Below are 57369 nucleotides of genomic sequence, written 5' to 3'. Positions count from 1 at the left end.
CCCGCGCATCACCCGGTGCATTCCATCGGAGCGAGCCGTCGACGCGCCAGCGCTCGCCGATCATCGGCGCCCGATCCACCGGCACCGGCGCGAAGACGAGGACCGGGACCGAGAGTCCCTCCAGGGCTCCCCCGTCGTCCGAGACCGTCACAAGGTCGGCTGCGAACCGAACCGTGGGTGCAGTCGTGACCGAACCGGTGGGCACGGCGTCGCCGGTCACCACGACCTCGGCGGTCACGGGCGTGCTCCCGAGCTCGAGCAGAGCCTCCGGCTGCCGGTCAGGCGCGCGTGCGGCGATCGACGCGGCGACCATGCCGAACAGCGCCGCGGCGCACGCGCAGAGCAAGAGTGTCGTGATGACGACAGACCCTGTCCGGCGCTCCCCGGCGCGACGCTCCACGAGGCGACGCCGGACGACCGTGCTGCACCCGAGGCAGGCGGAGGCGACGAGGAACGCGACCAGTACCCCACCCCAGGCCAGCGTTGGAGCCGCGCTGCAGACGGCCGCACCGACCCAGGTGACCGCCGCCGGGATGAGCAGGCGCGGGAACCGCATCGCGCTCTCACCTCGCCCGGATGTCGGTCCGGTGGCCGCGTCTGTGGTCACACCGTCGCCGCCGCGCGAAGCCCCTCGAGGGTCTTCGCGCCGATGCCTTCGACCGCGCTCAGGTCGTCGAGGGTGGCGAACGGGCCGTTCGCCTCCCGCCAGGCGACGATGCGTGCAGCCAGGGCTTCCCCGATCCGCGGGAGTGCGGTGAGTTCGGCCGCGGATGCCGTGTTCACGTTGACGAGCTGCGAGCCGGACGGACTCCCGGCAGCCGACCCGTTCGCGCCTCCACCAGGTGGCACCTCGCCGACCACAGGGACGTACAGTTGCTCGCCGTCGTTCACGAAACGCGCGAGGTTCACGGCACTGGTGTCCGCTTCCGGCAGGAGGCCGCCGGCGGACGCCACCGCATCGAACGCACGTGATCCGTCCGGCAGCCGGTAGACACCAGGGGCCGCGACCGCTCCAAGTACATGGATGAACAGCTCCCCCGTCGCCGAGCCGGCGGGCGCGGTCGATCCCGGTGTCGCGGCGGGCACAGGGCTCGCGTCAGCCGACAGCTCCGCCCCACCAATCGTCCTGACCGCCCCGCCTGAGGTGAACAGCGAGACGAGGATGGCGACGACGAGGGCCGCGATCACCAGCACGACAACCGCCCCGGCACGGAACTCCGGGCGCGGTAGCTCACCGAGCAAACGGCGCGTCGACGAACGCCTGGACGGCACCGGGCGGGACGTGGGTTCCGGTTCGATGGTCATCCTCGAACGCTACGAGCCCGGACGCCCCGCACCACACGCTCGCCGTCGCCACGGGACCGAACACCCCGCGCCCGCCCCTGTGGAGCGCGTTTGAGACGCGCATCGAGGCCTGACGTCCAGCCCCGGCCCCCACCTCGCGGCGCAGAGCCCTGCTACCGTCGAGTCTCCGGCGGGGGCCGGTGAAACGGGGGCAGCATGCAGGCGAAGTCACGTCGACAGGCTTGGCTGACGGCGATCCTCATCGCCGCGGCGCTGGTGCTGGACGTCTCCATGCACCTGTATCCGCTTCGGCTCATGATCCTGGACGTCGAACGAATCGATGGCGCCGGAGTCCCGTCTGCAGAGGCAATGCGGTTCCCGGAAGGCACCGCGCTGCTGAGCGCGCGCAGCGAATGCGCGAACGGCGGGTGCTGGTCACTCTTCACCGTGCGACCCCCAGCGGGCGCCGACCGAGTGGCCTTCGAGGAGATCTATCTCGTCGATCGTGGCCGGATGGACGGCACCCTGTGGGATCCGAGGCCGATCACCGTGTCGGCGGAGGAGTTCGGCAACGATGTCTGGGTCGTGCGCGGAGACTACTGGAGCGATTCATCGTGGCGGCCGAGCAGCTGAACGTCAACGCGCGCAGTTCGTGCCGCACGCGTTAAGACTCGATGGGTGCCGGACATGTCATCAGTGACGGTGTTCACTCGAGGGGGTTTCCATGGATGATCTTGACGCACAGATACAACGATCCGCGCCGCGCGCTTTCGGAGAGGATGCGGAAGCCGCCGAGTACGCTCGTTTCGTAGCCCAGGAGGCTGCGTCCCGAGCACGACCTTCCGGTGTGAGATCCCGATACAAGCGCTACCTCAGCCTCCTGGGTGTGACCGCCGGACTCTTCACGGTCGGTGTGAGCGCTGCGGCGGCGGCCCCGGCTGTGCTCGACTGGGTCGGCTGGACACCCGAAGCCACGGTGCAACGATCGTTCGACATCGGCGAGGACGGCGCGGTGTGCCAGCTCGTTGCGCGAGTGGTCCCCGAATACCGGAACATCAGCACGGCTGAGGCCGATCGCCGCACTCAAGAAGCCCGCGTCTTCCTGACCGAATACGACTGGGACAGGGTCGTCGCTTCGATCACCACAGCAGACATCGACGCAGCGCTCGCCATCGAACAAGCTCGACGCACGGAACTGGCAACGATCGCCGAGGTAAATGGAACCACGCCGCCGCCAGCTGCAACCCCGGAATCCGTGGCCGGAAACCTGATGGCGACGAAGATCTTCGATGCATTCGAGAAGGCTGGCTTCCTGCGGACTGGGACCTCGATCGACGTCGCCGGCGACTGTGGCGAGACCGCGGAGGATGCGCAGTGACCGACGCGAAACGTCGCGCCCGCCAGGAACGACTCGAGAGACTTCACCAGGACAACGCGGCCGATGTGCTCTCGTTCCTCGGCCGACGGGTCACGACCCCGGCAGACGCCGCCGATGCGCTGAGCGAGACCTTCATCGCAGCATGGAGACACATCGATCGGATGCCAGCGGACCCCGTACAGGCGCGGATGTGGCTCTTCGGAGTCGCACGCCGGGTGGCGTCGAATGCCCGCCGCAGCTCTGATCGCAGGGACGCACTCACCGCTCGTCTGGGCGAACACCTCGAAACGCTCCAGCCGACGCAGACGGACGACACCACCGAATCCGTGCTGGCGGCTATCTCCGAGCTCCCTCGGAATCAAGCAGAACTGATCAAACTCGTGCTGTGGGACGGGTTCACGGTCATCGAGGCAGCAAGCATCGTCGGTGTGCGTGAGTCGACTGCCCGTGGCCGATACCAGCGCGCGCGTCTGCGTCTCCGCCAGCTGTTGCGGGATCCGGGCGAGCAGGACGTGCGCGTTCGCGTCCCGCTCGAGGGATCTGCCGCGCATGTCGACCGCTGATCGAGGACGTCCACTTCTCGAATCCCTCGGCCTCCGACCACAGCGGATCCACTCATCGACGGCTGGCGACGACGTCCCGCTCCCGTGTCGAAGATCGCCCGAACCAGATCCACAGGGGGCGAGCCGTGGCGAGGATGAGCACCGCGAACAGGCTCTGATTGATGACGCCGAACCACGAGAGTCCGCCGAGCAGAACGAAGACGGTCCAGTTCACGGCGATGTCGGCGACGATCACCGCGATTCCGAGCACGATGCCGGCGCGCCGTCGAAGGATGATCAGCACAGCGGTGATGGGGTCCAAGACCGTGAGCGTCACCCAGAACAGCCGGACGCCGGGCGGGAAGCCGCCGTAGACGTCCAACCCGCCGAGGATCAGATCCGCGGTGTGCGTGGTCGTTCCGATCAGGAAGCCGATCACCCACAGGATCTGGAACACGCGGAGCGTTCGTACTGATGGGGTGAGAGCGATCACCCGGTCATGCTACCGAGGAAGCACAGGCAAGCGGGCGGGACGCGATCCGGGAACCCCCTGCCGTCGGATGGGACACGGGGTCCGACTGGATGGTCGTCCCCGAGCGCTCCGAGCGTGTTCGGGACGGGCCACAGGGCCCGCCCCGAACCGCATCAACCCTTCGTGGCGATGCTCACCACGCGTGGGGCGCGCACGACGACGTTGACGATCTCGCGGTCGCCCACGGAACGCTGCACGGCCGCGCTCGCGCGTGCGAGCTGCTCGAGCTCCTCGCCGGAGATCTTCGGCGACACCTCGAGCCGGTCGCGGACCTTGCCGTCGACCTGGACCACCGCGGTCACCTGGTCCTCGACCAGCAGCGACCGGTCGGCCTTCCGCCACGGCACCAGCGAGATCGACGGCTGGTAGCCGAGCTTGGCCCACATGTCCTCGGCGGTGAACGGTGCGAAGAGGTCGAGCGCCATGGCCGTCACCTCGGCGGACTCGCGTACGGCGGGGTCGCCCGCGCCGGGCCCGGCGTCGATCGTCTTCCGCGTCGCGTTGACGAGCTCCATGAGTCGTGCCACGACGACATTGAACTTGCCCGCCTCGATGAGGCCGGGAGCCTCCGCGAGGAAGTGATGCGTGACCTTCCGCAGCTTCTCGTCGCCGTCCTTCCAGGCGACGTCGGGCGAGCTGGTGACGTCGTGCGCGACCCGCCAGGCGCGTGCCAGGAACTTGGCCGACCCGGCAGGCGAGACGTCCGCCCAGTCGATGTCGTCCTCCGGAGGACCGGCGAACGCCATCGTGACGCGCAGGGCGTCGGCGCCATACGACCGCAGCTCCTGGGCGAACTCCACCAGGTTGCCCTTGCTCTTGCTCATCTTCGAACCGTCGAGGATGACCATGCCCTGGTTGAGGAGCGCGCTGAAGGGCTCGGTGAAGCCGACCTTGCCGAGGTCGAACAGGACCTTCGTGATGAACCGTGAGTAGAGCAGGTGCAGGATCGCGTGCTCGACACCGCCGACGTACTGGTCGACCGGGGCCCACTTGTCGGCCTCCTTCGGGTCGAACGCGATCTCGTCGGAGGTCGGGTTCAGGAACCGGAGGAAGTACCACGAGCTGTCGACGAAGGTGTCCATCGTGTCGGAGTCGCGCTTCGCAGGCTTCCCGCACGACGGGCAGTCCACGTTGATCCAGTCCTCAGCCGCCGCGAGCGGGCTCATGCCCTTCGGACGCAGGTCGAGACCCGCGGCATCCGGCAGCCGCACGGGGAGCTGGTCCTCGGGGACCGGTACCTCGCCACAGGCGTCGCAGTGGATGATCGGGATCGGCGTGCCCCAGTAGCGCTGTCGCGAGATGAGCCAGTCGCGAAGGCGGTAGTTCTTCGTCTTCGCGCCGAGGCCGCTCGATGCGAGCGCAGCCGTGACCTTCGGGATCGCGTTCGCCTTGCTCAGGCCGTCGAAGGGGCCGGAGTTCGTCAGGCGACCGTCGCCCGTCAGCGCGACACCCGTCTTGGCTGGATCGATCGACGGGAGGTCCTCCGGCAGCTCACCGTCGACGATGATCGGGATGGCACCGGTGACGGGCTGGGTGGTGTCCACCACGACGCGCACGGGCAGGTCGAACGCCCGCGCGAAGTCGAGGTCGCGCTGGTCGTGCGCGGGGACCGCCATGATCGCCCCGTGACCGTAGTCGGCCAGGACGTAGTCGGCCGCCCAGATCGGCAGGCGCTCGCCACTCAGCGGGTTGATCGCGTAGCGCTCGAGGAACACGCCGGTCTTCTGTCGGTCGGTCGCGAGCCGCGCGATCTCACTCTCACCCTTGACGCTGTCGAGGTAGGCCTGGAAGCGTCCCTTGACCTCGTCGGAGGTGTCGGCGACGAGCTCGGCTGCGAGCTCCGAGTCGGGCGCCACGACCATGAACGTCACGCCGTACAGCGTGTCGGGTCGGGTCGTGTACACGGAGACCGGCTCGGCACGACCCTCGATGGAGAACGAGACGTCCGCGCCGTTGGATCGGCCGATCCAGTTCCGCTGCATGCTGAGGACCTTGGCCGGCCAAGTGCCCTCGAGCTGGTTGAGGTCGTCGATCAGGCGGTCCGCGTAGTCGGTGATGCGGAAGTACCACTGGGTGAGCTTCTTCTTCGTCACCTCGGCGCCGCAGCGCTCGCAGTGTCCGTCGACGACCTGCTCGTTCGCGAGCACGGTCTGGTCGTTCGGGCACCAGTTGACGGGGCTCGCCTTGCGGTACGCGAGGCCCTTCTCGAACAGCTGGAGGAACAGCCACTGGTTCCACCGGTAGTACTCGGGGTCGCTCGTGTGGAGCTCGCGGTCCCAGTCGAACGAGGGGCCGTACTGACGGAAGCTGGCCTTCTGCTGCGCGATGTTCGCGTAGGTCCACTCGCGCGGGTCGACACCGCGCTGGATGGCCGCGTTCTCGGCGGGGAGCCCGAACGAGTCCCAGCCGATCGGGTGCAGGACGTTGAAGCCCTGGTGACGCCAGTACCGCGCGACGATGTCGCCGAAACCGAACGCCTCGGCGTGACCCATGTGCAGGTCGCCCGAGGGGTACGGGAACATGTCGAGCACGTACTTGCGCGGACGTTTGTCGGCAGGGTCGCCTGCCGCGAAGGGCTTCAGCTCGTCCCAGACGGGAAGCCACTTCTCCTGGATCGCCTGGAAGTCGTACCGCTCGCCGTCTCGGCGGTCGTCGGTGTTGCGCTCGTCTGACACGTCACTCTCAATCACTGCAGGTGCTGGGGGTGGAATCCCGTGGGTTGCTCGCACGGCGCTCGGCCGCAGGATGGACGGGCTGGAGCGCACGACGGCGCTCCGTCCAACGGTCAAGCCTACCGGGATTCGGCAGGCGGACGTCCGACGCCGAGTGCCGCCAGCGGGGCCGCCGCCTTGGTCCACGTCTCCTCGAGCTCCTCCCGGGCGTCGGACAGCGCCGTGATGCCACCACCCGTGCCGACCGACGCACCCTGCGGATCGATCACGATCGAGCGGATGACCATGGCGAGGTCCATCGATCCGTCCGCGGCCAGCAGGCCGAAGGCACCGGCGTACACCCCGCGGGGTCCCGCTTCGAGGTCGTACAGCAGTTCCATCGCCCGGCGTTTCGGGGCCCCGGTCATCGATCCGGCCGGGAATGCGACCTCGACGACGTCGAGCGCGTCCAGCCCTCCGCGCAACCGTCCTTCGACGGTGCTGACGAGTTGGTGCACCTGCGGGTAGCTCTCGACGTGATGGAGCGCCGTGACCGCGACGGAACCCAGCTCGCAGACTCTGGAGAGGTCGTTCCGCATCAGATCGACGATCATGAGGTTCTCCGCGCGCTCCTTGGGACTCGCGAGCAGATCGGCGCGCTGACGGGCGTCCTCCTCGGGATCGGCACCTCTCGGCCGGGTCCCCTTGATCGGTTTCGTCCGGACGCGGCCGTCGGCCGAGACCTCGAGGAACTGCTCCGGTGACGCGCTCGCGAGACTGATCGAACCGAACCGGAGGAAGCCGCCGTGGTGCGTGGGGCTCGTCCTGCGCAGCCGCAGATAGGTCGCCAGCGGGTCGTGGACCCCGTCGACGCGCAGGTGGTTCGTCAAACACAGCTGGTAGGCGTCCCCACGGGTGATGTGCTCCTGGCACCGCTCGACGAGCCGCACGTATGCCGCATCGCTGTGACGGGGCGCGCAGACCCCGCCGGCCGCCTCGGCCACGGGAGGAGGCTCGGTCGCCGTACTCAACCGCTCGACGGTCGTCGCGATCCAGTCGAGATCGTCCGACGAGATCGTCACCGTCCGCGCCGCATGGTCGAACCGCACCTGGTCGTCGAGGCGCAGGAAGAGCGCGTCCGGGGAGGCGGCCGCGTGTGCCGGAACCCCGACGAGACCGGCCCCCGACTCGTAGCCGAACCACCCGACCCAATCGCCCGGGTCGTCGTCGGCACGCACGGTACGGAGGGCGTCGAGCATCGTCGTCCGGTCGACCGAGGCGGCCACCGGGCTGACGCGCTTCACCGTGCCGAGCCGGACGTCCGCCACGAGGCGTTCGGTCCCGCGCCCGATGAGACTGACGCCGGTCCGGGCGCCCTGGCCCGAATCCAACCAGGCAGCCCAGGGCTCGTCAGCGAACACGCGTCGGTAGACGTCCTCCGGCTCGGACCAGGCCGGGAGGAGGACCTGCCGGCGCGCTCCGGTGGATCGCATCAGCCGACGGCCGCGATCGGCGGCGCGACGATCCGAAGGCGACCGGTCACGAGGTCGTCGGGAACCGGCGTGTGCGAGATCACGATGACCGCACGACCCTCGGATCCCGCGACACCGAGCAGGTCCTCGAGCAGGGCGGTCGCGCGCTCGGGATCGACGTTGGCGGTCGGCTCGTCGAGCACGAGCACGGGGAACTCGCGGAGGAGCGCACGGGCGAGGGCGATGCGTTGCGCCTGCCCCCCGGAGACGAGCGCGCCGTGCTCCCCCACCGGGCGGTCGAGCCCGCCGCGCTCGGCGAGCCAGGACGAGAGCCCGACCCGCTCCAGCACGGCCTCGAGCTCAGCGTCGTCGGCCGTGTCCCTGGCGAAGAGGAGGTTCTGGCGGATGTCGGCGTCGAAGAGGAACGGACGCTGCTCGACGAGCCCGACCGACTCGCGCAATGTATCCGGGCGGAGGTCGCGTGCCTCGACACCGCCGACGCGGTACCCACCCTCGTACTCGAGGAAGCGGACGAGGGCGTGCGCCAGGGTGGTCTTCCCGGCTCCGCTGTCACCTTCGACAAGCAGCCGGTCGCCGGCCGACAGCCGGAAGCTGATCGGTGCGAGCGCCGCCGCCGTGCTCCCGGGCCACCGTGCGCTGAGGTTCTCCGCCTCGAGCATGACGCCGTCGAAGGTCGGCGTGAGGATGCTGCCGGTGTCCTCGTCCGGGATCTCGCGTGGGCGCTCGCTCGGGACCGCGTCCGCCACGCGCTCGGCGCTCGCGACCGCTTCCCGCCAGGCCCCGAAAGCCAGGGGCACCATCGCGCAGACCTCGAACACGGCGAGCGGGACGAGGACGATCACGGTGAGCGCGGGGCCGCCGATCGTTCCCAACGCCGGCATGCCTGCCCAGAGCGCCGCGACGACGGACGCCCCGGAAGCCAGGGAGAGGACGGCGCCGGCAACCCCGGCGCCCGCGGCCCGCCACACCATCGCGCGCGTGAGTGCCGCGTCGGCATGTTCGATCCGTGCCCGCGCGGCGTCGACCGCGCCGTAGGCGGTCAGCACGTCGAGACCGGTCACGAGTTCGAGCAGGGCTTCCGACAGCGCACCGCGCAGCGGCGCGAGTTCGCGTTCGGCGCGCGCCGCCACCCGGCTCACGAGCAACCACGAGACGAGGAAGGCCGCGACGAGGCAGACCGCGAGCGCGATCCCGGCGGCCGGGAGCAGCGCGGTCGTGAGGATGACGGAGGCTCCGGCGACGACACCCGAGACCACCAGTGGTTGGACGACCCGCAACGGCACGTTCTGCAGCTCGTCCACATCGGTCACCAGGCGGGTGAGGAGGTCGCCCCGACCGGTGAGCTGCAGTCCATCGGGAGCCACCGGGATGACGCGTTCGATCATGCCGGCGCGCAGCTGCGCCAGTTGACGGAATGCGGCGTCGTGGCTGAGCAGGCGTTCGAGGTACCGGAAGGACGCCCGGGCCAGCGCGAATGCGCGCACCCCGACGACCGCGACACCCAGCTCGACGATCGAGGGCTGCTCGGCGGCCTTCGTGATGAGGAACGCGCTCGAAGCGAGGAGGGCGACGGCGGCCCCAGCGGAGAGGATCCCGGCGAGGAGACCAGGGACGAAGCGGCGAGCCGGCGGCTGCGCCAGTCGGATGATCTGTCGGACGCGCTCATCCATGGAGCATCACCTCGTCGTCCTGGACGTGTTCCGACCGCACGCGGATCTCGAGCACGGCATCCGCGTGTTCGACGATCGACGGTCGGTGGGTGATGACGATGACGGCCGCCCCGGCCCGAGCGGCGCCGCGCGCGGCGTCGATGACGAGCTCCTCGGACGCGGCGTCGAGCGCCGAGCTCGGCTCATCGAGCAGCAGCACCGGCGTTCCAGCATCGACTGGGGTGCGCCGCAGTCGGTACAGGGCCCTCGCGATCGCGATCCGTTGCGCCTGTCCACCGCTCACGCCGTCGCCGACCGCGCCGATGGGGTGTCCGAGCGGCAGCGCGGACAGCCCGAGTGCCGACAACGCCTCGACGATGAGCGCCTCGTCAGGGGCGTCGTCGCCCAGCGCGACGTTGCTGCCGACCGTCCCCGCGATGAGGACCGGACGCTGCGGGGCCCACGACAGCCAGCGTCGTCCGCCGGGCGCGGGCGGCACGCGTCCGCCGTCGTGCAGGATCGATCCGGTGGCGTTCACGAATCCGAGGATCGCCGACGCCATGCTCGTCTTCCCGGCTCCGCTGGCGCCGACGACAGCCGTCACCACGCCGGCCGGGAACGTCGCGTCGAGGTCGTCCAGTACCCGCAGCTCGTCGTACTGCACGCCGAGACCGTCGAGTACCAGGCCAGACGTCCGGCGAGCGGAGTCGCCGACCGTTGCCGAATCGCCGACCTGATCAGGAGCCGACGGCGATTCGCGCACGGCCTTCGCTTCGTCGAGGATCTCGAAGACCTCGTCGGCGGCGGTGACGCCCTCGGCAGCCGCGTGGTAGTTCGCACCGACGTTCCGCAGTGGCAGGAAGGCCTCCGGGGCCAGGATCAGGACGAAGAGCCCCGTTCCGAGGAGGAGCGAGCCGTCGAGAAGCCGCAGGCCGATGCCGACCGCGACCACGGCGACCGCGAGACTCGACAGCAGCTCGAGGGCGAAGCCGCTCACGAACGAGAACCGCAGGACCTTCATGGTCTCGACGCGGTACTCCTCGGTGACGGTTCGGATCCGCTGCACCTGCCGGTGCTGCCGTCCGAACAGCTTGAGGGTCGCCATGCCCGCGACGAGCTCCAGGAACCCGCGCGACAGGTGGGCCAGGGTCTCCCACTGGCGCCGCTGCACCGCCTGGGTCGCGAATCCGATGAGGATCATGAAGACCGGGATGAGCGGGAGCGTCACGATCACCGTGATGCCGCTGAGCGGGTCCTGGATGAAGATCACCGCCGCGATGATCGGCATGGCGATCGCCGTGAGGATGAGCTGCGGGACATAGCGACCGAAATACGCGTCCAGGGCGTCGAGCCCGCGGCCCGCCACGGTCGTCAGTGCGGCGGAGCTCCGACGCGAGACCCACCCCGGCCCGAGCGTCTCGAACGCGCCCGCGAGGGCCCGCCGCAACTGACTGCGGACGATCGCGGAGCCACGGGCGTTCACCGAGTCGGATGCCAGGACGGTCCCGGCACGCAGCACCACGATGCCGATCAGCAGCCAGAGCGACGGCAGGAGCTCCTCGACCGGATCCCCCGCGATCGACCGGGACACGAGCTGGGCCACGAACCAGGCGAACCCGAGCGTGCAGGCGGTCTGGACGAGCGCGATGACCGCGCCGAGTCCGAGGACCGACCGGGCTCCGCGGGCATAGCGGAGCAGTCGCGGATCGAGGGGGCGCACGATGACAGGTTAGTGCGCGGCGGCTTCGATGTGCTTCCGCGTGATGCGCTTGCGGAACACCCAGTACGTCCATCCCTGGTAGGCGAGGATCAGCGGCAGGAAGATCAGGGCGGTCCACGACATCACCGTGAGGGTGTACTCCGTCGAGGAGGCGTTCGCGATCGTCAGGCTGTTCGCCGGGTCGTTGCTCGCCGGCATCACCGCTGGGAAGAGCGCGGTGAACAGGGTGAGCACGGCCGCGGCGACGGTCACGGCCATGAGCGCGAACGCACGGCCTTCCAGCCCTCGGCTGTTCGCGAACCAGGCGCTGATGAGCGAGACCGCGGCGATGGCCGCGAGGATCAGCACCGGGAGCGAGAAGTGCGCGAGGACGGTCCACCCGAGGAACGACGCGGCGAGGAGGATGGCGACGAGCCCGGCTCGGCTCGCGAGGCGGCGGGCGCGCTCGCGGATGTCGCCCTCGGTCTTCAGCGAGGCGAACACGGCTCCGTGGGCGAAGAAGAGCACGAGCGTCGTGAGACCCCCGAGGATGCCGTACGGGTTGAGCAGGGTGAAGAGCGTGCCGGTGAAGTTGTGGTCGGCATCGAGCGGGACGCCCTGGACGATGTTCGCGAAGGCGACGCCCCAGAGGAAGGCCGGCAGGGCCGAGCCGACGATGATCATGAGGTCGAAGCGCCGCTTCCAGGAGGCTTCCGGCCGCTGGTGCCGGTACTCGAACGACACCCCTCTGATGATGAGCGCGAGCAGGATGAACAGCAGCGGGAGGTAGAAGCCGCTGAACAAGGTCGCGTACCACTCGGGGAACGCGGCGAAGAGGCTCGCCCCGGCGACGATCAGCCAGGTCTCGTTGAGGTCCCAGACCGGCCCGATGGTGTTGATGAGCATCCGGCGGTCGGTCTCGTCCTTCCCGAGGAAGGGGATCGTCATGCCGACGCCGAAGTCGAAACCGTCGAGGACGAAGTAGCCGACGAACAGTGCGGCGATGATCCAGAACCAGAGAATCGTGAGGTCCATGATGCGCTCCTAGTAGACCGTGGTCGCGGGGGCGGCGGGCTTCTGCACGCCGTCCTCGTCGGGTTCGGACAGCTCGATCGGGTCGGGCCCGGCCTTGATCGTCTTCTTCAGGAGTCCGAACTCGACGACGAGCAGCGACCCGTAGACGACGGTGAAGGCGATCAACGAGATCAGGACGTCGAGCCCAGTGGTGTTCGGCGAGACCGCGTCCTCCGTCTTCAACAGGCTGAAGACGATCCACGGCTGGCGGCCCATCTCGGTGAAGACCCAGCCCATGGTCATGGCGAGGAACGGCATCGGGACGGCCCAGACCGCGACGCGCCACATCCAGCGCTTCGGCTCGCGGCCCTTGCGGGTGAACCAGAGACCGGCGGCCGCGACGAGCATCGAGGCGAGGCCGAGACCGATCATCCAGCGGAACGCCCAGTAGGTGACCCAGATGACGGGCGAGTAGTCGCCCGGACCGTAGAGCTGGGTGTACTGCGCCTGCAGGTCGTTGATGCCCTCCACCGTGCCGTCGAAGGTGTGGGTCGAGAGGAACGACAGGAGGTACGGGATACGGATCGAGAAGAGCTCGTGGACGCCGTCGGGCGTGCCGAGGGTGAAGATCGAGAACGAGGCGTCGGCACCGCTCGCCGTGTTGTACATCGCCTCCGCAGCCGCCATCTTCATCGGCTGGGTCTCGACCATGGCCAGGCTGAGCTGATCGCCGGCGAGCATGGTGGCACCACCCGCGAGAAGCATGCTCCACGCACCGACCTTGAGCGCCGGGCGCATCGCCTCGACGTGCTGGCCCCGGGCGAGGTGCCAGGCGGCGGCGGTGATGATGACGGCTGCGGAGACCATGAAGCACGCGAAGATCGTGTGCGGGAAGGCGGCCAGGGCGACCTTGTTGGTCAGCAGCTCCCAGATGTTCGTGAGCTCGGCGCGGCCGCGCTCCTCGTTGATCCGGAAGGCGACCGGGTTCTGCATGAAGGCGTTCGCCGCGATGATGAAGTAGGCCGACAGCACGGTGCCGAGCGCCACGATCCAGATGGTGGCGAGGTGGAGCTTCGGCGACAGCTTGTCCCAGCCGAAGATCCAGAGTCCGATGAACGTCGCCTCGAGGAAGAACGCGAGCAAGCCCTCGAGTGCGAGCGGGGCGCCGAAGACGTCGCCGACGAACCTGGAGTAGGTGGACCAGTTCATGCCGAACTGGAACTCCTGGACGATGCCCGTCACGACGCCCATGGCGAAGTTGATGAGGAAGATCTTCCCGAAGAATCGGGTGAGCTGCAGGTAGTGCAGCTTGCCGGTCCGGACCCACGCGGTCTGGAACCCGGCGACCGTCACCGCCATGCCGATGGTGAGCGGCACGAAGATGAAGTGGTAGACGGTGGTGAGGCCGAACTGCCATCGGGACAGCAGTAGCGGGTCGAGAAGGTCGTTCACGATGAACACTCCATTTTTCGCGGCATCCAGGGAAGGCGGCGCAGGTGCGGCCCGATCGGGGTGGTCATCCCCGTGGCTTCGATCCATGTCGTCGAGATCAATCGTACAGGACTTCACGCCTGTGGTCAGACCACACATCCAAGGGTGTCCTAACAGGGGTTTCCGAGCCGCTCACACATCCACGGCAGTAGGCTCTGAGCCGTGAACGACGTGCTCGGCTGGCTGCTCGACCTGGTGCAGAGCGTCGACCCCGTGACGCGCACGATCCTCGCCGGCGTCGGCATCATGCTCGAGACCTCGGTCCTCGTCGGCCTCGTCGTCCCGGGCGACACGGTCGTCATCGTCGCGAGCACCGCCGTCGTCGGACCCGTCCAGTGGATCTCGATGATCCTCGTCGTCATCACCGGCGCGCTCATCGGCGAGTCGGTCGGCTTCGCGCTCGGCCGCTGGTTCGGCCCGCGCATCCGTGCCAGCAGACTCGGCCGACGGATCGGCGAGCGGCACTGGGCCCGTGCCGAGCGCTACCTCGACCGGCGGGGTGGCATCGCCGTCTTCATCTCGCGATTCCTCCCGGTCCTGCACTCGCTGATCCCTCTCACGGTCGGGATGAGCACGATGAGCTACCGACGCTTCATCTCCTGGACGCTGCCCGCCTGCGTCATCTGGTCCTCGGCCTACGTCTCCGTCGGCGCACTGGCTGCGGGCAGCTATCGCGAGCTGTCGGACCGCCTCCATTGGGCGGGCTACGTGTTCGTCGGCATCATCGTCGTCTTCGCCGTCGTGGTCCTCGTCGTGAAGCGACTCCTCCAGCGGAACGAGGAGCGACACATGCTGGCCCAGGAGGACGCGACACCACCCGACGACGGCTCGACGCCCCAGTAGCAGACGACCCTCATCGCCGCGAGACGGCGGGCCGGACGCACCGGCATGACAGACTGAACGGGTGAAGGCATCCGACGATCGTCCAACGGCCTCCTCCGACGCCGCCGAGCAGATCCGGCACTTCGCCGCACGGATGGAGGACGCCGTCCAGTTGCGCCGCCAGCGTCGTGCGAGGCGGCACGGACGCGAGGCGGCGGTCATCCCCTTCACCGGCTACGGATCGACGTCCTGGATCCGTGTCCTGGCCAGGGTCGTCCTGGCGGAACCGGGCAAGACCACCGTCCAACCGCAGCAGAAGGTGCGCGGCTGGAAGAGCTTCTTCGCGCTGAGCATCGCCGACCCGACGGTCGAGGTGGAGGTCGACGGGCAGCGTCACACGGTCACGGGCGACCGAGGTGGCGTGGTCGACGCGGTGGTCCAGGTATCGCTCACCCCCGGCTGGCACACCCTCAGACTGAGCTCGGAGGGCAGCGACCCGGTCGAAGCGCCGGTCTTCATCGTCGCCGACGACATCGAGTTCGGCATCGTGTCCGACATCGACGACACGGTGATGGTGACGGCGCTCCCCCGCCCGCTCGTCGCGGCCTGGAACACCTTCGTCCTCGACGAGCACGCCAGGACACCGGTGCCCGGCATGGCGGTGTTCCTCGAGCGCACGGCCCGCGAGCACCCGGGCTCCCCGATCATCTACCTCTCCACCGGCGCCTGGAACGTCGCGCCGACGCTGACCCGGTTCCTCTCGCGCAACCTCTACCCCGCCGGCGCCCTCCTCCTCACCGACTGGGGTCCGACGCACGACCGCTTCTTCCGCAGCGGCCGCGAGCACAAGCGGAACAACCTCGAGCGGTTCGCCGAGGACTTCCCCCGTCTGCGGTGGCTCCTCGTCGGCGACGACGGACAGCACGACGAAGCCCTCTACCGGAGCTTCGAGGAACGCCACCCCGACCGCGTCGCCGCCGTGGCGATCCGCCAGCTCTCCCCCGGTGAGGCGGTACTCGCCGGTGGACGCTCGAAGGTCGGCGCCCAGCACGCGGGCGCCCCCTGGGTCTACGCGGGGAACGGCGCGGAACTGCTCGACCAGCTCCACGACAAGCTCTGACGGCACCGATGTCCGTCGTCCCCGTCCTGCGCACCAGATCGCGGCTGCCCCTGCTCCAGGTGCTGAAGACGGCGCTGGCCGCCGTCGCCTCCTGGATCGTCGCGATCACGATCATCCCGGGCCAGCTCCCGGTCTTCGCCGCCATCGCGGCGATCCTCGTGGTGCAGCCGAGCGTCAACCAGTCGTTCGGGAAGGCGCTCGAGCGCAGCCTCGGGGTCATCACCGGCGTCATCCTCGCGACGGCCATCGGGATCGTCTTCGGACACTCCGCCTGGATCGTGCTCCTGGCCATCGTCATCTCCATCCTGCTCGGATGGGTCCTCCGCCTCGGGCCCGGATCCGCGAACCAGATTCCGATCAGCGCGATGCTGGTGCTGTCGATCGGCGCGGCGACCCCGGACTACGCGGTCGCGCGGATCGTCGAGACCGTGCTCGGTGCGGGCATCGGACTCCTCGTCAACGTCGTCCTCGTCGCACCGGTGCTCCTCGCTCCTGCGAAGGCGGCGGTGACCACCCTCGCGCTCGCGTGCGCCGACACCCTGGACCATCTCGCCACGTCACTCACGCGTGCGAACTCGGACGCGGAGCTGGTGGCGCTGCTCCAGGAGGCTCGGGCGCTGAAGCCCCTGCGGGACCAGGCGATCGCCGCGGTGAAGGAAGGCGATGACAGCCTGCTGCTCAACCCTCGTCGATCGAGGCACCGTGACGAGCTCGACCGTCAGCGCCTGCTGCTGCGTCGACTGGAGCCGGTGGTCACGAGGACGCTGGGCATGGCGCGTTCGGTGCACGACCACGACGACCCGACCCTGCACGAGGAGCCGACGGTGGCGGACATCGCCGTCGAGCTGACGCGGGCGGCCCACGATCTCAGGCTGCTGGTGAACGATCGTGCCGCGTCCGACGAGCCGCCGACCGAGACCGCGGAGATCCCGGCGCTGACCGCTCCCCTCGTGATCGCCCGCCCGCACCCCCAGCACTGGATCCTCATCGGATCGCTCATGGAGGACCTCCGTCGCGTGCGCGACGAGATCGTCGGCGAACCGACCTGAGTCGGCCGGATACACGAAGGGCCGGTGGAGCGATGCTCCACCGACCCTTCGACGTGCTGGGACTACGCCTGGTGCGCGGCCTGCAGTTCGATGGTGATCGTGACGTCGTTGCCGAGCAGCACGCCGCCGGTCTCGAGCGCCGCGTTGTAGGTGAGGCCGAAGTCCTCGCGGTTGATCTTGGTGGTCGCCGTGGCGCCGAACTTGTAGTTGCCGTAGGGGTCGGTCGCGAAGCCACCGAACTCGACGGTGAAGGTGACGGGCTTGGTCACGCCCTTGATCGTGAGGTCGCCGTCCACGAGGAAGTCGTCGCCCTTGGCGCGGGCGCCGGTCGAGACGAAGTCGATCGTCGGGTAGGTCTCGGCGTCGAAGAAGTCGCCGGTGCGGAGGTGACCGTCGCGGTCGGCCTGGTTCGTGTTGATCGATGCGACCTCGGCGGACGCGGTGATCTTCGTCTCGAGGGGGTTCTCCGGCGTGACGAACGTCGCGTTGAAGCGCTCGAACTTGCCCTTGACCTTCGAGACCATGATGTGGCGGATGCTGAAGCCGACCTCGCTGTGCGTGGCGTCGACCTCCCAGGTGCCAACCTTGTAGCCGGGAATCGTCAGGGTGTCGGTCATGCGGTACTCCTTGCGTCGATGTGCGGCGCGCTCGCGCCACGTTCTATTCAAACGCACGGACCTGGGAGCTATTCCCGCATCCCCGAGAAATTCTCCTCACCGACATCAGCGCGACATCGGCCGGAGCGACGGCAGGCCGAGCCGGACGCGCAGCAGTCGGTGCGCCGCATCGGCGACCGTCGACTCCGGAATCCTCCCGGACCTGACCGCGGCGGCGATGTCGGCCACGAGCACGGCCGGGTCGACACCGGTCGACGACGGGTCGGCCCCGAGGACGTAGAGCAGCATCGTGCTGCCGGCGGCCACGGCGCGGATCGCGTTCTCCGAGGGGTTCTGGTACTCCGGCAGACCCGTGTGCTGCAGCATGAGCATGTCGTCGGTGATCGTGACACCGGTGAAGCCGAGGTCGTTCCGGAGGCGCTCGTGCCAGGCCGCCGACAGCGTCGCCGGTGCGGCGTCCACCGCTGAGTAGACCAGATGGCCGAACATCACGACCTCGGCCCCGGCCTCGATACCGGCGATGAACGGCAGGGCGTCGGTGGCAGCCCAGTCCGCGGCACCGATGGCGGTCGTCGGGACCGTCGAGTGGGAGTCCCCCGGGGCCTGTCCATGGCCGGGGAAATGCTTGAGCGTGCTCAGCACCGCACCCCGCTCACCACGGACGGCCGCGGCCACCCGCTCCGCCGAGGCGTCCGGCGTCGTCCCGAGGGCACGGTCGTAGATGAAGGAGCTCGGATCGGCGGTCTCGTCCGCGACGATGCCGAAGTTCACGGTGCAGCCGGCACCGGCGAGCATCACAGCGCGTTGGCGGAACGCCTCCTCGCTCGCAGCTGGCGGCTGCGACTTCAGGGTGTCGGCAGCGGCGAAGACGTCCTCGTCGATGCGCCGGACATCGCCGCCCTCCTGGTCGATGCCGATGAGCAGCGGCATGGTCGGGTCGGGGCTGAGGGCGCTCGTCACCGCGGGCAGCCCTGCGAGGCCCGGCACGTTGTCGCCCATGATGATGAACCCGCCCGGCTGATACCGCTCGACGAACGCCCGGAGGGTGCCCGGGTCGGTGCCCGGAGCGTGCAGCATCAGCATGGATGCGATCCGCTGTTCCAGGTTCATCGCGGCGAGTTCGGCGGCCGCCCGCTGGTCGGCGGCAGACGGAGTCGTGCTCGTGGGGCGTTCCGAGGGCTTCGAGGATCCTGGCCCGGTGCACCCGGACAGGCCGAGGACGGCACCCGCCGCCATCGAGGCGCCGACTGCGAGAAACCCTCGTCGTCTCAGCTGCACCGGCCCACTCTAGGCTCGGATCTTCCACGCAGGCTGGGCGTCGCTCCCGGTGTGGCAGGAGTGACGAATGTGACATCGGCGGCTACACTTGCGTGGGTGACCGCCAGGATGGACGCATGCGCAAGCCGCTGACAACCCTCTCGCCCCGCTCGAGGGGCGTCTCGCGAGCCGCCGCCCTCGGAGCCGCGCTCGTCATCGCGGTGTCGGTCGCAAGCCCGGCGGCCGCCGTGACCCCCACCTCGTTCCGGACCGCCGACTACCCGAGCTGGGACGACGTCCAGGCGGCCAAGGCGAACGAATCGACCGCTCAGGCCGAAGCCGACCGGATCGTGTCCCTCCTCGACGGACTGCGCGACGAATCCGCCCGGCTCGGCGACGAAGCCGTCCGCCAGGGTGCGGCGGCCGGTGAGGCCAAGGCGGCGTTCGACGCGCAGGCCGCCGTCGCGGACACGATCAGTGCGCAGGCGACCGCCGCGGCATCGGCAGCGGCATCGAGCAAGCGTCAGGCCGGAGCGGTCATCGCCCAGATGACGCGCACCGGCGGCGTCGATCCGACGCTCTCCCTCGTCCTCTCCGGTGCAGCCGACGACGACCTCCTGTCCAAGCTCAGCGCGATCAGCAAGCTGAGCGAGACCTCGGCTCAGGACCTCGCGTCCGCGACCGCCGCGAGCAACACGGCGACCGCGCTCGCTGAGCAGGCGACGGCGGCCGAAACCGAACGTCAGCGACTCTCGGAGGCGGCTGATGCCAGCTACGAGACGGCGCAGTCCGCGAGCGACGCCGCCGATGCGGCGGTCGCCGAGCAGCAGGCCAACCGCGACCGGTTGTACCAGCAGCTCGCCGTCCTCAAGAACACCACCGCGGCGGTCGAACAGGCCTACGCGCAGAGCCAGGAGGCGATCGCCGCAGAAGAGCAGCGACGCAACGAGGCGACCGGTGGCGAGGGCTCCACGAGCGCTCCGCCGCCGGACCTCGCGGCCGACCCGGCCGGAGCGAAGGCGTACGCACAGTCCGCGATCGGCGCCTACGGCTGGGGTAGCGGAGAGTTCCAGTGCCTGCTGCAGCTCTGGACCCGGGAGTCGAGCTGGCGCGTCAACGCCTACAACGAGTCCAGCGGCGCCTACGGCATCCCGCAGTCCCTGCCGGGGAGCAAGATGGCGAGCTCCGGCGACGACTGGCGGACCAACGCAGCGACGCAGATCAACTGGGGCCTGAACTACATCGACAGCCGCTACGGCTCCCCCTGCGGCGCATGGGCGCACTCCGAAGCGACCAACTGGTACTGACGCCCCGTCTCACCCGACGTCGGCGACACCGAGGTTCGTCCCGGCCACCGCCAGCACCACGGTCACGAGCAGTGCGGCCCCGATGATGAGTCGGAAGAGCAGCCGATCCGGCGCGCGGGTTCCGACGAGCACGAGCCCCCACACGACGAGCGCGAGGACGCCGACCGCGCCAAGCACCCCGACGACCGGCGGTGCGGTCGGCCTGCCGACGAAGACCCCGCTCTGTCCGAGGACGGCGACCACGCCGGAGACGCCGAGGGCGACGAAGGCCGTCCGACCGGCGGCCCTCGCGCCGAGCCGGTGCGGCAGACCGCGGACGCCGGTCTGCAGGTCGTCCTCGAGATCCGGTAGGGCGTTCGTGAAGTGGATCGCCACACCGAACAGCCCACCGACGGCGAGCGTCCACGCGGCCGGCACGATCGGCGGGACAGCCGCGAAGGTGACCACGGCGGGCAGTGCGCCGAACCCCACGATGAACGGGACGACCGACCAGGCCGTCGACTTGAGGCCCAGGTTGTAGGCCCACCCGCAGACCAGGAAGAGCAGGTGCGAGGCCGCCGACGCCCAGCCGAGGGATGCCGAGAGCGGAATGCTCGCCGCACCGGCCAGCAGCGCCGCCGCCCGGACTGCCGAAACGCTGAGGTCGCCGCGTGCGACCGGTTTGTCCTGTCGTCCCGAGCGACGATCGCGTCTGGCGTCGAGCCAGTCGTTGGACCAGCCGATCGAGAGTTGTCCGACGAACACCACCACGGCGAGCAGGGCCGTCCGGAGGGGTGGCAGGCCGACGGCCGATCCGAGAACGACGGCGAGCACGGTCACCGCGACGGTCGGCCCGGGATGCGAGGACGCGAACAGACGGCGGGCCATGGAGAACACCGCCTTAGCTTAGGGTGACACCCGGGTGACGGCGCTACACTGCAGCATGACCGTCTCCGTGAGGGCGATCGGCGTGGCCGTTCCTCAGACCATCCTTCATCAAGACGAGATCAGGGATGTGTTCCGCGACCAACCCGGGCGGAGCCGTCTCGCCCAACGTCTCATCGGCGCCGCGTTCGACGCGTCCGCGATCGACACCAGGCACACCGTCATCGACGCCTTCGACCACGAGGTCGAGACGACCACGGCCGCCTTCTACGACGCGGAGCAGCGGCAGGTGCTCTCCCCGCCCACCGGCGTGCGGAACGACGCCTACATCGAGCACGCTCCCCCGCTGCTCCTGGAGGCCGCGCGGCGGGCACTCGATGCAGCCCCCGGTCTGTCGGCAGCGGACGTCACCCACGTCGTGACCGCCTCCTGCACCGGGTTCTTCGCGCCCGGGCCGGAGTACCTCCTCGTGCGCGACCTTGGTCTCGATCCCGGTACGGAGCGCTACCACCTCGGGTTCCAGGGGTGTTTCGCCGCGTTCCCCGCCCTTCGCGCAGCACAGGCGTTCTGCACAGCAGACCCCGACGCCGTCCTCCTCGTGGTCTGCATCGAGCTCTGCTCCATCCACCTCCGTTCCTCCGACGACCCCGACGTGATCCTCGGTTCCTCGGTGTTCGCCGACGGTGCTGCGGCCGCCGTCGTGACCGGTCGGGACACCGGATCCTCCGCGCCCGTGCTCGAGTTCGACGGCTGGTCCACCGCGCTCGTGCCGGACGGCGAGACGGAGATGGCCTGGACGATCGGCGATCACGGGTTCGAGATGGTCCTGAGCGGCGCGGTGCCCAAGCTGATCGGCGAGCACCTCGAGATCGCCCTCCGCCCACTCCTCGCCGCAGCCGACGACGCCCCGGTCTCATCGATCGATCGCTGGGCGATCCATCCCGGTGGCCGGAGCATCCTCGATCGGGTCCAGCGCGGATTCGGGCTCGACGACGAACTGCTGGCTCCGTCACGCACGGTGCTCCGCGAGTACGGCAACATGTCGAGCGCGACCGTGCTCTTCATCCTCCAGCGCCTGCTCGAAGGCGCGCCGGCCGACGCCGATGAACGGGTGTGCGCCCTCGCCTTCGGTCCGGGACTGACGATCGAGAGCGCGCTGCTCCGGCTCCGGGCCGGCCGAGCCTGATGCTGCCCGACCTCGGCCGCCGTGCGACGGATCTCCTCGAACTGATGGACGACCCCGACTGCGATCCCGCACTGCTGGACGCCACCTACGCCAGGTTCGCGACGGTGAACCGGCTCGTCTCGGGCTGGCGTGGCCTGTACCGGTCGCGCATCCGTCCACTCCTCCACCCGTCCCGGACCACGACGATCCTCGACGTCGGCTTCGGTGGTGGCGATGTCGCCGTGGCCATCGCCGGCTGGGCGAGGGCCGACCACCTCCCCGTGCAGGTGGTGGGGATCGATCCCGACGAGCGGTCCGTGGCCTTCGCCCGTCGCCGATACCCCGATGGCCCCGTCGCCTTCCGTCCGGCGCACAGCAGCGACCTCGTCGCCGCCGGCGAGGAGGCCGACATCGTCCTGTCCAACCACGTGCTCCACCACCTCGATCCCGCGGGCCTGTCGAGCCTGCTCGCCGACAGCTCGCGGATCGCCCGACGACTCGTCCTGCACAGCGACCTCGAGCGCAACCGACTCGCGTACGCGGTCTACGGAGTCGCCACCCGTGCAGGGCGAAGGCGCTCCTTCCTCCACGTCGACGGGCTCCGATCGATCCGTCGCAGCTATCGCCAGGAGGAGCTGCAGCGCGTGGTGCCCAACGACTGGATCGTCGAGCGAAGCTTCCCCATGCGACTCCTGCTCTCGCAGACCGTCTCGTCGGAAGCGGACGGCCACCGATGACCGAGGTGCTCGTCATCGGTGGCGGACCGGTCGGCCTCGCGTCCGCGATCCTCCTCGCTCAGGCCGGCGTCGACGTGACCGTCTGGGAACGACGGTCGGACTCCCCCTCCGGCACCCGGGCGATCGGGATCCACCCGCCGTCGCTCGACCTGTTCGAGCATCTCGGTCTCCTCGACGAGATCCGCCGCGACGCGGTCCGGATCGACCAGGGCGAAGCCTGGAACGCCGGACGACGCCTCGGGGCGGTCGTGTTCCGTGATCGGCCCGTCCCGCACCCCTACGTCGCCGCGCTCGAGCAATGGCGGACCGAACGGATCCTCCGTGCTCGATTCGAAGCCGTCGCGCCGGGATCGCTCCGGACGGGGACGAGCTGTACGCGGTTGACGCCGGCCGAGGACGGCGTCCTCGTGTCCGGCAGTGACGCCGATGGAACGGTAAGCACCCGCGCAGCCGTCGTGGTCGTCGCAGCAGGAGGACGCGCCACCGTCGACGGGATGCAGGCTCCAGGCCCCGTGCACCGGTATCGGGACCGGTACCTCATGGGCGACGTCGCGGATCGGAGTGGGGCAGGTTCCATCGCCAGGGTGCACCTGCACCACCGAGGGGTCGTCGAGTCCTTCCCGCTCCCCCATGGCATGCGACGATACGTCGTGCACACCGGGTACTCGGTCGATCAGGACGCCGCCCGCCCGGAACCCACCGCGTCCGACCTCGCGTCCCTCGTCGCCGACCGCACCGGCGACGACGTGGATCCGGCGACGAACACCATGCTCAGCGCGTTCGGCGTGCTTCGTCGACGACGGAAGCGCGTCGTCGACGGTCGGGTCGTCTATCTGGGCGACGCCGCCCACGAGATCAGCCCGATCGGCGGGCAGGGCATGAACCTGGGCTGGTCCGACGCGCGGGTCTTCGCGCCACTGATCGCCCGCATGACCACCGGACATCTCTCGACACAGCACGACGTGGCCGCGGCCGTCTCCCGCCAACAGCGCGCGATCCGTCGGGCCTCATGGCAGGCGGAGCTCAACATGCGCTTGGGACGTCCGTTGCCGGGCCCGCTCGTCGGGATCCGGGACCTCGCGCTGCGAACCGCGCTCAACGGTCCCGCGATGCCGATCCTCGCCGACGCCTACACGATGCGCTGGCTGCGCTGACGCCGTCCGAGGTCCTGCGCTTCAGTGACCGACGTGCACGCCCGCCGAAGCCTGGTCCGTTCGCCGGATGAGGAACGACGCACCGATCGCGAGCAGCGAGAGCACGGCGCCGCACATGAACGCAGCCTGCACGCCGGCTGCCGTCGCGTCGACCGCGGAACTCCCGGCCGCCGCACGAGCCGCTGCCGTGGTCGACATCATCGTGATGAACAACGCCGTCCCCGCTGCTCCGGCCAGTTGCTGGACCGTGCCGACGATGGCGCTGCCGTGCGGGTAGAGCTCGGGCCGCAGCGAACCGAGCGCCGAGGTCAGGAGCGGTGTGAACATGAACGCGAGGCCGGCGCTCAGCAGCACGTGCACGGCGATGATCATGACGATGGCGCTGTCGACGCCGAGCATCGTCAGCAGCCAGAGCGCAGCACTCACGGCGAAGGCCCCGGGGATCACGAGTGGACGCGGACCGAACCGGTCGAACAGCGACCCGACCAGCGGCGCGAGAGCGGCCATCGTCAGGCCGCCCGGCAGCAGCATGAGGCCGGTGGTCAGGGTGTCGACCTGAAGCACGGTCTGCAGGTAGATCGGCAGGATGATCAGGGAGCCGAACAATGCCATCATGACGATCGCGACCAGGATGATCGAGACGGAGAACGAGCGGTTCGCGAAGGTGCGGAGGTCCATGAACGCCCGGTCGTCGCGTGCGAGAGCGCGCTGGCGGAGGACGAAGCCGAGCAGGGCGAGGACACCGACCGCGAGCGGGATCCAGACGGGCATGAGCGCGTGTCCCTCGGCGGACTCGCCGATGCTGCTGAGCCCGAAGATGAGGCCACCGAACGCGAAGGCGGAGAGGACGAGCGACAGCACGTCGAAGCGGACCCGACGCGGCTCTGTCACGTTCCGCACGAGGATGGCGCCGAGGACCAGCGAGGCGACGGCGATGGGGAGGACGATCCAGAACATCCAGCGCCAGTCGAGCACGCTCAAGATGAGCCCGGAGACGGTCGGCCCGACGGCCGGCGCGACCGAGATGACGATCGAGATCGCACCCATCGTCCGGCCGCGCGCCGACACCGGCACGACGTTGAGCACGGTCGTCATGAGCAGCGGCATCATGATGGCGGTACCGCTGGCCTGGACGACCCGACCGAGCAGGAGGGTGCCGAATCCCGGGGACAGCGCGGCGATGAGCGTACCGAGGCTGAACAGCACCATCGCGGTGATGAACATCGTCCGGAGGGAGAACCGCTCCAGGAGGAACCCGGTCGCGGGGATCACGACGGCCATGGTGAGCATGAAGCCGGTGGTCAGCCACTGCGCGGAACTCGCCGTGATGTCGAGGTCCTCCATGAGCCGCGGCAGGGCGACACTCATGATCGTCTCGTTGAGGATGACGACGAACGCCGACACGAGGAGCAGCCCGATCAGGAGCTTGGACCCGGGTGGAAGGCGGTCGTCCGAGGGCTTCCCGGTCGTCGGGACGGAACCGGTCGGATTCGGCACGGTTTCAGTCGTCATAGCGGTGTCATCCTTCTCAGGCCTCGGCCGTCGTGCGGGCAGACGCCTGCCCTCTCGAAACACAAGCGTCATGTCGCCGCTGGTATTCCCATGCGTGTCGACCGGTTACGCGCAGGGCGAAGACCCGTTCCGGACGGACGGTTCCGGTGCCAGCATGAGGACATGACAGTTCCCACCATCACCCTGAACGACGGCCACACCATCCCTCAGCTCGGCTTCGGCGTCTTCCTCGTCGACCCGCAGGAGGCTGAGCGCATCGTCTCGGACGCGCTCGAGGTCGGCTACCGCCACATCGACACTGCGGCCATCTACAAGAACGAGGAGGGCGTCGGCGCCGCCATCGCGAAGTCGGGCATCCCCCGCGACGAACTCTTCATCACCACGAAGCTCTGGAACGACCGCCACCAGAAGGCGTCCGCGCACACCGCCATCGACGAGAGCCTCGACAAGCTCGGGCTCGACCACGTCGACCTGTACCTGACCCACTGGCCGACCCCGGCCAAGGACGACTACCTCGAAGCATGGCTCGCCCTCGAGGAGATCAAGGCGGCCGGCAAGGCGCGTTCGATCGGCGTGTCGAACCACCAGGTCGAGCACCTCGAGAAGCTGATCGCCGGTTCCGAGACGGTCCCTGCGGTCAACCAAATCGAACTCCACCCGGCGTTCGCCCAGCGTGAGCTGCGCGCCTTCGGTGCCGAGCACGGCATCCACATCGAGTCCTGGGGCCCGCTCGGTCAGGGCAAGTACGACCTCTTCGGCGAGCAGGCCGTCTCCGCTGCAGCCGAGGCGCACGGCGTCACGCCGGCGCAGGTCGTGATCCGGTGGCACCTGCAGAACGGGCTCATCGTCTTCCCGAAGTCGAACTCGCGCGAGCGCATCGCGCAGAACTTCGACGTCTTCGGCTTCGAGCTGTCCGCCGACGAGATCGCGTCCATCGACGCCCTCGACTCGGGCAAGCGCGTCGGCAGCCACCCCGACGAGGTGAACTGACCTCAGGGTCCCGCCAAACCCAGGGTCTGACCAACGTAGAAGTCCCCGTCAGCTGTTCGGCTGACGGGGACTTCTCGGTGTTCGGGTGGATCTGAGGGGACTCGAACCCCTGACCCCCTGCATGCCATGCAGGTGCGCTACCAGCTGCGCCACAGACCCGTATTCAACTTGCTTGCCCCTGCTGTTTCAGCGGAAGCAACTTGAATAGGTTACTACATCTTGAGAGCGGTTGTGACCACTTTCGGTGCTCGGCACCGACGGGATGGTCAGTTCGCGGGCTGCGGTGCGGACGAGACCAGCGGAATCACCGGGCAGTCCTTCCACAGACGCTCCAGCGAGTAGTACATCCGCTCCTCCTCGTGGAAGACGTGGACGACGACCTCGCCGAAGTCGAGCAGGATCCACCGCCCCTCGGACTTGCCTTCGCGTCGCAGCGTCTTCACGCCGCTCGCGTTCAGGCGGTCCTCGACCTCGCCGGCGATGGCGACGACGTTGCGCTCACTCCGACCGGTGACGAGGAGGAAAGCGTCGACGAACGGCAACGGACCGGAGACGTCGAGCGCGACGAGGTCCTCGCCGCCCTTGGACTCGGCTGCGGTCGCTGCGAGCTGGACGGCGTCCAGTGTGGTGTCGGACAGGGTCATGTGGTGTACTCCTCTGGCGATCGCATGGTGCGCGATCGGATGAATGCCGGCAGGGCTAGAACGCTCCGCCGAAGAAACCGATGATGAGCACCGCGATCACGCCGGCGGCGAGTACCGCGGCGGCGATCGCGAGCGTCATCAGCAGCTTGTTGCTCTGGTTGGTGGTGGCCGGGACGACGTCGCGCGTGGAACCGTGGCTGCTGACTGCGCGGCTGGCCGCGACCGGGGACGCTGCGGTGACCGAGGCCGGCAGCTCGTCGCCCTCGATGAGCCGGTCGATCCCTGCACCGTCGAAGTGGTTCGGGTCTTGACCGGCGGAACCCAGTCCGCGGGGCAGATCGATGGTTCCGGTGATGAGGATCTCGCCCGTGGAGTTGGATGTGGCACCCGCCTCGGCCTGCGCCGGAGCGACGGGGATGATGAGCGAGCTCGTGGTGATCTGCCCCGTGCTCGTCATGCCGCTTCCGAGGAGGTCTTCGAACGCGACCTCGTTGTCCGCCTGCGAAGCCTTCTCCGCTTCGAGTGCCGCGACGAGCATGGAGTCGCGCCCGAACCCCTTCGACAGGGTCGACGCGGGGTCCTCGGAGATGTCGTCGCGGTCCGAGACGTCGAAGAGTGAACCAGTGGCCACCGGTGTCGTGGCGGCGGGGGTCGCGGGAGGCGTCGGCGCCTCGGCGGACCGGGCCTTGGCTGTGCGCTGGTCGGCGGCGGCCCGCTCAGCGGCCTTGCGTTCAGCCGCCTTGCGTTCGGCTGCCTCGCGTTCTGCGGCCTGCTCTTCCTCGGCCTTGCGCTCGGCGGCCTTGCGCTCGGCGGCCTGGCGCTGCTCGGCCTGCTTGGTGGCCTCGGCTTCGCGACGTTCCTGCTCAGCTGCAGCGGCAGCCTTGGCGTCCGCTTCCTGCTGAGCGAGCTTCGCGGCCTGCTGACGGGCCGCCTTGTTCTGCTTCTGGGGCGGAGCGACCACCTGATCGGGCGTCCGCGGCGGCAGGGCGACCGAGGGGACCGGCTGCTCGACCGGAGGAGCGACCGGCGCTGCCGGGGAGCCCACCTGCTCGATCGAGCCGGTGCGCTCGAGTTCTCGCAACTGACGGCGCGTGAGTCCACCGGTCGGGGCCGGAGCAGGTGCACCGGAGGACGGAGCGCTCGTCGACGGCGCGGGTGACGTGGACGCAGGCGCTGGAGCGCTCTCGTCGCGCGACGTGGTCTGCTCGGGGATCGCTCCCCCGGCGACGGGTTCGGATGTCGACGCGCGTCGTGTCCGTGGTGCAGCGGCGTCCGGCGTCGCTTCGTCAGCGGACGTCGACGGCTGCTGGCTCGCTCGAGCCTGTCGCCTGGTCAGGGGCGCATCCTCTGGCAACGCGGTCATGTGGCTTCACTCCGATACAGGTGGTGCTTGGTGATGTACTGCACGACACCGTCGGGAACCAGATACCAGACCGGAAAGCCTTTGCTCACCCGGCTCCGGCAATCCGTCGACGATATCGCTAGGGCCGGAACTTCCAACAAGCTTACGTCGTGCTGTGGTAATCCGGAAACGTTCAAATCGTGTCCCGGTCTACTCACAGCGACGAAGTGAGCGAGGTCCCACACCTCTCTGACGTCTTTCCAACTGAGGATCTGGGCGATCGCGTCGGCACCCGTGATGAAGAACAGCTCGGCATCGGGACGCTTCCGCCGCAGATCGCGGAGCGTGTCGATCGTGTACGTCGGTCCGGCTCGATCGATGTCGACCCGGCTGACGGTGAAGCGGGGGTTCGCTGCGGTGGCGATCACGGTCATGAGGTAGCGGTGCTCGCTGTCGCTCACGCCCGACTTCCGGTACGGCATGCCGGTCGGGACGAAGACGACCTCATCGAGATCGAAGTGCTGCGCGACCTCCGAGGCGGCGACGAGGTGCCCGTGGTGGATCGGGTCGAACGTCCCGCCCATGACCCCGATCCGAGGACGACGGGTCTTCGTCTCGGTGACGGGCGCGCTCACGCCGGACAGCTTAGTGGCCGTGCTCGCCGTGAGCGGAGGCCGACTCGCCCTTGTCGGCATGACGGTTGGCGACGTCGCGGTAGCTGAAGGTCACGGCGCCGAGGATGGCGAACAGCACGAGGGCGACCGCGCCGAACACCCAGGTCGGTGCGGCGAGTTCGACGGCGTGCTCCGATTCAGCCAGTACGGCGGTGGCCAAGACGGACGCGGCAATCGACATGATCTCTCCTTCTGTGCGACGCCTGGTGACGCCCGTACCAGTCTAGCGACTACCGACGGGTGTGGCCCGAACCACGCACGAGCCACTTCGTACTCGTGAGTTCCGGCAGCCCCATCGGTCCGCGGGCATGGAGCTTCTGCGTCGAGATCCCGACCTCGGCGCCGAATCCGAACTCGGCGCCGTCGGTGAAGCGGGTCGAGGCGTTGACCATGACGACGGCCGAATCGACCTCGGCGAGGAACCGGTCGGCGTTCACCACGTCGTTCGTGATGATCGCGTCGGTGTGTCCGGTGGAGTATCGATCGATGTGCTCGAGCGCGGCGTCGAGATCGTCGACCACGCGCACCGAGAGCTCGAGCGACATGTGCTCGGTGGACCAGTCCTCCTCCACGGCGGGCACGACGTCGGCGAAGACCTCGCCGGCACGTTCGTCCGCGTGGATGAGCACCCCGTGCTCGCGCAGGTCGCCGAGCACGGCGGGCAGCAGGCGCGCGGCCGCAGCGCGGTGGACGAGGATCGTCTCGAGCGCGTTGCAGACCGATGGCCGCTGCACCTTGGCGTTACGCACGATGTCGACGGCCCAGTCGAGTTCGGCACTCTCGTCGAGGAACACGTGGACGACGCCGGCGCCGGTCTCGATCACGGGGACCGTCGACTCTCTGACGACCGTCTCGATGAGTGACGCGCTCCCCCGCGGGATGAGGACGTCGATCAGGCCTCTGGCGTTCATGAGCTGCTTCGCACCGTCGCGACCGAACTCGTCGATGGTCTGTACCGCGTCCCCGGGAAGACCGACGGACTCGAGCGCCGATCGCAGCAGTCCCACGAGGACCGCGTTCGAGTGTTCCGCCGCTGACCCGCCGCGGAGCACCACGGCGTTGCCGCTCTTGATCGCGAGGGCGGCGATGTCGACCGTGACGTTCGGGCGCGCCTCGTAGATCGCGCCGACCACGCCGAACGGGACGCGTACCTGCTCGAGCTTCACCCCGTCCGGAGTGTTGCTTCCGCGGACCACCTGGCCGACCGGGTCGACGATCGCGATGACGTCGCGGACCGCCACCGCGAGCCCGTCGATGCGGCCCCGGTCGAGGCGGAGACGGTCTTGCAGGCCGACACTGATGCCCTGCTCGCGTCCCGCGACGAGGTCGCGCTCGTTGGCGGCGATGACCGCATCCGCGCCCTCGACGATCGCGACGGCGATGGCCTCGAGGGCCCGGTTCTTCTGCGCGGTGGTCGCCTGGGCGAGGACCCGGGAGGCACGCTTCGCAGCGGTGAGACGATCCGCGAGTGGCAGCACGGTGGTGGTTGGCGACGACATGCGTCGATTCTACTCAGCGGCGTCTGGTGGACGCTCTCCGCGTCACGCCGGTTGGAACCAGGTGCCGAGGTGCTCACCGCGGAGGGCGGACGCGACGTTCGTGGTCGACGTCACGAGGACGGACGTCCCCGCCTCGGCGGCCAACCGGGCGGCCGACACCTTCGTGCCCGCTCCCCCGGTGCCGACGCCCGCGGAGCCGATGTCGCCGAACGTGACGCCCGAGAGGGTGTCTCCGAACGGGACCTCCTCGATGCGCTCGGCACCCGCTTCGTGCGGAGGGCGGGTGTACAGCGCGTCGACGTCACTCAGCAGGACGAGGACGTCGGCCGCGACGAGGACCGACACGAGGGCGGCAAGGCGGTCGTTGTCGCCGAACCGGATCTCGTGTGTCGCGACGGTGTCGTTCTCGTTGACGATCGGCAGGATGCGCAACCCGAGGAGGCGTTCCATCGCCCGCTGGGCATTGCTCCGGTGACTGGGGTTCTCGAGGTCGCCGGCGGTGAGCAGCACCTGGCCCGCGACGATGCCGAACCGGTCGAGGCTGTCCTGGTACCGGTAGATCAGCACGTTCTGCCCGACGGCGGCAGCCGCCTGCTGCGTCGCCAGGTCGCTCGGACGGGCGTCGAGGCGGAGGTAGGGCATCCCGGTCGCGATGGCGCCCGAGGACACGAGGATGACCTCGGTGCCTCGGGCGTGCGCCTCGGCCAGAGCCTCGACCAGCGCAGTGATCTGCCCGGCGTTGTCGCCACTGATCGAGGAGGACCCGACCTTCACGACGATGCGTCGCGCCGAGGGGATGCCACTGCGCTGGTGGATGGTCACCGGTCGTCGTCCTCCGTCGTGACACCCTCGTCCTGCTGCGCGTCGGCCGGCACGGAGCCGACCTCGAAGCCCTCGTCGTCGTTCCAGAGACCGGCCGCACGTTCGCGGAGCAGCTCGGCACGGGCCTCGGCCTTGGCGTCCATGCGCTCGAAGTACTCGTCGCGACGCTGGTTGCGCGTCGGGCGGTGGCTCGCATCGAGACGCGGGTCCGTTCCACGCGGCTGCGTCAGCAGTTCCGCGGTGCTCGTCAGTGTGGGCTCCCAGTCGAAGACCACACCGCCACCCGCACCGATCATCACGGTCGCGCCGGCGACGGCACCGGCCTTGAAGAGCGCCTCTTCGACGCCGAGCTTCGCCAGTCGGTCCGCGAGGAACCCGACGGCCTCCTCGTTGTTGAAGTCCGTCTGCTGCACCCAGCGTTCCGGCTTCGCGCCGAGGATGCGGTAGAGGTTGCCGTAGGTGCCACCCTCGACCGTGACGGTGAACTTGGAGTCGTCGACGGGCTTCGGGCGCAGCACGATCCGGGGCTTCGCGGCCTCGAGGGCTGCGCGGGCGCGGCTCTCCTCGACGAGCTCGCTCAACGCGAACGAGAGCTGTCGGAGGCCTTCGCGCGAGACCGTCGAGATCTCGAAGACCTTGTAGCCGCGCGCCTCGAGGTCGGGACGCAGGAACTCCGCGAGCTCCCTCGCCTCCGGGACGTCGATCTTGTTGAGCGCGATGAGCTGCGGACGCTCGACCAGCGGCGTCTGCCCCTCCGGCACCGGGTAGGCGGCGAGCTCGGCCAGGATGATGTCGAGGTCGCTGATGGGGTCGCGTCCCGGTTCGAGCGTCGCGCAGTCCAGCACGTGCAGGAGCGCGGAGCAGCGCTCGACGTGACGCAGGAACTCGAGACCGAGGCCCTTGCCCTCACTTGCGCCCTCGATGAGTCCGGGGACGTCCGCCATGGTGTAGCGGACCTCGCCGGCCTCGACGACGCCGAGGTTCGGGTGCAGGGTGGTGAACGGGTAGTCCGCGATCTTGGGTTTCGCCGCGGACATCGCCGCGATGAGGCTGGACTTGCCGGCGGAGGGGTACCCGACGAGCGCGACGTCGGCGACGGTCTTCAGCTCGAGGAGGACGTCGCCTTCCCAGCCGGGCGTGCCGAGCAGCGCGAAGCCTGGGGCCTTGCGCTTGGTCGACGAGAGTGCCGCGTTCCCGAGGCCGCCCTGGCCGCCGGGAGCGACGACGAACTCCATGCCGGGCTCGACGAAGTCGACGAGTTCGACGCCGTCGACGTCCTTGACGACCGTCCCGACGGGGACCGGCAGGATGAGCGTCTCGCCCTGGAACCCGTTGCGGTGGTCGCCCATGCCGAAGCCGCCGGTGTCGGAGCTCCGGTGCGGTGACCGGTGGTATCCGAGCAGCGTCGTGATCTGAGGATCGGACACGAGCACGATGTCACCACCGTGTCCGCCGTTGCCGCCATCGGGGCCGGCCAGCGGCTTGAACTTCTCGCGCTTCACGGAGACGCAGCCGTTGCCGCCGCCGCCCGCTCGCAGGTGCAGTGTGACCCGGTCGACGAATGTGACCATGGACGCTCAGCCCCTCTCTGGATCATGGAACTCGGTTGTACGACAGCAGGGGGCGGGCCGAAGCCCGCCCCCTGCTGGAAAGACGTTGTTGCTACTCTGCAGCAGCGACGATGTTGACGACCTTGCGGCCACCCTTGTTGCCGAACTGCACGGAGCCGGCCTCGAGGGCGAACAGCGTGTCGTCGCCGCCACGACCGACGTTGGCGCCGGGGTGGAAGTGCGTGCCGCGCTGACGGACGAGGATCTCGCCCGCGAGGACGACCTGGCCGCCGAAGCGCTTCACACCGAGACGCTGTGCGTTGGAGTCACGACCGTTGCGAGTGGAACTCGCACCCTTCTTGTGTGCCATCTCTTCTTCTCCTCGATGCCTTACTTGATGCCGGTGATCTTGACGCGCGTGAGCTCCTGACGGTGCCCCTGACGCTTCTTGTACCCGGTCTTGTTCTTGAACTTCTGGATGATGATCTTCGGACCGCGGAGGTTCTCGAGCACCTCGGCCGTCACCGTGATCTTCGCGAGCGACTTCGCGTCGGAGATGATCTTCTCACCGTCGACGTGGAGCACCGCGGGAAGCTCGATGTTGCCATCCTTGTCGGCCTTGACCCGGTCCATCGTGACGATGGTTCCGATCTCGACCTTCTCCTGCCGTCCTCCGGCGCGCACAACTGCGTAAACCACTACGTACCCGTTCTTTGGGGAGCGAAACGCTCCGACTGACTGTTGCTGGAAGTTACTGCTCGGAAAGGCTCGAACACGTGGGACACCTTGATGGCAGAAAACCGTTGGGCGTGGCATTGAAAACTCAATGCACACCAACGGTCGAGTTTACTTCATCGTGCAGTCCAGGTCAAACCAGTGGGCACAGAACCTCGTGACCGAGGCTGTTCCTCACGGCTCCCACACCGGACGCACTCGACCAGTGTACCCCGGGGGCTCCTGAACGCCGGCCGGGTGCCCGGCGCGTCCGGCCACGGACGGGAATCGCGCGAGGGGCCCGATGGTTGGATGGAGGCATGACGGTGCTCATCGATCCCCCGCTGTGGCCGGCGCACGGCACGCTCTGGTCCCACGTGGTGAGCGACAGCTCCCTGGAGGAGCTGCACGCCTTCGCCGGACGCACCGGGCTCCCGCCGCGATCGTTCGACCTCGACCACTACGACGTCCCCGCCGAGCGCCATGCCTCGCTCGTGGCGGCCGGCGCCGTCGCGGTGACCGGCGGCGAACTCGTCCGTCGACTCATCGCCAGCGGCTTGCGCATCACCGCACGCGAACGGCGCGCCTCCCGAGGAGACGCGCCGTCCTGATGCGACCTGACTATTCGGCCTGACGCTGGGCGCCGTCCGAGCCGACGGCCTGTCCGCCCGCGAGTGAAGCGGTCGACACCCGGCGGCTCCGGCCGCGACCCTGGCCCGGCTGCTTCGGCTCGGGGAGCGCGTCGAGCACGGACTCGAGCAGGTGCTCGGGGTCCGCGACGGCTGCGCGACGCGGCTTGTCTGCGACCGGTGCGATCGGCAGGTCGAGCAAGGCCAGCGTCGGGGCCGCGGATTCGGTCGGCGCCTCAGTGGAGCGCTCCTCCGAAGCACCTCGGCGGGACCCGTCACCGCCACGACGACGCGGTTCGCGCTTCTCGCGCCGGCTCCGACGACCGTCGTGCGATCCGGACTGATCCTCCGGTGACGTCGTGGACTCGTCCGCGACCGACTCCTCGGAACCCTGCGCCTCGGTGTGCTGCGCCTGCGTGTGCTGCGCCTCGGCCACGACGGCGTCGGCCACGGCCTCGGCGGCGGCGAGCTCCTCGTGATGCAGCGTGCGCGCCGCGATCAAGGCGAGCGCGTTCTTCGCGTCGTCGGTGATCCCGTGCGTCTGTCCGGCCGGCTTCTGCTGAGCGCCCTGGCCGTTCGAGGACGGCTGGCCGCCCTGGGACCCGCCCTTGCCGCGCCGACGCTGCTGCTCCGGCTGCGGCGTCTGGCGGTGCTTCACGACGGGGTCGTGGTGCACGACCACGCCGCGTCCGGCGCAGACTTCGCAGGGCTCGCTGAACGTCTCGAGCAGGCCGAGGCCGAGCTTCTTGCGCGTCATCTGCACGAGACCGAGCGAGGTGACCTCGGCGACCTGGTGCTTCGTGCGGTCGCGGCTGAGGCACTCCACGAGGCGGCGCAGCACGAGGTCGCGGTTCGACTCGAGCACCATGTCGATGAAGTCGACGACGATGATCCCGCCGATGTCGCGCAGTCGCAGCTGACGCACGACCTCCTCGGCGGCCTCGAGGTTGTTCTTGGTGACCGTCTCCTCGAGGTTGCCGCCGGAACCGACGAACTTCCCCGTGTTGACGTCGACGACCGTCATGGCCTCGGTGCGGTCGATCACGAGGGATCCGCCGGACGGCAGCCAGACCTTGCGGTCGAGCGCCTTCTCGATCTGCTCGGCGATGCGGTAGTCGACGAAGGAGTCGCCCGTGCCGTCGTACGGCTCGACACGCTCGAGCAGGTCGGGGGCGACGCCGCGCAGGTAGCTCTGGATGTCCTGCAGCGCGTCCGAGCCCTGGATGACGAGCTTGTGGAAGTCCTCGTTGAAGACGTCGCGGATGATCTTGATGAGCAGGTCGGGCTCGCTGTGCAGCAGTGCCGGTGACTGGACCGTCTCGATCTGACGGGAGATCTCCGACCACTGCGACTTCAGCCGCGTGACGTCGAGCGTGAGCTGTTCCTCGGTCGCGCCCTCGGCGGCCGTGCGGACGATGACGCCGACGTTCTCCGGGAGGACCTCCTTGAGGATCTTCTTCAGGCGGGCGCGCTCCGTGTCGGGCAGCTTGCGCGAGATGCCGTTCATCGAGCCGTTCGGCACGTAGACGAGGTACCGACCGGGGAGCGAGACCTGACTCGTCAGGCGCGCGCCCTTGTGTCCTACCGGGTCCTTCGTGACCTGGACGAGGACCTTGTCGCCGCCCTTGAGCGCGAGCTCGATCCGGCGGGGCTGGTTGCCCGTCTCCACGGAGTCCCAGTCGACCTCGCCGGAGTAGAGCACCGCGTTGCGTCCGCGACCGATGTCGACGAACGCCGCCTCCATGCTGGGCAGGACGTTCTGCACACGGCCGAGGTAGACGTTGCCGATGAGCGACGCCTCCTGGCTCCTGGCGACGTAGTGCTCCACGAGCACGCCGTCCTCCAGCACGCCGATCTGCGTCTTGCCGTTCTTGGAGCGGACGACCATGACACGGTCGACCGATTCGCGGCGGGCGAGGAACTCGGCCTCGGTGACGACCGGACGACGACGACCGGCGTCGCGTCCGTCACGGCGACGCTGCTTCTTGGCCTCGAGCCTCGTCGAGCCGCGCACCTTCTGCGGTTCGGTGATGAGTTCCGGCTCACGCGGCGTGCGGACCTTGACCACGTTGCGGGTGTCGGGGCGCGAGTCGCCACCCCGCTCGCCCTGCTCCGGTCCGTCCTCGCCGGCACGACGACGCGTGCGACGCCTCGACGAGCTGAGCTCCGCCTCGAGCGGTTCGTCGTCGCGGTGGACGATCGGCGGCAGGTCGGGCGCCTGGAACAGCAGCATGGTGGTCGGTGGACGCACCGGTGCGGCAGCAGTCTTCTGCTCGTCGGGCCCGGTCGCCTGGGCGTCCGTCTCGGTGCTGGTCGACTCGTCCGCCGTCTCGGGCGTCGTGAGGTGCTGGTCGGTCGGTTCGTGCTCGGTCCCCGGCGTGGCCGGATCCTCGGTGTGCTCTTTCACCATTCCTGGTGTACTCCCCTATGCCGGGTCGGTGGCCGCGCCACCCTCCGGTTCTTCGTCTCGTGCGTGCGGCCGCGGGTGCAGCCGTTCGCAAATCCTGTGTGATCGCTGGCTCTCGGAGCTCTCACGATCGTGCCGGCACGTGCCGGCGGGTCCTGGGCTCTCATTGCCCAACAAGCCTGTTGTGTCGTGCGGTCGAGCGCGGCTCGGGCACCACCCCACGATTATCGCACGAACAGGGCCGACGGTCCTGAGTACGGACCACCCGGGCATGTCCCGCCGCCGTTCAGGCGGGCGTGCGAGAATCAGGGCGTGTCAACTCCGGTCATCGACGCGCGCCCCAGGGGCCTCGCCATCTTCCTCATCGTCGCAGGTGTCATCGGGTGGATCGCGGCGTTCGCGCTCACCCTCGACAAGTTCCAGCTCCTGCAGGATCCGAACGCCCAGCTCGGCTGCAATCTGAGCATCCTCGTGCAGTGCGGGGTCAACCTGAACTCCTGGCAGGGTGCCATCCTCGGATTCCCGAACCCGATCATCGGCCTCGCCGCCTGGATCGCCCCGATCGCCGTCGGCGTCGCGGTCCTCGCCGGTGCGCAGTTCGCGCGGTGGTTCTGGATCGCGTTCAACATCGGGTTCCTCGGTGCGCTCGGATTCGTCATCTGGCTGATCTCGCAGAGCATCTTCGTCCTCGGCACGCTGTGCCCGTGGTGCATGGTCACCTGGTCGGTGACGATCCCCTCGTTCATCGCGGTGACCGCGTTCACCCTGCGGAACGGCATCATCCCGGCGTCCCCCGCCGTCCGCCGCGTCGCCGGGGTCGTGTCCTCGTGGATCGTGGTGGTGACGCTCGGGTGCTACCTCGTGGTGGCGGTCATCGCCCAGCTCCGCCTCGACGTCCTGTCCTACCTGTAGCCGGTGGCGGCCCGAACGGCCGCCGGACGCGCACGACGAAGCCCGCCCCCGGAATCGGAGGCGGGCTTCGTCGTGCGGAGTCGGTGCGTCAGGCGAACCAGAGCGCGAGCTCGCGGGAGGCGGACTCGGGGCTGTCCGAGCCGTGGACGAGGTTCTGCTGGACCTTGAGGCCCCAGTCGCGGCCGAAGTCGCCGCGGATGGTCCCGGGCGCGGCGGTGGTCGGGTCGGTCGTGCCGGCGAGCGAGCGGAAGCCCTCGATGACACGGTTGCCGGCGACGCGGATCGCGACGACGGGACCGCTCAGCATGAACTCGACGAGGGGCTCGTAGAACGGCTTGCCCTCGTGCTCGGCGTAGTGGGCGGCCAGCAGCTCGCGGTCCGGCTCGACCATGCGCAGGTCCACGAGCGAATAGCCCTTCGCCTCGATCCGACGGAGGATCTCGCCGGTCAGGTTGCGTGCGACGCCGTCAGGCTTCACGAGTACCAGGGTTTCTTCAACAGCCACGGTCAATCCTTCGCTTCTCGGTAGAGCGCCTGCTGACGCTCGATCTTGTCGCCTTGGACCATCGCATAGGTCCAGACGGCTGCGGCCATCCCGCCGACGAGGAACATCATCGGCACGAGCAGGCCGGTAGCCACGATAGCGGCTTGCACCGCCCAGCCCAGCCAATACCCCCAGCGGAATCGCAGGAGCGGGATCGTCGCGACGATGATCAGACACAGCACCGCTCCGCCGATCAACGCGACCGGGGCCGGGAGGGCCTTCAGCCCGAAGATGACGAGCGCGCCGAGGAACATGACGATCATCTCGAAGCCGAGGATGATCGATCCGAGGGTCTGCTTGATGCTCCGTGGAGCCCGACTCCGTGCCATGCCGCTCATGCGGTCGCCTTCCATTCCCGGTCGTCGGCGATCTCGATCGCCTCGCCCACGAGGGTGATCGAGCCGGTGATCACCACCAGCCGGCGCGGCGCCTCCTCGGCCCAGCGCCGTGCGTCCTCAGCGGCCTCGTCGAGCGTGTCGGCGAAGGTCGACGCCGGCAGGTCGAGCGACGCGGCGAGGCGCGAGAGCTCCTCGGCGGGGATCGCCCGCTCCGACTCCGACTGGGTGAAGAAGAAGCCGGATGCGGCGGGCGCCAGGGTCGTCAGGATGCCGGCGGCGTCCTTGTCCTGGAGGATGCCGACCACGAAGGCGATCTCGTCGACGTCGAAGTAGCTGCCGAGTGCGGCGACCAGGGATGCAGCACCGTGCGGGTTGTGCGCAGCGTCGACGAGAACGGTCGGCTCGGTGCCGATGAGCTGCAGACGCCCCGGGGAGGCGACCTCGGTGAGGCCCTCCGCGAGGACGTCCTCCGCGATCGGCTGGGTCGCTCCGCCGAGGAACGCCTCGACCGCGGCGATCGCGAGCGTCGCGTTCCGTCCCTGGTGGTCCCCGTAGAGCGGGAGGTACAGCTCCGGGTAGGTGCCGGCGCGCCCTCGGACGGTGATGAGCTGTCCGCCCACCGCCACGGCGTCCTGCACGAGGGCGAACTCCTCACCTTCGAACACGGCCGGGTCGTCGACCGCCGCGGCGGCGTCGACGATCGCCTGACGCGCGTCGGGGTGCTGCGCGGCCGAGACCACCTGCGCACCGGGCTTGATGATCCCGGCCTTGGTGCGCGCGATCTCGGCGATCGTCTTGCCGAGCCGCTGCACGTGGTCGAGGTCGATCGGCGTGAAGACGGCGACCTCGGCATCGGCGGCGTTCGTCGAGTCCCAGGCACCGCCCATCCCCACCTCGACGACGGCGACGTCGACGGGGGCGTCGCCGAAGCAGGCGAATCCCAGGACGGTGAGCGCCTCGAAGAAGGTCAGCGCGGGCTCACCCGCCTCCGTCAGCTCGGCGTCGACCATCGCCAGATACGGCTTGATGTCGTCCCAGTTCCTGGCGACGGCCTCGTCCGAGATCCGCTCGCCGTCGATCCCGATGCGCTCGGTGAACCGGACGAGGTGCGGGCTCGTGAAGAGACCGGTGCGGAGCCCGTGGGCGCGGAGGATGCTCTCGATCATGCGGGCCGTGCTCGTCTTGCCGTTCGTTCCGGCGATCTGGATGATCGCGAAGGACGACTCCGGGTTGCCGAGGAGCTCGAGCGCCCGCTTGGTGGCACCGAGACGCGGCTGCGGCTGCGCCTCCCCCAGCCGTTCCAGAAGCTCGCGGTACACGGCGTCGGCGGCATCGGCCGCGGACGACTCGTCTCCGGGGATCAGGTCATCGGACATCGGCGGTCTCCTCTGCACGTGCGACGGTCACGGTGAAGGCTCCGGCGTTGCCGAACTTCCCGGCCGCGAACGACTGGGCGAAGCCCGACGCTCCAGCCTGGGCCTCGTCGTCGGACCAGGTCAGGGACGTCGCCAGGGTATCGCCGGCGAGGTCGACCACGTCGAGGGCACTGCGCACCGCGCGTTCGTCGGCGCCGTCCTCGAATCGGAGCTGCAGCCGGATCCGGTCGCTCACCTGCAGGTCCGCCGCCTTCCGGGTGTCCTGCACGGCACGGATGATGTCTCGGGCGAGTCCCTCCGCTTCGAGCTCGGGCGTCAGCGTGGTCTCGAGCAGGGCGAAGCCACCCGAAGGCAGGAGCGCGAGCGCAACGCCACCGGCGGCGCCCGAGGACGCCTCCATGACGAGCTCGTACTCGCCGTCGACGAGCTCGATGCCGCCGGCCGTGACCGTGCCGTCGACCTCGGACCAGTCGCCGCTCCGAGCGCCCTTGATCGCCTGCTGCACCGTCTTGCCGAGGCGCGGGCCCGCCGCGCGGGCGTTGATCGAGAGGCGCGAGGTGACGCCGAACTCGGTGCCGCTGGTGTCGGTCAACTCGGCGAAGGAGACGGCCTTGAGGTTGAGCTCCTCGCGGAGGATCGCCTCGAACGGGGCGAGCGACGCGGGGTCGGGCGTGACCACGGTGAGCGATGCGAGCGGCAACCGGACACGGAGACCGGCCTGCTTGCGGAGGGCGAGGGTGACACCCGAGACCTCGCGGACCCGGTCCATCGCCTCGACGAGTGCCGCGTCCTCCGGGAACGCCTCGGGCTCCGGCCAGTCGGTGAGGTGCACACTGCGCTCGCCCGTCAGGCCGGTCCAGATCTGCTCCGTGATGAGCGGCAGGAGCGGAGCGGCGACCCGGCAGTACGTCTCGAGGACGGTGTAGAGCGTGTCGAAGGCGTCGCGGTCGAAGACGCCGCCGTCGGTCGACCAGAAGCGGTCGCGGGAACGACGCACGTACCAGTTGGTCAGGACGTCCGCAAAGTCCCGCAGCGAGGCCGCTGCGAGGGTCGCGTCGAACGCCTCGAGGTGGTCGGTCACCGTGACGACGAGCTCACGTGTCTTGGCGAGGATGTAGCGGTCGAGGACGTCGGTGGAGTCCGTGCGCCACTCGGCGTCGTAGCCACCAGGGACCGCCGTGTTGGCGTACAGCGAGAAGAAGTACCAGGTGTTCCACAACGGCAGCATCACCTGGCGGACGCCCTCACGGATGCCCTCCTCCGTCACGACGAGGTTGCCGCCGCGCAGCACCGAGCTCGACATGAGGAACCAGCGCATGGCGTCGGAGCCGTCGCGGTCGAAGACCTCGTTGACGTCCGGGTAGTTGCGCAGCGACTTCGACATCTTCTGGCCGTCGCTGCCGAGGACGATGCCGTGGCTCACGACGCTCGTGAACGCCGGCCGGTCGAACAGCGCGGTCGACAGCACGTGCAGGAGGTAGAACCACCCACGCGTCTGGCCGATGTACTCGACGATGAAGTCCGCGGGGCTGTGCGAGTCGAACCACTCGCGGTTCTCGAACGGGTAGTGCACCTGGGCGAACGGCATCGATCCGGAGTCGAACCAGACGTCGAGGACGTCGGTGATGCGGCGCATCGTCGACCGGCCGGTGGGGTCGTCGGGGTTCGGCCGCGTGAGCTCGTCGATGTACGGGCGGTGCAGATCGGTCGGGCGCACGCCGAAGTCGGCCTCGAGCTCGTCCAGCGATCCGTACACGTCGATGCGCGGGTAGGCAGGGTCGTCGCTCTTCCACACCGGGATCGGTGAGCCCCAGTACCGGTTGCGGCTGATCGACCAGTCGCGCGCACCCGCGAGCCACTTGCCGAACTGTCCGTCCTTGACGTTCTCCGGGACCCAGGTGATCTCCTGGTTGAGCTCTTCCATGCGGTCGCGGAACTCGGGCACGCGGACGAACCAGCTCGACACAGCCTTGTAGATGAGCGGCTGCTTGCAGCGCCAGCAGTGCGGGTAGGAGTGCTCGTAGCTCGCCTGACGCAGGAGGCGGCCCTGTGCCTTCAACAACTGGGTGAGCGGCTTGTTGGCGTCGAAGACCTGGAGACCTGCGACGTCGGACACCTCCGGGAGGAACTTCCCGCCGTCGTCGACGGAGACGATCACCGGGATACCGGCGGCCTCGCACACCTTCTGGTCCTCTTCACCGTAGGCGGGGGCCTGGTGCACGATGCCGGTGCCGTCCTCGGTCGACACGTAGTCGGCGACGAGGATGCGCCAGGCCTGCTCCATGCCCCACTCGGCGTCGGCGTAGTAGTCCCAGAGGCGGTCGTAGGAGACGCCTTCGAGCTCGCGCCCGACGATCGTCCGGGAGACGGCGGCCTGCGCCTCGGCCGCGGAGTCGTAGCCGAGGTCCTTCGCGTAGTTGCCGAGCAGCGCCGAGGCGATGAGGTACTCGCCGCCGAGGACCTCGGTGTCGGCGTGGGCGGAGCCCTCCTCGCGGAGCACCGTGGCGTCGGGGGTGCCGTTCGGGCCGGCCGGGACGACCGCGTATTCGATGTCGGGCCCGACGGCGAGCGCGGCGTTCGTCGGCAGGGTCCAGGGCGTGGTCGTCCAGGCGAGCGCGCGGACGGCGGTGAGCCCGAGGCTCTCGGCCTTCGGACCGACCAACGGGAAGGTGACCGTGACGGTCTGGTCCTGGCGGGAGCGGTAGACGTCGTCGTCCATCCGCAGCTCGTGGTTGGAGAGCGGCGTCTGGTCGCGCCAGCAGTAGGGCAGCACCCGGTAGCCCTCGTAGGCGAGGCCCTTGTCGTGGAGCTGCTTGAAGGCCCAGATGACCGACTCCATGTAGGTCACGTCGAGGGTCTTGTAGTCGTGCTCGAAGTCGACCCAACGCGCCTGGCGCGTCACGTAGTCCTGCCACTCCTCCGTGTAGCGGAGGACGGAGTCGCGTGCGACCTGGTTGAACGCGGCGAGCCCCATCTCGTCGATCTGGCGCTTGTCGGTGATGCCGAGCTGGCGCTCCGCCTCGAGCTCGGCGGGGAGGCCGTGGGTGTCCCAGCCGAACCGGCGGTGCACCTGCTTGCCGCGCATCGTCTGGAACCGGGGGAAGAGGTCCTTGGCGTAGCCCGTGAGGAGGTGACCGTAGTGCGGGAGGCCGTTCGCGAAGGGCGGGCCGTCGTAGAACACCCACTCCGGAGCGCCCTCGCGCTGGTCGATGGAGGCCTGGAAGGTGCCGTCGGTGGCCCAACGGGCGAGCACCCCCTCCTCGATCGAGGGGAAGCTGGGCGACGGCGTCACGCCGAACGCAGCGCCGTTCGACGCCGACTCGGTTGGGGTCGGTTCCTGGGACTTCGGGTAGCTCATCGTTCTCCTGGCAGGTCTCGTGGGTCCTGCGAGGACGCCGGCGTTGCCGACGCGGTACCACCCCGCTTGCCGCTCCACTGGAACGGCCGCTCTGCATCGGCTGTGACGGGCCTGACCCGCTCGGTTCTACTGGGCTCCCGCTGAGCGGTCGCTGTTCTGCCGAGGACTCCCCGGTGATGGCCGGATCGATGTCGATGGTCCCATCGTACAGCCTGCGGAGCGGCTGCGAGGAGGGTCGGCTACGAGGAGCTCGGCCCGTCGATCCGGGCGAGGGCGCGGGCGTACCCGTCCACCACCGGAGCGATCGCGCGGCGGAGGTAGTCGCCGAGCTCGCCCCGGCCGACACCTGCGGCCGCCCAGGCCCCGGCGCCGGCGACGATCGCGCCGGCGAGTGCCGCTGCAGCGGAACGGATCGTCAGCTCGTCGGCGCGGACGGCGAGGCGGGCGAGCGAGACCCGGAGCACGGCTTGGAGACGCAGCAGACGTTCGAGACCGGACGCCTGCAGTTCCCACGCGGTGTCCATCAGCTCGATCTGTGTCAGTGCCCAGGGCACGGCGCCGTTCGAGCGCTCCTCGGCGATACCCAGGAGGGCGGCTTGTAGGGACGGCATCGCGTCGGCGACGTCCGTTGCAGGGGTGTCCCCGCCTGCGGCGAGCGCCCGTTCGAGTCCGGCGAGCGCGGCGTCGACGTCGACCCAGAGGACGTCGCTCTTGGAGCCGAAGTAGTTGAAGAAGGTGTTGCGGCTGACGCCGGCGCGGCTCGCGATCTGGTCGACGGTGGTGCCGGGGTATCCCTGTTCGAGGAAGAGTTCGGCGGCCGCCTCCTCGAGGACGCGTCGGGAGGATCGTCGGGGTCTGCCGACGGCGTTCCGTGCCGGTGGTCGTGCCATGTGGGCTCCTTCCGCCGCCTGTGAGCCTAGCCGTCGTGCGAGGGGTCGGGGCGTGGTGCTGAGGCTCTATGCTGGTTCCGAGACGGCGTCCAATAATTCGTCCGACGCCGCCACCGGGCCCTCAGCACCCGGTCGATCGCCTTCTGGAGTCCCTGTGCCCGCATCCCCCTCCTCTGCCCGTCGACGCCCTGCATCCTCGCGTCGTCCGTTGCGCATCGCCGCGGCGCTCGTTCCGCTCGCGGTCCTGCTCGCAGCGTGTGCACCGGGGACGCCGGCCGCGTCGAGCACGCCGAAGGCCGGTGGGACGCTCGTCTACGCCAGCGGGGACGCCGAGCCCACGTGTCTGGATCCGCACGTCGGTGGCAACTACCCGCAGGCCCTGTTGAGTGCGCAGTTCCTCGAGCCGCTCGTCTCCCGAGACGCGAAGGGTGAGATCATCCCGTGGCTCGCCGAATCCTGGACGACGTCGGAGGACGGTCTGACCTGGGAGTTCACGCTGCGGTCGGACGTGACGTTCACCGACGGCACCCCGTTCGACGCGGCGGCGGTCAAGGCGAACATCGAGCACCTGCAGGACCCGGCGACGAAGTCGTCCACGGGCTACCTCGCGGTGGGCAAGGTCGCGTCGGTCGAGGCGGTCGACGCCACGACGGCCCGGTTCATCCTCTCCGCTCCCGACAGCGCGCTCCTGGAGTCGTTGTCGCAGCCGTGGACGGCGATGGAGTCCCCGACGGGGATCGCCCGCGGTGAAGCGGCGAACTGCGATGCGCCGGTCGGTACCGGACCGTTCGTCGTCGACGAGTGGGTGAAGCAGGACCACGTCTCGCTCGTCCGGAACGACGCGTACGACTCGGCACCGGGCGACGCCGCGAACGACGGGCCGGCGTACCTCGACGGCATCACGTGGCGCTTCATCCCCGACTCCGCGTCGCGCTTCGCGGCACTCCAGAGCGGCGACGTCGACATCATCGACAACGCGCAGCCCGACACGATCGCGCAGGCGAAGGACTCGAAGACGATCGTCGACCTGGACGCACCGCGCCCCGGTGCCTCGAACCGCATCGAGCTCAACGCGGGACAGGCGCCGTTCGACGACCAGCGCGTGCGAGAGGCCTTCGTGCGGTCGACGGACGTGAACGCCGGCATCGAGTCCCTGTTCTTCGGCACGGCGAAGCGTTCCTACTCCCCGCTGTCGAGTGCGGAGGCGACCGCCTACTCCGACGAGAGCCTGTTCGGCTACGACCTCGATGCGGCCAACACGCTCCTGGACGAGGCCGGCTGGACCGAGAAGGACGAGGACGGCGTGCGGACGAAGGACGGCGTCCGACTGACCGTACGGTTCCCCGTCAGCACGAACCAGTCGATCCCGGCCGAGCAGTCGCTCTTCGAGCAGATCCAGGCCGGAGCCGGCGACGCCGGCTTCGACGTGCAGCTCGAGCTGCTCGACCTCTCGAGCTGGTACGAGGCGCTCGGCTCCAACGCCTACGAGGCCGTCAGCGCTCCGTACACGAAGGTGGGACCGGACGTCCTCCGCGTGCTCTACGACTCCTCGGGCATCGTCCCGGCGCCGAGCGGCTACTTCGCGAACCACGCCCAGCTGGACGACCCCGCGCTCGACGAGATCCTGAAGCAGGCGAGCGACACCCTCGATCCCGAGGAACGGGCGTTCCTCTACGAGCAGGCGCAGCAGATCATCCTCGACGGCTACTACATCCTGCCGCTCTACGACCAGCAGAACCACTTCCTGCTGAGCACCTCGCTGCAGGGCGTCCGCGCGCTGCCGACGGTGTCGACGCCGGTCTTCGGGGACGCCTGGCTCGTGGAGTGAGCTCCGTCGGCCGCTCGGGACGCGACCTCCGCCGCCTGGCCGGGCGGATCGGGGCACGTCTGGCCGGTGCGGTGTTCGTGCTCTGGGCGGTCGCGACGGTCACCTTCTTCGCCGTCCGGCTGATCCCCGGCGACCCGGCGCAGGCCTATCTCGGTGGCCCCGGCTCCCAGGCGTCGGCGGAAGCGCTCGCGCGGGTGCGCGAGCAGTACGGCCTGGACCAGCCGCTCCTCGTCCAGTACCTGGCGCAACTGGTCCGGCTGGTCCAGGGAGATCTGGGCGCGTCGGCGTCCCTCCGCACGCCGGTGGCCCAGGTGCTCGCCGAACAGCTCGGCGGGACGCTGGTGCTGGCCACGGCGTCGCTCGCCGTCGCCTGGCTCCTGGCGCTCGGCCTCGCGGTCTGGTCGACCCGTGGCGGGCGGGTGTCCGCGGCCCTCGGATCGGCCGTCGAGCTCGTGGCGGCGTCGCTCCCCCAGTTCTGGCTCGCGACCGTCCTCATCACGCTCTTCAGCACCTGGCTCGGATGGCTCCCTCCGGTGAGCACGGGTGATGCGGTCGGTCTCATCCTCCCGGTGCTGACCCTGGCCATCCCGGTCGCCGGGTTCCTGGCCCAGGTGATGCGGGAACCGTTGCTCGACGCGGGGAGCGCACCGTTCGCCGTCTCCGCGGCCGCCCGAGGTGAGTCGACGACCGGCCTGCTGCTCAGACACGGCCTACGCCACGCCGCCGTGCCCGCGGTGAACCTGTCGGGATGGGCCTTCGGATACCTCATCAGCGGCGCGGTGGTGGTGGAGACCATCTTCGCCCGGCCCGGTCTCGGACGGACGCTGCTCCAGGCGGTGACCGTGCGCGACGTCCCGGTGGTCACCGGCGTGGTGTTGAGCTCGGCGGTGGCCTACGTCGTCGTCATGTTCCTCGCGGACCTCGCGGCGGAGCTGCTCGACCCACGCGACCGGATCCGGCGGTCCGGTTCATGAGCGGGCTCGCGATCACGCCGACGTCCGGAAGCGCCGACGCCCGGGTCCGCCGCGGATGGCGCCGGTCATCGGGATTCGGCGCACCCGAGATCGTCGCGGCCGTGGTGGTGCTGTTCCTGCTCGGCTGTGCGCTCGCCCCCCAGCTGTTCGCGACAGCGTCACCGACGGCGGTCGACCCGCGGGCCGCGTTCTCGCCGCCCTCCCTCTCGCACTGGTTCGGGACGGACGAGTCCGGCCGCGACGTCTGGAGCCGGGTCGTACACGGTGCGGGGACCTCGCTCCTCATCGGCGTCGCCGCGACGGCCATCGGACTGATCCTCGGGGCAGTCCTCGCGACGATCGCCGCAGTCGGCGGGCGGATCGCGGACTTCGCCGTAGGACGCGTCCTCGAAGTGCTCTTCGCGTTCCCCGGCCTGTTGCTCGCGCTCCTCGTGATCGTCATCGCGGGGCCCGGTCCCGTCACGGCGACGATCGCGGTCGGCCTGTCGACGGCGCCGGGCTACGCGCGCCTCATCCGCGGTCAACTGCTCCAGGTCCGCTCCTCCGACTTCGTCGAGGCCGCGCGAGTGCTCGGGCACGGGCCGGCCCGGATCCTGTTCCGACACATCCTCCCGAACGCCGTCGCCCCGCTGTTCGTCCTCGCGACCCTCGGCATCGGACAGGCGGTCGTCTGGGCGTCCGCCCTGAGCTACCTCGGGCTCGGGGCGCAACCACCCGCGCCGGAATGGGGCGCCATGCTCGCCGCAGCACGAACCTACCTCGCGACGGCGTGGTGGCTCACGGCGTTCCCCGGTCTGATGATCGTCGCGACCGCCCTGTCCACCACGGTCCTCGGCCGGGGTCTCCAGCGTCGATCTCGGGAGGATGGCCGATGAGCGACTCCACTCCCCTGCTCCAGGTGGAAGCATTGACGGTCGGATTCGGCGGCGGGGACGCCGTCGTCTCCGGCGTCTCCTTCCACGTCGAGCGCGGCACCTGCGTCGCGATCGTCGGCGAGTCTGGCTCCGGCAAGAGCGTGACCGCCAGATCGCTCCTGGGCCTCGCCGGCGCATCGGCGCGGGTGACGGCCACTCGACTCGACTTCGACGGCACCGATCTCCGCGGACTCGGAGCATCGGCCTGGCGACGCCTGCGGGGACGTCGCATCGGACTCGTCCTCCAGGACGCGCTCGTGTCGCTCGACCCCCTGCGACCGATCGGGCGCGAGATCGACGACGCACTCCGACTCGGCACCGACCTCGACCGGACCGCCCGCACCCGGCGGGTGCTCGAACTCCTCGAATCCGTCGGCATGCCCGACCCGGCTTCCCGCATCGGCCAACGTTCCGGTGAACTCTCCGGCGGGCTCCGCCAGCGCGCGCTCATCGCGTCGGCGATCGCACTGGACCCCGACCTCCTCATCGCCGACGAACCGACGACCGCGCTCGACGTCACCGTCCAAGCTCGCATCATCGGCCTCCTCGACGACGTCAAGCGGCGCGGCGCGGGCCTCCTCCTGATCAGCCACGACCTCGCCGTCGTCTCGTCGATCGCCGACCACCTCGTCGTGATGCAGCACGGTGTCGTCGTCGAGCAGGGGCCGGCCGAGCAGGTGCTGACCAGGCCGACACACCCGTACACCCGAGCCCTCATCGCCGCGGTCCCCACCGACCGCGCTCGAGGGACGCGCCTCAGCGCGGACCCGGCGGTCGACTCGGCCCCGATGGCCGAACAGCCGGCGACGGGCACCCGCCCGACGACGCAGACCGGATCGGACGCACCCGCGCTGGAGTTCCGATCCGTCACCCGGAGCTTCGAACGCGGCCGCGGCGCCTCGGCGATCCTCGCGGTCGACGACGTCTCGCTCCGCCTGGACCCGGGGACGACCCTGGGCGTGGTCGGCGAGTCCGGTTCGGGCAAGACCACCCTCGCCCGCATCGCACTCGGCCTCACGGCGCCGCAGTCGGGAGCCGTGCTCTTCGAGGGCGAACCGTGGTCGGAGCTCCCCGAGCAAGCGCGTCGTCCACGACGGAACCGTCTGGGCTGGGTCTCGCAGGATCCGCTGAGCTCGTTCGACCCACGCTGGCGCGTCGACGCCATCCTCGCCGACGCCGTTCGTGGACGCGAAGCCGCACCTCGCGACATCACCCGTCTCCTCGCGGACGTCGGCCTCGATCCCTCGCTGGCTCGCGCGCGCCCGCGGACGCTCTCCGGCGGGCAGCGGCAACGCGTGGCGATCGCCCGGGCACTCGCGAGTCGACCGTCGACGCTTATCCTCGACGAACCCGTCTCCGCGCTCGACGTCACCGTCCAGGCCAGGATCCTGGACCTCCTCGACGAGCTGCAGCGACGCCACGGCCTGAGCTACCTGCTGATCTCCCACGACCTCGGCGTCATCCGGCACATGAGCGACCGGGTCGCCGTGATGCAGTACGGACGGGTGGTCGAGCATGGCGACGCCGAGCAGGTGTTCACCGCCCCGGCCCACCCCTACACCGCCCGACTCGCAGCCGACGCTCCGCGCCTCATCGCGCCCGGTGCGGCGTCAGGGCGCGACGCCGTCTGACTCCGGCGTCGGGATCCGATCCAGCACCGCCTGGACGACGGGCGCGAGGGTCTCGGCGTACACCCAGCTCAGGTGGTGGTGGTCGCGGTACGCGAGGACACCGCCGATCACCGGCGAGCACCGATCGGACGCGCACAGGGCGTCCGAGAGGTCGACGGGTCGGACCCGTGGGTCGGTGCTCGCGAGGGCGGCCTCGTACTGCGGATCCTCCGTGAGCGCGTCGCTCCGGTTCCGGGCGCACCCGTCCTCCGGGTCAGCGTCGTCGCGGACGCACTCCAGCACGTCGTCCGACATCGTCGGGGTGTCGCGCAGCACGACGATCTGCTCGATCGTCGCGGGCACGAGCGCCCAGCGCTCCGCATAGGCTTCCGCGGCCACCTCCCGCCAGTCGCGGTCCCCCTCGGCGACGACCGGGTTCCGAGCGCGCGCCGAGACGACGAGCGTGTCGATCTCCGGTTCGTCCTGCAGCAGCTCGAGGGCGTCGCGGTTCCAGCTCAGGCACCCGGCGCGCATCTCGGCGAGCACCGCCGCGCTGGTCCCGGGCTCGGTGCGCTCGGCGTCGCTGAACGGGCAGGAACTCTTCGCCGCGACCAAGAGCCGCCACCCGTTCGCCTCGGCGGCCGTCGCGAACGCCGGCAACCACTGCTCGGCGTGCGAGTCGCCCATGAGCGCCACCGTCCTCGTCGCCTGCTCCGCGCTGGCACCGTAGGCGCAGACCTCGAACGCTGCAGCCCGGATGTCGGTGATGCAGCGGTCCGGCGGGAGGTCGGCGAGCGACGCGTCGGGAATGACGACCCCGCGGGTCTCGTCCCCGGGCGACGCCGAGGAACCGTCGCGCGAGGTCTCGCCACCAGAACCGTCCGTACCGTCCGATGGCGCTCCGCCGCTTCGCGGGCACGCCGCAGCATCGACGAGCTCCGCGGCACCGAGGCAGTTCGACGGGGTCGCGACCAGGGTCTCGATGCGCTGCTGTTCGGCCGCGATGCGCGCCTCGGCACCGGGGAGCACCCCGATCGAGGCGGCCAACAGGACGCTCATCGCGAGGGCGGTCGCGCCGATGACCCGTCGGGGCCGCCAACCGGCGATGCGCCCGAACCGGATCGGGCGCTCCACGAACCGCGTCGTCACCTCCGCCAGGACGCCGGTGATGACGAGGAGGACGAGCTGCTCGGGGACGGTGGCCGACCGAGCGAGCACGATCCCGCCGAACACGATGAGGGGCCAGTGCCAGAGGTAGACCGCGTAGGAGCGGTCGCCGAGCCACTGGATCGGCGCCCGGGCGAGCAGCGCGGTCGGCGACCACCGGACGTCCGGGGCCCAGGCCACCATCACGGCGATCGTGCCGCCCACCGGCAGCGCCGCGGTCAACGCCGGGAAGGGCGTCTCCCCCGAATACCAGACGGCCGCCGCCCCGATCGCGGCGAACCCGAGCCAGGCGACGACCGTGCGCGCACCCACCCGCAGCGCCCACCCGCGCCGGGCTCCCTCGGCCACCAGGATCGCCGTCAGTCCCCCAGCGGCGAACTCCCAGGCCCGCGTCGTCGTCGCGAAGTAGGCCGGAGACGGGTCCTGCGCGGTGAAGACGACCGACCAGGCGGCCGACGCGATGCAGACGAGTCCGATCGCGATCGCGACGCCCCGACGCCGTACCATCGGCGCAGCCGAGCGTCGGGCGAACCGCACGGCGAGCCAGCCGGCGACGAGGACCAGGATCGGCCAGACGAGGTAGAACTGCTCCTCGACCGACAGCGACCAGAAGTGCTGCACGGGCGACGGAGCGTCCTCCGCCGCGAGGTAGTCGACCGCGGATCCGGCGAGCGCCCAGTTCTCGATGTACAGGCCCGACCACGCGATCTCGCGCAGGAACCGGGGCAGGTCCCCGAGCGGTGCGAGGTACCAGCTCGCGACGAGGGTCGCGGTGAGGACGGTGAGCGCAGCGGGGAGCAGCCGTCGTGCGCGCCGCGCCCAGAACCGCCCGAGTCGGACCGAACCGGACCGCTCGACCTCGGCGAGGAGGTGCGCCGTGATGAGGAACCCGGAGATCGCGAAGAACACGTCGACGCCGACGAACCCGCCCGGCATGAGCCCCGGCCAGAGATGGAACACCACGACGAGCGAGACCGCCACGGCGCGAAGGCCTTGGAGGTCGGCTCTCACGGGGCCGGAGGCGGCTCTGGTCGACACGGTCCGATGCTATCGGCGGAGGATGACGGCCTGCGGTCCGGCGTCCTCCCGCTCCCCTGCGATAGCATGGGATGTTCCCACACACTCAGGCACGCAGACACGGTGCCGCACATATCAGCAGGAGATCGCCTCATGACCGCTGCCAGCATCCCGGACAAGCCGGCCCTCGAAGGTCTCGAGCAGAAGTGGGGCTCCTCCTGGGAGTCCGCGGGGACATACCGGTTCGAGCGCGACGGCGCGACGCGTGAGTGCATCTACTCGATCGACACCCCGCCGCCGACCGCATCCGGCTCCCTGCACATCGGTCACGTCTTCAGCTACACGCACACCGACGTCATCGCCCGCTACCAGCGGATGACCGGCAAGCGCGTCTTCTACCCCATGGGCTGGGACGACAACGGTCTCCCGACCGAACGCCGCGTCCAGAACTACTACGGCGTCCGGTGCGACCCGACGCTCCCCTACGACGCCGACTTCACCCCGCCGTTCGAGGGTGGCGACAACAAGAGCACCAAGGCCGCCGACCAGATCCCGATCTCGCGTCGCAACTTCATCGAGCTGTGCGAGCGCCTCACCGTCGAGGACGAGCAGCAGTTCGAGGCCGTCTGGCGTGCGCTCGGCCTCTCCGTGGACTGGACGCAGAGCTACCGCACCATCGGCGACGAGTCGATCACGGCGAGCCAGCTCGCGTTCCTGCGCAACCTGGACCGCGGTGAGGCCTACCAGGCCATGGCGCCGACCCTCTGGGACATCACCTTCCGCACGGCGGTCGCCCAGGCGGAGCTCGAGGACAAGGAGCAGCCGGGCACCTACCGTCGGCTCTCCTTCCACCGCCCAGACGGCGGCACCATCGAGATCGAGACCACACGGCCGGAGCTCCTCCCCGCCTGCGTCGCCCTCGTCGCCCACCCCGACGACGAGCGCTTCAAGCCGCTGTTCGGCACGACCGTGACCACGCCGGTGTTCGGCGTCGAGGTGCCCGTGCTCGCCCACCACCTCGCCCAGCCCGACAAGGGTGCCGGCATCGCGATGGTGTGCACCTTCGGCGACATCACCGACATCGTGTGGTGGCGCGAACTCGACCTCCCCAACCGCGCGATCCTCGGCTTCGACGGCCGCGTCATCTCGGAGGCCCCTGAGGCGATCACCTCCGAAGCCGGCCTCGAGGCGTACGCGCAGCTCGCCGGGAAGACCGTCTTCAGCGCCAAGCAGACCGTCGTCGACCTCCTCGCCGCCTCGGGCGACCTGATCGGCGAGCCGAAGCAGATCACCCACCCGGTGAAGTTCTTCGAGAAGGGCGACAAGCCGCTCGAGATCGTCTCGACCCGCCAGTGGTACATCCGCAACGGCGCCCGCGACGAACAGCTCCGCAGCCGCCTCCTCGAACTCGGCTCGGAGCTCGAGTGGCACCCCGACTTCATGCGCGTGCGCTACGAGAACTGGGTCGGTGGCCTGTCCGGCGACTGGCTGATCTCCCGCCAGCGCTTCTTCGGTGTGCCGATCCCCCTCTGGTACCCGCTCGACGCCGACGGCAACCCGGTCTACGACCAGCCGATCGCGCCCGACCACGCCACCCTGCCCGTCGACCCGTCCAGCGATGCCGCACCCGGCTACGACGAGTCGCAGCGCGGCGTGCCCGGCGGGTTCATGGGCGAGGTCGACGTCATGGACACCTGGGCCACGTCGAGCCTCACCCCGCAGCTCGCCGGCGGCTGGGAGCGCGACCCCGAGCTCTGGGACCTCGTGTTCCCCTACTCGCTGCGCCCGCAGGGTCAGGACATCATCCGCACCTGGCTGTTCTCCACCATGCTCCGCAGCGTCCTCGAGTACGACCAGAAGCCGTGGGAGCACGCCTCCGTGTCCGGCTTCATCGTCGACCCCGACCGCAAGAAGATGTCGAAGTCGAAGGGCAACGTCGTCACGCCGGCGGCCATGCTCGAACAGCACGGTTCGGACGCCGTCCGGTACTGGGCGGCTTCGAGCCGTCTCGGAACCGACGCCGCCTTCGACCCGCAGAACCCGACGCAGATCAAGATCGGCCGACGACTGGCAATCAAGGTGCTCAACGCCTCGAAGTTCATCCTCGGGTTCACCGGTCGTGAAGACGCCCCGGTGACTGAGGCCGTCGACCTCGCCATGCTGAGCGTCCTCCGCAAGACCGTCGCCGACGCCAGCAGTGCGCTGGCCGGTTACGACCACGCGCGCGCGCTCGAGCTCACCGAGGCGTTCTTCTGGACGTTCTGCGACGACTACCTCGAGCTCGTCAAGGAGCGGGCCTACGGCGAGGAGAGCCCTGAGCAGGCTTCGGCGGTGGCCGCGCTGCGGATCGCGCTCTCGACCCTGCTCCGCCTGTTCGCCCCGTTCATCCCGTTCGCGGCCGAGGAAGCCTGGTCCTGGACGCACGACGGCTCCGTGCACCGTGCCAGCTGGCCGACCGACGAGGAGTTCGCAGGACTCGCAGCGGGCGAACCGCAGGTGCTGCAGCTCGCGAGCGAGGCGCTCACGGGCATCCGGCGCGCGAAGACCGACGCCAAGGCGTCCCAGAAGACCCCGGTGGACTCCGCGGTCATCGCCGGACCCGCCGCATCGGTCGAGCTGCTCGCGCTCGTCGCAGACGACCTCCGCGCCGTCGGACGCATCGAGTCCCTCGAGTTCGGCACCGCCGACGTCCTGTCGGTCGGCGACATCGTCTTCACGCCGGCGGCCGACGCCGAGGAGGCACGCGCATGAGCGTCACCATCCGTCCCGCCGTCGAGAGCGACCTGTTCGCCTGGCACGCGCTGTACTCCGGCTACGGGGAGTTCTACGGCAACCCCCTGACCGACGAGAAGGCCGTCCTCGTGTGGCGCTGGCTCAGCGACCCGACCCACCCGTTGACCGCGCTCGTCGCGGAGGACGCACAGGGCGCCCTCGTCGGGCTCGCCCACTATCGCGTGTTCCCCCGTGCCCTCGCCGGCGGGACCGGGCTCTACCTCGACGACCTCTTCGTCGCCGAGGACGCCCGCACCGGCGGGGTCGGGACCGCGCTGATCGAGCACGTCCGCGACCTCGCGAAGGCGGACGGCCACAGCGTCGTCCGGTGGATCACCGCCGCCGACAACGAGCGCGCCCAGGCCGTGTACGACAAGCTGGCGACCCGCACGAGCTGGGTCACCTACGACCTGGAGCCGTGATGCAACTCGGGACCCGCTGGGCCGTCGGCGCCAAGCCACCGGAGAACGTGCCGACGCCGGTGCGGACAGCCATCGCCGCTGAGGAGCAGGAGTTGCTCGCGCAGGGTGTCGACACGTCCTCGTGGCGCTGGACCCTCACCTGGCTCGAGCGCCGGCCCGTGGTCGAGCTCGACGACGGTACGACCATCCGTCAGCACGCGGACGGATCCGTCGGCCTCACCCGACCGGACGACGACCACGACGACGACGAGGACTGAGCCTCCTCCCCGGCACGCTGGATAGGGTGAGGTATGGAATCACACACGAATCCGTTCCTCCAGCCGAGCACACTCCCCTATCAGCTGCCGCCGTTCGGCGAGATCCGCGAGGAGCACTTCCGCCCCGCCTTCACCGCCGGGTTCGCGCAGCAACTCGACGAGATCGCGGCGATCACCGCGCAGGACGACGCGCCGACCTTCGAGAACACGCTGATCCCGCTCGAACGGAGCGGCGCGATCCTCCGGCGGGTCGCAGCGGTCTTCTTCAATCAGAGTTCGGCGGACAGCTCCGCGTTCACCAATGAACTCGAGGAGGAGCTCGCTCCGCAGCTGGCCGCCCACGAGGACGCGATCAGGCTCGACCCCGTGCTGTACGCGCGGATCGCGGCGGTCCACGCGAATCTCGACGACCTCCAGCTGACGGCCGAGGCGGCTTACCTGGTCCGACGCGTGTACAGCGAACACACGCTCGCGGGCGCCGGTCTCGACGCCGAGGAGAAGCAGCGGCTCTCCGACCTCAATCTCCGCCTCTCGACACTGACCACCCGGTTCGAGAAGCAGCTCCTGGCCGACACCAACGAGCTCGCTGTCCACCTCACCGATGCCGCAGAGCTCGACGGCCTGAGTGCGGGCGAGATCTCCGCCGCGGCCCAAGCGGCCGCCGAGCGAGGCCTCGACGGTTGGCTCGTCACCCTTGTCCTCCCGACCGGCCATCCGGCGCTGTCGTCGTTGACGCACCGTGGCGTCCGCGAGCGGATCATGACGGCCTCCCGTGCTCGGGGCACACACGGCGGACCGAACGACAACCGCGACCTCGTCCTCGAGATCACCCGCCTCCGCGCTGAGCGTGCCGCACTTCTGGGATTCCCGTCGCACGCGGCAGTGGTCACCGCGGACCAGACCGCGGGGACCCCGGAGGCCGTCGCAGCGCTCCTCTCTCGACTGGCGATCCCCGCTGCCCGGAACGCGGATCGGGAACAGCGCGAGCTCGAGCGGGTCACCGGCCTCGAGACCGTGGAGGCCTGGGACTGGCCGTTCGCGACCGAACAGGTCAGGATCGACCGGTTCGATGTCGACACCAGTGTGATGCGTCCGTACTTCGAGGCGGAGCGAGTCTTGTTCGACGGGGTGTTCGCCGCAGCGACCAAGCTCTACGGCATCACCTTCGCCGAACGGACCGATCTCCAGGGGTACCACCCCGACGTCCGTGTCTTCGAGGTCTGGAACGAGGACGGCTCCGGTCTCGGCCTGTACCTCCTCGACCTGTACACGCGCGACAGCAAGCGCGGCGGCGCCTGGATGAACGCGCTCATCTCCCAGAACCGCCTGCTCGACCAGCCCACCGTCGTGGTCAACAACCTGAACGTCCCGAAGCCGGCCGAGGGTGAGCCGACCCTGCTGAGCCTCGATGAGGTCACGACCTTCTTCCACGAGTTCGGCCACGCGCTGCACGGTCTCTTCGCGGAGGTCGAGTACCCGCGGTTCTCCGGTACGAACGTCTTCCGGGACTTCGTCGAGTTCCCGAGCCAGGTGAACGAGATGTGGATGCTGTGGCCCGAGGTGCTCGCCGGCTACGCCAGGCACGTCGAGACCGGTGAGCCGATGCCGCAGGAACTGGTGGCGAAGCTCCAGGCGTCCGAGGGGTTCAACGAGGGCTTCTCGACGAGCGAGTACCTTGCAGCGGCGATGCTCGACCAGGCGTGGCACAGCATCGGTGCAGAAGACCGGGTCGACGATGTGGAGGCGTTCGAGGCGGCGGCACTCCGGTCCGCCGGACTCGACAATCCGGCCGTCCCGCCCCGCTACGCGAGCACGTACTTCGCCCACACCTTCTCGGGTGGATACGACGCCGGCTACTACTCCTACATCTGGAGCGAGGTGCTCGACGCGGACACCGTCGACTGGTTCACGGAGAACGGCGGACTGACGAGGGAGAACGGCGACCGCTTCCGCACCAAGCTCCTCGGGGTCGGCGGTTCGAAGGATCCTCTGGAGGCCTACCGCGACTTCCGTGGACGCGACGCGGTCATCGAGCCGCTCCTCCGACGCCGCGGGCTCGAGGACTGAACGACGAAGCCCGCCGCAGCTGCTCCGGAGGTTCCGGGGCGCTGCGGCGGGCTGTTCACCGCTGGATGTCGTCTAGGCCGACTTCTCCTGGCGGCGAGCCGCACGAGGGACGATCGTCGGGGCCGCGTTCTCGACGACGGACTCCCGGGTGATGACCACGCGAGCGACCTCGTCGGTGGAGGGCACCTCGAACATGATCGGCCCGAGCACCTCTTCCATGATGGCTCGGAGCCCTCGGGCACCGGTCTTCCGGAGGACGGCGAGGTCGGCGATCGCTTCGAGTGCCGCCTGGTCGAACTCCAGCTCGACGCCGTC

Annotated in this window: 51 protein-coding genes and 1 tRNA gene (2 of these 52 only partly in view); 21 read left to right on the top strand and 31 right to left on the bottom strand. The window is 69.5% G+C overall.

Annotation, left to right across the window (positions count from 1 at the left end; all coding sequences use genetic code 11):
• Positions 1-556, bottom strand: partial view of a ComEC/Rec2 family competence protein gene (locus tag IFR14_RS09925; RefSeq protein ID WP_191940944.1) — the 5' end (the start) only. It extends 1817 nt beyond the left edge of the window; the window shows 556 of its 2373 coding nt (coding positions 1-556); the start codon lies at positions 554-556; the stop codon falls past the left edge of the window.
• Positions 557-603: 47 nt separating this feature from the next.
• Positions 604-1305, bottom strand: coding sequence for a helix-hairpin-helix domain-containing protein (locus IFR14_RS09920; protein WP_191940943.1), 702 nt, complete (start codon positions 1303-1305; stop codon positions 604-606).
• A gap of 294 nt (positions 1306-1599) precedes the next feature.
• Between IFR14_RS09920 and IFR14_RS09915 the strand changes: the two genes are divergently transcribed.
• The 3 genes from IFR14_RS09915 (at position 1600) to IFR14_RS09905 (ending at position 3225) form a co-directional block, all read left to right on the top strand.
• Positions 1600-1917 (top strand): hypothetical protein, encoded by a 318-nt coding sequence (locus tag IFR14_RS09915; protein ID WP_191940942.1) that lies wholly within the window; start codon positions 1600-1602, stop codon positions 1915-1917.
• Positions 1918-2170: 253 nt separating this feature from the next.
• Positions 2171-2662, top strand: coding sequence for a hypothetical protein (locus tag IFR14_RS09910; RefSeq protein WP_191940941.1), 492 nt, complete (start codon positions 2171-2173; stop codon positions 2660-2662).
• Entirely contained in the window at positions 2659-3225 is a 567-nt protein-coding gene (locus IFR14_RS09905; protein ID WP_191940940.1) for a sigma-70 family RNA polymerase sigma factor, read from the top strand. Before IFR14_RS09910 ends, IFR14_RS09905 begins: the two co-directional genes overlap by 4 nt.
• Before the next feature lie 52 nt (positions 3226-3277).
• On the opposite strand, the gene IFR14_RS09900 is transcribed toward IFR14_RS09905, so the two are convergent.
• The 7 genes from IFR14_RS09900 to IFR14_RS09870 form a co-directional block, all read right to left on the bottom strand.
• Positions 3278-3697 carry a hypothetical protein gene (locus IFR14_RS09900; RefSeq protein WP_191940939.1) on the bottom strand — a complete coding sequence of 140 codons (420 nt, stop codon included), beginning with the start codon at positions 3695-3697 and terminating at the stop codon, positions 3278-3280.
• A 152-nt stretch (positions 3698-3849) separates the two neighbouring features.
• Complete coding sequence (leuS, locus tag IFR14_RS09895; protein ID WP_191940938.1) at positions 3850-6411, bottom strand: leucine--tRNA ligase; 2562 nt, start codon at positions 6409-6411, stop codon at positions 3850-3852.
• A 116-nt stretch (positions 6412-6527) separates the two neighbouring features.
• A complete protein-coding gene (gene pabB, locus IFR14_RS09890; RefSeq protein ID WP_191940937.1) occupies positions 6528-7880 on the bottom strand; it encodes an aminodeoxychorismate synthase component I in 1353 nt (450 codons plus the stop codon).
• Positions 7880-9550 carry a thiol reductant ABC exporter subunit CydC gene (cydC, locus tag IFR14_RS09885; RefSeq protein ID WP_191940936.1) on the bottom strand — a complete coding sequence of 557 codons (1671 nt, stop codon included), beginning with the start codon at positions 9548-9550 and terminating at the stop codon, positions 7880-7882. Before cydC ends, pabB begins: the two co-directional genes overlap by 1 nt.
• The gene (gene cydD / locus IFR14_RS09880) at positions 9543-11249 is read right to left on the bottom strand and encodes a thiol reductant ABC exporter subunit CydD (protein ID WP_191940935.1); all 1707 of its coding nucleotides are present in this window, start codon (positions 11247-11249) and stop codon (positions 9543-9545) included. The genes cydC and cydD overlap by 8 nt, the downstream gene beginning before the upstream one ends.
• Before the next feature lie 9 nt (positions 11250-11258).
• A complete protein-coding gene (cydB, locus tag IFR14_RS09875) occupies positions 11259-12263 on the bottom strand; it encodes a cytochrome d ubiquinol oxidase subunit II (RefSeq protein WP_064295578.1) in 1005 nt (334 codons plus the stop codon).
• Between the two features lie 9 nt (positions 12264-12272).
• Positions 12273-13694, bottom strand: coding sequence for a cytochrome ubiquinol oxidase subunit I (locus IFR14_RS09870; protein WP_079003899.1), 1422 nt, complete (start codon positions 13692-13694; stop codon positions 12273-12275).
• A gap of 201 nt (positions 13695-13895) precedes the next feature.
• Here IFR14_RS09870 and IFR14_RS09865 point away from each other — a divergent pair, with 201 nt between their 5' ends.
• The 3 genes from IFR14_RS09865 to IFR14_RS09855 all read left to right on the top strand — a co-directional run bounded on the left by IFR14_RS09865 (position 13896) and on the right by IFR14_RS09855 (position 16724).
• Positions 13896-14576, top strand: a complete 681-nt coding sequence (locus IFR14_RS09865; RefSeq protein ID WP_191940934.1) for a VTT domain-containing protein — start codon at positions 13896-13898, stop codon at positions 14574-14576.
• 133 nt (positions 14577-14709) lie between these two features.
• Positions 14710-15675 (top strand): App1 family protein, encoded by a 966-nt coding sequence (locus IFR14_RS09860; protein WP_191941295.1) that lies wholly within the window; start codon positions 14710-14712, stop codon positions 15673-15675.
• A gap of 8 nt (positions 15676-15683) precedes the next feature.
• Positions 15684-16724 carry an FUSC family protein gene (locus tag IFR14_RS09855; protein ID WP_191940933.1) on the top strand — a complete coding sequence of 347 codons (1041 nt, stop codon included), beginning with the start codon at positions 15684-15686 and terminating at the stop codon, positions 16722-16724.
• 62 nt (positions 16725-16786) lie between these two features.
• On the opposite strand, the gene IFR14_RS09850 is transcribed toward IFR14_RS09855, so the two are convergent.
• Both IFR14_RS09850 and IFR14_RS09845 read right to left on the bottom strand, forming a co-directional pair.
• Entirely contained in the window at positions 16787-17341 is a 555-nt protein-coding gene (locus tag IFR14_RS09850) for a YceI family protein (RefSeq protein ID WP_079705738.1), read from the bottom strand.
• 105 nt (positions 17342-17446) lie between these two features.
• A complete protein-coding gene (locus IFR14_RS09845) occupies positions 17447-18619 on the bottom strand; it encodes a glycoside hydrolase family 3 N-terminal domain-containing protein (RefSeq protein WP_342365675.1) in 1173 nt (390 codons plus the stop codon).
• A gap of 116 nt (positions 18620-18735) precedes the next feature.
• Here IFR14_RS09845 and IFR14_RS09840 point away from each other — a divergent pair, with 116 nt between their 5' ends.
• The gene (locus tag IFR14_RS09840; protein WP_191940932.1) at positions 18736-19905 is read left to right on the top strand and encodes an aggregation-promoting factor C-terminal-like domain-containing protein; all 1170 of its coding nucleotides are present in this window, start codon (positions 18736-18738) and stop codon (positions 19903-19905) included.
• A 9-nt stretch (positions 19906-19914) separates the two neighbouring features.
• Here IFR14_RS09840 and IFR14_RS09835 read toward each other — a convergent pair whose 3' ends face one another.
• Positions 19915-20772 (bottom strand): UbiA family prenyltransferase, encoded by an 858-nt coding sequence (locus tag IFR14_RS09835; RefSeq protein WP_191940931.1) that lies wholly within the window; start codon positions 20770-20772, stop codon positions 19915-19917.
• A 55-nt stretch (positions 20773-20827) separates the two neighbouring features.
• Here IFR14_RS09835 and IFR14_RS09830 point away from each other — a divergent pair, with 55 nt between their 5' ends.
• The 3 genes from IFR14_RS09830 to IFR14_RS09820 are packed head-to-tail and all read left to right on the top strand — an operon-like array spanning position 20828 to position 23825.
• Complete coding sequence (locus tag IFR14_RS09830) at positions 20828-21955, top strand: type III polyketide synthase (protein WP_191940930.1); 1128 nt, start codon at positions 20828-20830, stop codon at positions 21953-21955.
• A gap of 44 nt (positions 21956-21999) precedes the next feature.
• Positions 22000-22671, top strand: a complete 672-nt coding sequence (locus IFR14_RS09825; RefSeq protein ID WP_249406905.1) for a methyltransferase domain-containing protein — start codon at positions 22000-22002, stop codon at positions 22669-22671.
• A complete protein-coding gene (locus IFR14_RS09820) occupies positions 22668-23825 on the top strand; it encodes an FAD-dependent oxidoreductase (protein WP_191940928.1) in 1158 nt (385 codons plus the stop codon). The genes IFR14_RS09825 and IFR14_RS09820 overlap by 4 nt, the downstream gene beginning before the upstream one ends.
• Before the next feature lie 21 nt (positions 23826-23846).
• Here IFR14_RS09820 and IFR14_RS09815 read toward each other — a convergent pair whose 3' ends face one another.
• Complete coding sequence (locus IFR14_RS09815) at positions 23847-25337, bottom strand: DHA2 family efflux MFS transporter permease subunit (protein ID WP_191940927.1); 1491 nt, start codon at positions 25335-25337, stop codon at positions 23847-23849.
• A 162-nt stretch (positions 25338-25499) separates the two neighbouring features.
• Here IFR14_RS09815 and IFR14_RS09810 point away from each other — a divergent pair, with 162 nt between their 5' ends.
• Positions 25500-26327 carry an aldo/keto reductase gene (locus IFR14_RS09810; protein ID WP_137241817.1) on the top strand — a complete coding sequence of 276 codons (828 nt, stop codon included), beginning with the start codon at positions 25500-25502 and terminating at the stop codon, positions 26325-26327.
• Between the two features lie 86 nt (positions 26328-26413).
• On the opposite strand, the gene IFR14_RS09805 is transcribed toward IFR14_RS09810, so the two are convergent.
• The 10 genes from IFR14_RS09805 to rplU form a co-directional block, all read right to left on the bottom strand.
• Positions 26414-26486, bottom strand: a tRNA-Ala gene (locus tag IFR14_RS09805).
• A 107-nt stretch (positions 26487-26593) separates the two neighbouring features.
• The gene (gene rsfS / locus IFR14_RS09800) at positions 26594-26971 is read right to left on the bottom strand and encodes a ribosome silencing factor (protein WP_079002329.1); all 378 of its coding nucleotides are present in this window, start codon (positions 26969-26971) and stop codon (positions 26594-26596) included.
• 55 nt (positions 26972-27026) lie between these two features.
• Positions 27027-28334 carry a hypothetical protein gene (locus IFR14_RS09795; protein ID WP_191940926.1) on the bottom strand — a complete coding sequence of 436 codons (1308 nt, stop codon included), beginning with the start codon at positions 28332-28334 and terminating at the stop codon, positions 27027-27029.
• Entirely contained in the window at positions 28331-29008 is a 678-nt protein-coding gene (gene nadD / locus IFR14_RS09790) for a nicotinate-nucleotide adenylyltransferase (protein ID WP_137241820.1), read from the bottom strand. Before nadD ends, IFR14_RS09795 begins: the two co-directional genes overlap by 4 nt.
• Entirely contained in the window at positions 28959-29168 is a 210-nt protein-coding gene (locus IFR14_RS09785; RefSeq protein WP_064295593.1) for a hypothetical protein, read from the bottom strand. The genes nadD and IFR14_RS09785 overlap by 50 nt, the downstream gene beginning before the upstream one ends.
• Positions 29169-29217: 49 nt before the next feature.
• Complete coding sequence (locus IFR14_RS09780) at positions 29218-30486, bottom strand: glutamate-5-semialdehyde dehydrogenase (protein ID WP_137241821.1); 1269 nt, start codon at positions 30484-30486, stop codon at positions 29218-29220.
• Positions 30487-30528: 42 nt separating this feature from the next.
• Positions 30529-31308 (bottom strand): glutamate 5-kinase, encoded by a 780-nt coding sequence (proB, locus tag IFR14_RS09775; RefSeq protein ID WP_079002325.1) that lies wholly within the window; start codon positions 31306-31308, stop codon positions 30529-30531.
• Positions 31305-32879 carry a GTPase ObgE gene (gene obgE, locus IFR14_RS09770; protein ID WP_079705726.1) on the bottom strand — a complete coding sequence of 525 codons (1575 nt, stop codon included), beginning with the start codon at positions 32877-32879 and terminating at the stop codon, positions 31305-31307. Before obgE ends, proB begins: the two co-directional genes overlap by 4 nt.
• A 91-nt stretch (positions 32880-32970) precedes the next feature.
• Positions 32971-33228: a 50S ribosomal protein L27 gene (gene rpmA, locus IFR14_RS09765; RefSeq protein ID WP_056006626.1), complete on the bottom strand. Its 258-nt coding sequence runs from the start codon at positions 33226-33228 to the stop codon at positions 32971-32973.
• Between the two features lie 20 nt (positions 33229-33248).
• Positions 33249-33557, bottom strand: coding sequence for a 50S ribosomal protein L21 (gene rplU, locus IFR14_RS09760; RefSeq protein WP_079002324.1), 309 nt, complete (start codon positions 33555-33557; stop codon positions 33249-33251).
• Positions 33558-33892: 335 nt separating this feature from the next.
• Between rplU and IFR14_RS09755 the strand changes: the two genes are divergently transcribed.
• Entirely contained in the window at positions 33893-34183 is a 291-nt protein-coding gene (locus IFR14_RS09755; RefSeq protein WP_064295598.1) for a DUF4031 domain-containing protein, read from the top strand.
• 10 nt (positions 34184-34193) lie between these two features.
• On the opposite strand, the gene IFR14_RS09750 is transcribed toward IFR14_RS09755, so the two are convergent.
• Entirely contained in the window at positions 34194-36611 is a 2418-nt protein-coding gene (locus tag IFR14_RS09750) for an Rne/Rng family ribonuclease (protein ID WP_191940925.1), read from the bottom strand.
• 309 nt (positions 36612-36920) lie between these two features.
• Between IFR14_RS09750 and IFR14_RS09745 the strand changes: the two genes are divergently transcribed.
• A complete protein-coding gene (locus IFR14_RS09745; RefSeq protein ID WP_064295599.1) occupies positions 36921-37520 on the top strand; it encodes a vitamin K epoxide reductase family protein in 600 nt (199 codons plus the stop codon).
• A gap of 88 nt (positions 37521-37608) precedes the next feature.
• Here IFR14_RS09745 and ndk read toward each other — a convergent pair whose 3' ends face one another.
• From ndk to IFR14_RS09720, 5 genes are all read right to left on the bottom strand, one after another.
• Positions 37609-38025 carry a nucleoside-diphosphate kinase gene (ndk, locus tag IFR14_RS09740; protein WP_064295600.1) on the bottom strand — a complete coding sequence of 139 codons (417 nt, stop codon included), beginning with the start codon at positions 38023-38025 and terminating at the stop codon, positions 37609-37611.
• Between the two features lie 2 nt (positions 38026-38027).
• Positions 38028-38402 carry a DUF4233 domain-containing protein gene (locus IFR14_RS09735; RefSeq protein WP_064295611.1) on the bottom strand — a complete coding sequence of 125 codons (375 nt, stop codon included), beginning with the start codon at positions 38400-38402 and terminating at the stop codon, positions 38028-38030.
• Positions 38399-39778, bottom strand: coding sequence for a bifunctional folylpolyglutamate synthase/dihydrofolate synthase (locus IFR14_RS09730; RefSeq protein WP_191940924.1), 1380 nt, complete (start codon positions 39776-39778; stop codon positions 38399-38401). The genes IFR14_RS09735 and IFR14_RS09730 overlap by 4 nt, the downstream gene beginning before the upstream one ends.
• The gene (ileS, locus tag IFR14_RS09725) at positions 39768-43136 is read right to left on the bottom strand and encodes an isoleucine--tRNA ligase (protein WP_191940923.1); all 3369 of its coding nucleotides are present in this window, start codon (positions 43134-43136) and stop codon (positions 39768-39770) included. The genes IFR14_RS09730 and ileS overlap by 11 nt, the downstream gene beginning before the upstream one ends.
• A gap of 239 nt (positions 43137-43375) precedes the next feature.
• Positions 43376-44026 (bottom strand): TetR/AcrR family transcriptional regulator, encoded by a 651-nt coding sequence (locus tag IFR14_RS09720; RefSeq protein WP_191940922.1) that lies wholly within the window; start codon positions 44024-44026, stop codon positions 43376-43378.
• A 208-nt stretch (positions 44027-44234) separates the two neighbouring features.
• On the opposite strand from IFR14_RS09720, the gene IFR14_RS09715 reads away from it, so the two are divergent.
• Genes IFR14_RS09715 through IFR14_RS09700 form a run of 4 tightly spaced genes read left to right on the top strand, consistent with a single transcriptional unit; the run spans position 44235 to position 49373 of the window.
• A complete protein-coding gene (locus tag IFR14_RS09715) occupies positions 44235-45854 on the top strand; it encodes an ABC transporter substrate-binding protein (protein WP_228501548.1) in 1620 nt (539 codons plus the stop codon).
• A complete protein-coding gene (locus IFR14_RS09710) occupies positions 45851-46828 on the top strand; it encodes an ABC transporter permease subunit (RefSeq protein WP_191940920.1) in 978 nt (325 codons plus the stop codon). Before IFR14_RS09715 ends, IFR14_RS09710 begins: the two co-directional genes overlap by 4 nt.
• On the top strand, positions 46825-47703 hold the full coding sequence (locus IFR14_RS09705; protein WP_191940919.1) for an ABC transporter permease: 879 nt from the start codon (positions 46825-46827) through the stop codon (positions 47701-47703). The genes IFR14_RS09710 and IFR14_RS09705 overlap by 4 nt, the downstream gene beginning before the upstream one ends.
• Complete coding sequence (locus IFR14_RS09700; RefSeq protein ID WP_191940918.1) at positions 47700-49373, top strand: dipeptide ABC transporter ATP-binding protein; 1674 nt, start codon at positions 47700-47702, stop codon at positions 49371-49373. Before IFR14_RS09705 ends, IFR14_RS09700 begins: the two co-directional genes overlap by 4 nt.
• Here IFR14_RS09700 and IFR14_RS21385 read toward each other — a convergent pair.
• Positions 49353-51557 carry an SGNH hydrolase domain-containing protein gene (locus IFR14_RS21385; protein WP_191940917.1) on the bottom strand — a complete coding sequence of 735 codons (2205 nt, stop codon included), beginning with the start codon at positions 51555-51557 and terminating at the stop codon, positions 49353-49355. The genes IFR14_RS09700 and IFR14_RS21385 overlap by 21 nt on opposite strands.
• A 132-nt stretch (positions 51558-51689) precedes the next feature.
• Between IFR14_RS21385 and valS the strand changes: the two genes are divergently transcribed.
• From valS to IFR14_RS09675, 4 genes are read left to right on the top strand one after another with little or no spacing between them, the layout of a single operon-like run.
• Positions 51690-54287, top strand: a complete 2598-nt coding sequence (gene valS, locus IFR14_RS09690; RefSeq protein WP_191940916.1) for a valine--tRNA ligase — start codon at positions 51690-51692, stop codon at positions 54285-54287.
• Positions 54284-54730 carry a GNAT family N-acetyltransferase gene (locus IFR14_RS09685; RefSeq protein WP_191940915.1) on the top strand — a complete coding sequence of 149 codons (447 nt, stop codon included), beginning with the start codon at positions 54284-54286 and terminating at the stop codon, positions 54728-54730. The genes valS and IFR14_RS09685 overlap by 4 nt, the downstream gene beginning before the upstream one ends.
• Entirely contained in the window at positions 54730-54987 is a 258-nt protein-coding gene (locus IFR14_RS09680) for a hypothetical protein (RefSeq protein ID WP_191940914.1), read from the top strand. The genes IFR14_RS09685 and IFR14_RS09680 overlap by 1 nt, the downstream gene beginning before the upstream one ends.
• Positions 54988-55020: 33 nt before the next feature.
• Positions 55021-57054 carry a M3 family metallopeptidase gene (locus IFR14_RS09675; protein WP_191940913.1) on the top strand — a complete coding sequence of 678 codons (2034 nt, stop codon included), beginning with the start codon at positions 55021-55023 and terminating at the stop codon, positions 57052-57054.
• 72 nt (positions 57055-57126) lie between these two features.
• Here the strand turns inward: IFR14_RS09675 and clpX are convergent, their stop codons facing one another.
• Positions 57127-57369, bottom strand: the 3' portion of a protein-coding gene (gene clpX, locus IFR14_RS09670; RefSeq protein WP_064295154.1) for an ATP-dependent Clp protease ATP-binding subunit ClpX. It continues 1035 nt past the right edge of the window; only the last 243 of its 1278 coding nucleotides appear in the window; the start codon falls outside the window, past its right edge; the stop codon is at positions 57127-57129.

The organism is Plantibacter sp. CFBP 8775 (assembly GCF_014839505.1).
GTDB classification, from domain to species: Bacteria; Actinomycetota; Actinomycetes; order Actinomycetales; family Microbacteriaceae; genus Plantibacter; species Plantibacter auratus.
The sequence above is the reverse complement of the archived record's forward strand: the minus strand, read 5'-3'. Positions and strand labels throughout refer to the sequence as shown.

Bases quoted from the DNA above. Each gene is read 5' to 3' on its own strand.
- IFR14_RS09755 (WP_064295598.1), top strand. From the start codon at position 33,893: ATGACGGTGCTCATCGATCCCCCGCTGTGGCCGGCGCACGGCACGCTC.
- IFR14_RS09795 (WP_191940926.1), bottom strand. From the start codon at position 28,334: ATGACCGCGTTGCCAGAGGATGCGCCCCTGACCAGGCGACAGGCTCGA.
- IFR14_RS09750 (WP_191940925.1), bottom strand. From the start codon at position 36,611: ATGGTGAAAGAGCACACCGAGGATCCGGCCACGCCGGGGACCGAGCAC.
- IFR14_RS09820 (WP_191940928.1), top strand. From the start codon at position 22,668: ATGACCGAGGTGCTCGTCATCGGTGGCGGACCGGTCGGCCTCGCGTCC.
- IFR14_RS09830 (WP_191940930.1), top strand. From the start codon at position 20,828: ATGACCGTCTCCGTGAGGGCGATCGGCGTGGCCGTTCCTCAGACCATC.
- IFR14_RS09680 (WP_191940914.1), top strand. From the start codon at position 54,730: ATGCAACTCGGGACCCGCTGGGCCGTCGGCGCCAAGCCACCGGAGAAC.
- IFR14_RS09675 (WP_191940913.1), top strand. From the start codon at position 55,021: ATGGAATCACACACGAATCCGTTCCTCCAGCCGAGCACACTCCCCTAT.
- cydC (WP_191940936.1), bottom strand. From the start codon at position 9,550: ATGGATGAGCGCGTCCGACAGATCATCCGACTGGCGCAGCCGCCGGCT.
- IFR14_RS09780 (WP_137241821.1), bottom strand. From the start codon at position 30,486: ATGTCGTCGCCAACCACCACCGTGCTGCCACTCGCGGATCGTCTCACC.
- IFR14_RS09835 (WP_191940931.1), bottom strand. From the start codon at position 20,772: ATGGCCCGCCGTCTGTTCGCGTCCTCGCATCCCGGGCCGACCGTCGCG.
- cydB (WP_064295578.1), bottom strand. From the start codon at position 12,263: ATGGACCTCACGATTCTCTGGTTCTGGATCATCGCCGCACTGTTCGTC.
- IFR14_RS09730 (WP_191940924.1), bottom strand. From the start codon at position 39,778: ATGTCCGATGACCTGATCCCCGGAGACGAGTCGTCCGCGGCCGATGCC.
- IFR14_RS09915 (WP_191940942.1), top strand. From the start codon at position 1,600: ATGATCCTGGACGTCGAACGAATCGATGGCGCCGGAGTCCCGTCTGCA.
- IFR14_RS09825 (WP_249406905.1), top strand. From the start codon at position 22,000: ATGGACGACCCCGACTGCGATCCCGCACTGCTGGACGCCACCTACGCC.
- IFR14_RS09785 (WP_064295593.1), bottom strand. From the start codon at position 29,168: ATGTCGATTGCCGCGTCCGTCTTGGCCACCGCCGTACTGGCTGAATCG.
- rpmA (WP_056006626.1), bottom strand. From the start codon at position 33,228: ATGGCACACAAGAAGGGTGCGAGTTCCACTCGCAACGGTCGTGACTCC.
- nadD (WP_137241820.1), bottom strand. From the start codon at position 29,008: ATGCCGACAAGGGCGAGTCGGCCTCCGCTCACGGCGAGCACGGCCACT.
- IFR14_RS09860 (WP_191941295.1), top strand. From the start codon at position 14,710: ATGGAGGACGCCGTCCAGTTGCGCCGCCAGCGTCGTGCGAGGCGGCAC.
- IFR14_RS09855 (WP_191940933.1), top strand. From the start codon at position 15,684: ATGTCCGTCGTCCCCGTCCTGCGCACCAGATCGCGGCTGCCCCTGCTC.
- obgE (WP_079705726.1), bottom strand. From the start codon at position 32,879: ATGGTCACATTCGTCGACCGGGTCACACTGCACCTGCGAGCGGGCGGC.
- IFR14_RS09705 (WP_191940919.1), top strand. From the start codon at position 46,825: ATGAGCGGGCTCGCGATCACGCCGACGTCCGGAAGCGCCGACGCCCGG.
- IFR14_RS09720 (WP_191940922.1), bottom strand. From the start codon at position 44,026: ATGGCACGACCACCGGCACGGAACGCCGTCGGCAGACCCCGACGATCC.
- IFR14_RS09840 (WP_191940932.1), top strand. From the start codon at position 18,736: ATGCGCAAGCCGCTGACAACCCTCTCGCCCCGCTCGAGGGGCGTCTCG.
- IFR14_RS09920 (WP_191940943.1), bottom strand. From the start codon at position 1,305: ATGACCATCGAACCGGAACCCACGTCCCGCCCGGTGCCGTCCAGGCGT.
- IFR14_RS09815 (WP_191940927.1), bottom strand. From the start codon at position 25,337: ATGACGACTGAAACCGTGCCGAATCCGACCGGTTCCGTCCCGACGACC.
- IFR14_RS09685 (WP_191940915.1), top strand. From the start codon at position 54,284: ATGAGCGTCACCATCCGTCCCGCCGTCGAGAGCGACCTGTTCGCCTGG.
- valS (WP_191940916.1), top strand. From the start codon at position 51,690: ATGACCGCTGCCAGCATCCCGGACAAGCCGGCCCTCGAAGGTCTCGAG.
- IFR14_RS09810 (WP_137241817.1), top strand. From the start codon at position 25,500: ATGACAGTTCCCACCATCACCCTGAACGACGGCCACACCATCCCTCAG.
- ileS (WP_191940923.1), bottom strand. From the start codon at position 43,136: ATGAGCTACCCGAAGTCCCAGGAACCGACCCCAACCGAGTCGGCGTCG.
- IFR14_RS09700 (WP_191940918.1), top strand. From the start codon at position 47,700: ATGAGCGACTCCACTCCCCTGCTCCAGGTGGAAGCATTGACGGTCGGA.
- IFR14_RS09735 (WP_064295611.1), bottom strand. From the start codon at position 38,402: ATGAGCGGCATGGCACGGAGTCGGGCTCCACGGAGCATCAAGCAGACC.
- pabB (WP_191940937.1), bottom strand. From the start codon at position 7,880: ATGCGATCCACCGGAGCGCGCCGGCAGGTCCTCCTCCCGGCCTGGTCC.
- IFR14_RS09850 (WP_079705738.1), bottom strand. From the start codon at position 17,341: ATGACCGACACCCTGACGATTCCCGGCTACAAGGTTGGCACCTGGGAG.
- rsfS (WP_079002329.1), bottom strand. From the start codon at position 26,971: ATGACCCTGTCCGACACCACACTGGACGCCGTCCAGCTCGCAGCGACC.